The 54431-nt window shown below is 67.0% G+C and carries 61 protein-coding genes, 1 tRNA gene and 2 pseudogenes (2 of these 64 cut by a window edge); 33 read left to right on the top strand and 31 right to left on the bottom strand.

All coding sequences use genetic code 11. The annotated features are described in order from the left end of the window. The 3 genes in view from EDD27_RS43760 to EDD27_RS43750 are tightly spaced (at most 19 nt apart) and all read left to right on the top strand, a layout consistent with a single transcriptional unit that may run on beyond the window. On the top strand, window positions 1–690 hold the 3' portion of the coding sequence (locus EDD27_RS43760; RefSeq protein WP_127937969.1) for a tripartite tricarboxylate transporter substrate-binding protein. 336 nt of this gene lie to the left of the window's left edge; the window shows 690 of its 1026 coding nt (coding positions 337–1026); its start codon lies off the left edge, out of view; the stop codon is at window positions 688–690. Between the two features lies 1 nt (window position 691). Then, window positions 692–1153, top strand: a complete 462-nt coding sequence (locus EDD27_RS43755; RefSeq protein ID WP_127937967.1) for a tripartite tricarboxylate transporter TctB family protein — start codon at window positions 692–694, stop codon at window positions 1151–1153. 19 nt (window positions 1154–1172) lie between these two features. After that, window positions 1173–2678, top strand: coding sequence for a tripartite tricarboxylate transporter permease (locus EDD27_RS43750; RefSeq protein WP_127937965.1), 1506 nt, complete (start codon window positions 1173–1175; stop codon window positions 2676–2678). A gap of 28 nt (window positions 2679–2706) precedes the next feature. Here the strand turns inward: EDD27_RS43750 and EDD27_RS43745 are convergent, their stop codons facing one another. Next, window positions 2707–3258 carry a TOPRIM nucleotidyl transferase/hydrolase domain-containing protein gene (locus EDD27_RS43745; protein ID WP_241564916.1) on the bottom strand — a complete coding sequence of 184 codons (552 nt, stop codon included), beginning with the start codon at window positions 3256–3258 and terminating at the stop codon, window positions 2707–2709. A 97-nt stretch (window positions 3259–3355) separates the two neighbouring features. Beyond that, complete coding sequence (locus EDD27_RS43740) at window positions 3356–3922, bottom strand: YciI family protein (RefSeq protein WP_241564567.1); 567 nt, start codon at window positions 3920–3922, stop codon at window positions 3356–3358. Window positions 3923–3933: 11 nt separating this feature from the next. Here EDD27_RS43740 and EDD27_RS57365 point away from each other — a divergent pair. Together EDD27_RS57365 and EDD27_RS43735 are read left to right on the top strand one after the other, a co-directional pair. Then, window positions 3934–4050, top strand: a pseudogene (locus tag EDD27_RS57365) (IS5/IS1182 family transposase); the annotation flags it as partial. Between the two features lie 98 nt (window positions 4051–4148). After that, a complete protein-coding gene (locus EDD27_RS43735) occupies window positions 4149–4829 on the top strand; it encodes a hypothetical protein (protein ID WP_127937961.1) in 681 nt (226 codons plus the stop codon). A 193-nt stretch (window positions 4830–5022) separates the two neighbouring features. Here the strand turns inward: EDD27_RS43735 and EDD27_RS43730 are convergent, their stop codons facing one another. The 8 genes from EDD27_RS43730 to EDD27_RS43695 form a co-directional block, all read right to left on the bottom strand. Continuing rightward, complete coding sequence (locus EDD27_RS43730; protein ID WP_127937960.1) at window positions 5023–5922, bottom strand: M23 family metallopeptidase; 900 nt, start codon at window positions 5920–5922, stop codon at window positions 5023–5025. Window positions 5923–6404: 482 nt separating this feature from the next. Further along, window positions 6405–6644: a hypothetical protein gene (locus tag EDD27_RS43725; RefSeq protein ID WP_206641921.1), complete on the bottom strand. Its 240-nt coding sequence runs from the start codon at window positions 6642–6644 to the stop codon at window positions 6405–6407. Between the two features lie 143 nt (window positions 6645–6787). Next, window positions 6788–7417 carry a hypothetical protein gene (locus EDD27_RS43720; protein WP_127937958.1) on the bottom strand — a complete coding sequence of 210 codons (630 nt, stop codon included), beginning with the start codon at window positions 7415–7417 and terminating at the stop codon, window positions 6788–6790. A gap of 462 nt (window positions 7418–7879) precedes the next feature. Further along, a complete protein-coding gene (locus tag EDD27_RS43715; RefSeq protein ID WP_127937956.1) occupies window positions 7880–8758 on the bottom strand; it encodes a hypothetical protein in 879 nt (292 codons plus the stop codon). A 340-nt stretch (window positions 8759–9098) separates the two neighbouring features. Further along, entirely contained in the window at window positions 9099–9740 is a 642-nt protein-coding gene (locus tag EDD27_RS43710; RefSeq protein ID WP_127937954.1) for a response regulator, read from the bottom strand. A 2-nt stretch (window positions 9741–9742) separates the two neighbouring features. Continuing rightward, the gene (locus tag EDD27_RS43705; protein ID WP_127937952.1) at window positions 9743–10984 is read right to left on the bottom strand and encodes a sensor histidine kinase; all 1242 of its coding nucleotides are present in this window, start codon (window positions 10982–10984) and stop codon (window positions 9743–9745) included. A gap of 14 nt (window positions 10985–10998) precedes the next feature. Beyond that, window positions 10999–11724, bottom strand: a complete 726-nt coding sequence (locus tag EDD27_RS43700; protein WP_127937950.1) for an ABC transporter permease — start codon at window positions 11722–11724, stop codon at window positions 10999–11001. After that, window positions 11721–12443: an ABC transporter ATP-binding protein gene (locus EDD27_RS43695; RefSeq protein ID WP_127937948.1), complete on the bottom strand. Its 723-nt coding sequence runs from the start codon at window positions 12441–12443 to the stop codon at window positions 11721–11723. Before EDD27_RS43695 ends, EDD27_RS43700 begins: the two co-directional genes overlap by 4 nt. 180 nt (window positions 12444–12623) lie before the next feature. On the opposite strand from EDD27_RS43695, the gene EDD27_RS43690 reads away from it, so the two are divergent. After that, the gene (locus tag EDD27_RS43690) at window positions 12624–13997 is read left to right on the top strand and encodes an MFS transporter (protein WP_127937946.1); all 1374 of its coding nucleotides are present in this window, start codon (window positions 12624–12626) and stop codon (window positions 13995–13997) included. Window positions 13998–14000: 3 nt separating this feature from the next. Here EDD27_RS43690 and EDD27_RS43685 read toward each other — a convergent pair whose 3' ends face one another. Further along, window positions 14001–15329, bottom strand: coding sequence for an aminotransferase class I/II-fold pyridoxal phosphate-dependent enzyme (locus EDD27_RS43685; RefSeq protein ID WP_127937944.1), 1329 nt, complete (start codon window positions 15327–15329; stop codon window positions 14001–14003). A 38-nt stretch (window positions 15330–15367) separates the two neighbouring features. On the opposite strand from EDD27_RS43685, the gene EDD27_RS43680 reads away from it, so the two are divergent. Both EDD27_RS43680 and EDD27_RS43675 read left to right on the top strand, forming a co-directional pair. Continuing rightward, window positions 15368–16018, top strand: a complete 651-nt coding sequence (locus EDD27_RS43680; RefSeq protein ID WP_127937942.1) for an FMN-binding negative transcriptional regulator — start codon at window positions 15368–15370, stop codon at window positions 16016–16018. A gap of 1 nt (window position 16019) precedes the next feature. Next, window positions 16020–16517, top strand: coding sequence for a GbsR/MarR family transcriptional regulator (locus EDD27_RS43675; protein ID WP_127937940.1), 498 nt, complete (start codon window positions 16020–16022; stop codon window positions 16515–16517). Between the two features lie 438 nt (window positions 16518–16955). Here EDD27_RS43675 and EDD27_RS43670 read toward each other — a convergent pair whose 3' ends face one another. From EDD27_RS43670 to EDD27_RS43650, 5 genes are all read right to left on the bottom strand, one after another. Further along, window positions 16956–17249, bottom strand: coding sequence for a hypothetical protein (locus tag EDD27_RS43670; protein WP_127937938.1), 294 nt, complete (start codon window positions 17247–17249; stop codon window positions 16956–16958). 9 nt (window positions 17250–17258) lie between these two features. Continuing rightward, window positions 17259–17651: a Cpe/LpqF family protein gene (locus tag EDD27_RS43665; protein WP_127937936.1), complete on the bottom strand. Its 393-nt coding sequence runs from the start codon at window positions 17649–17651 to the stop codon at window positions 17259–17261. A gap of 130 nt (window positions 17652–17781) precedes the next feature. Beyond that, window positions 17782–18264 (bottom strand): GNAT family N-acetyltransferase, encoded by a 483-nt coding sequence (locus tag EDD27_RS43660; RefSeq protein WP_206641920.1) that lies wholly within the window; start codon window positions 18262–18264, stop codon window positions 17782–17784. 56 nt (window positions 18265–18320) lie between these two features. Beyond that, window positions 18321–18752 carry a PPOX class F420-dependent oxidoreductase gene (locus EDD27_RS43655; protein WP_127937934.1) on the bottom strand — a complete coding sequence of 144 codons (432 nt, stop codon included), beginning with the start codon at window positions 18750–18752 and terminating at the stop codon, window positions 18321–18323. Beyond that, entirely contained in the window at window positions 18749–19684 is a 936-nt protein-coding gene (locus EDD27_RS43650; protein WP_241564566.1) for an NAD(P)-dependent oxidoreductase, read from the bottom strand. The genes EDD27_RS43655 and EDD27_RS43650 overlap by 4 nt, the downstream gene beginning before the upstream one ends. Before the next feature lie 49 nt (window positions 19685–19733). On the opposite strand from EDD27_RS43650, the gene EDD27_RS43645 reads away from it, so the two are divergent. Next, complete coding sequence (locus EDD27_RS43645; protein ID WP_127937932.1) at window positions 19734–20192, top strand: MerR family transcriptional regulator; 459 nt, start codon at window positions 19734–19736, stop codon at window positions 20190–20192. Then, window positions 20185–20448 (top strand): hypothetical protein, encoded by a 264-nt coding sequence (locus tag EDD27_RS43640; RefSeq protein WP_127937930.1) that lies wholly within the window; start codon window positions 20185–20187, stop codon window positions 20446–20448. Before EDD27_RS43645 ends, EDD27_RS43640 begins: the two co-directional genes overlap by 8 nt. Window positions 20449–20515: 67 nt before the next feature. Here EDD27_RS43640 and EDD27_RS43635 read toward each other — a convergent pair whose 3' ends face one another. Continuing rightward, entirely contained in the window at window positions 20516–21142 is a 627-nt protein-coding gene (locus EDD27_RS43635) for a class I SAM-dependent methyltransferase (protein ID WP_127937928.1), read from the bottom strand. 381 nt (window positions 21143–21523) lie between these two features. On the opposite strand from EDD27_RS43635, the gene EDD27_RS43630 reads away from it, so the two are divergent. The 5 genes from EDD27_RS43630 to EDD27_RS43615 all read left to right on the top strand — a co-directional run bounded on the left by EDD27_RS43630 (window position 21524) and on the right by EDD27_RS43615 (window position 25230). After that, window positions 21524–22498, top strand: coding sequence for a hypothetical protein (locus EDD27_RS43630; protein WP_127937926.1), 975 nt, complete (start codon window positions 21524–21526; stop codon window positions 22496–22498). Window positions 22499–22626: 128 nt separating this feature from the next. Next, a complete protein-coding gene (locus EDD27_RS43625; RefSeq protein ID WP_127937924.1) occupies window positions 22627–23232 on the top strand; it encodes a plasmid pRiA4b ORF-3 family protein in 606 nt (201 codons plus the stop codon). Between the two features lie 226 nt (window positions 23233–23458). Further along, complete coding sequence (locus tag EDD27_RS58090; protein WP_277750796.1) at window positions 23459–23584, top strand: hypothetical protein; 126 nt, start codon at window positions 23459–23461, stop codon at window positions 23582–23584. Window positions 23585–23616: 32 nt separating this feature from the next. After that, window positions 23617–24390 (top strand): alpha/beta hydrolase, encoded by a 774-nt coding sequence (locus EDD27_RS43620; RefSeq protein WP_206641919.1) that lies wholly within the window; start codon window positions 23617–23619, stop codon window positions 24388–24390. 336 nt (window positions 24391–24726) lie between these two features. Further along, on the top strand, window positions 24727–25230 hold the full coding sequence (locus EDD27_RS43615) for a cupin domain-containing protein (protein ID WP_127937922.1): 504 nt from the start codon (window positions 24727–24729) through the stop codon (window positions 25228–25230). A gap of 9 nt (window positions 25231–25239) precedes the next feature. On the opposite strand, the gene EDD27_RS43610 is transcribed toward EDD27_RS43615, so the two are convergent. Then, the gene (locus EDD27_RS43610; protein ID WP_127941355.1) at window positions 25240–28005 is read right to left on the bottom strand and encodes an ATP-binding protein; all 2766 of its coding nucleotides are present in this window, start codon (window positions 28003–28005) and stop codon (window positions 25240–25242) included. A gap of 139 nt (window positions 28006–28144) precedes the next feature. On the opposite strand from EDD27_RS43610, the gene EDD27_RS56035 reads away from it, so the two are divergent. Genes EDD27_RS56035 through EDD27_RS56025 form a run of 3 tightly spaced genes read left to right on the top strand, consistent with a single transcriptional unit; the run spans window position 28145 to window position 28908 of the window. Then, window positions 28145–28312, top strand: coding sequence for an alpha/beta fold hydrolase (locus EDD27_RS56035; RefSeq protein WP_206641917.1), 168 nt, complete (start codon window positions 28145–28147; stop codon window positions 28310–28312). Further along, the gene (locus EDD27_RS56030; RefSeq protein WP_206641916.1) at window positions 28300–28482 is read left to right on the top strand and encodes a hypothetical protein; all 183 of its coding nucleotides are present in this window, start codon (window positions 28300–28302) and stop codon (window positions 28480–28482) included. The genes EDD27_RS56035 and EDD27_RS56030 overlap by 13 nt, the downstream gene beginning before the upstream one ends. A 9-nt stretch (window positions 28483–28491) precedes the next feature. Then, window positions 28492–28908 (top strand): alpha/beta fold hydrolase, encoded by a 417-nt coding sequence (locus EDD27_RS56025; RefSeq protein ID WP_206641915.1) that lies wholly within the window; start codon window positions 28492–28494, stop codon window positions 28906–28908. On the opposite strand, the gene EDD27_RS43600 is transcribed toward EDD27_RS56025, so the two are convergent. After that, the gene (locus tag EDD27_RS43600; protein ID WP_127937921.1) at window positions 28813–31326 is read right to left on the bottom strand and encodes an AAA family ATPase; all 2514 of its coding nucleotides are present in this window, start codon (window positions 31324–31326) and stop codon (window positions 28813–28815) included. The genes EDD27_RS56025 and EDD27_RS43600 overlap by 96 nt on opposite strands. Before the next feature lie 121 nt (window positions 31327–31447). Next, window positions 31448–32050 (bottom strand): tannase/feruloyl esterase family alpha/beta hydrolase, encoded by a 603-nt coding sequence (locus EDD27_RS56020; RefSeq protein WP_206641914.1) that lies wholly within the window; start codon window positions 32048–32050, stop codon window positions 31448–31450. A gap of 184 nt (window positions 32051–32234) precedes the next feature. Between EDD27_RS56020 and EDD27_RS56015 the strand changes: the two genes are divergently transcribed. From EDD27_RS56015 to EDD27_RS43565, 5 genes and pseudogenes are all read left to right on the top strand, one after another. Then, window positions 32235–32657: a lipase family protein gene (locus tag EDD27_RS56015; RefSeq protein WP_206641913.1), complete on the top strand. Its 423-nt coding sequence runs from the start codon at window positions 32235–32237 to the stop codon at window positions 32655–32657. 59 nt (window positions 32658–32716) lie between these two features. Beyond that, window positions 32717–34150 carry a dihydrolipoyl dehydrogenase family protein gene (locus EDD27_RS43580; RefSeq protein ID WP_241564565.1) on the top strand — a complete coding sequence of 478 codons (1434 nt, stop codon included), beginning with the start codon at window positions 32717–32719 and terminating at the stop codon, window positions 34148–34150. 26 nt (window positions 34151–34176) lie between these two features. Then, window positions 34177–34500: a hypothetical protein gene (locus EDD27_RS43575; protein WP_127937919.1), complete on the top strand. Its 324-nt coding sequence runs from the start codon at window positions 34177–34179 to the stop codon at window positions 34498–34500. Between the two features lie 11 nt (window positions 34501–34511). After that, window positions 34512–34796: a hypothetical protein gene (locus EDD27_RS43570; protein WP_127937917.1), complete on the top strand. Its 285-nt coding sequence runs from the start codon at window positions 34512–34514 to the stop codon at window positions 34794–34796. Between the two features lie 183 nt (window positions 34797–34979). Beyond that, window positions 34980–35244: pseudogene (locus EDD27_RS43565) on the top strand (transposase); the annotation flags it as partial. A 736-nt stretch (window positions 35245–35980) separates the two neighbouring features. Here the strand turns inward: EDD27_RS43565 and EDD27_RS43560 are convergent. The 4 genes from EDD27_RS43560 to EDD27_RS43545 form a co-directional block, all read right to left on the bottom strand. Next, window positions 35981–36307 (bottom strand): hypothetical protein, encoded by a 327-nt coding sequence (locus tag EDD27_RS43560; RefSeq protein ID WP_127937913.1) that lies wholly within the window; start codon window positions 36305–36307, stop codon window positions 35981–35983. Window positions 36308–37357: 1050 nt separating this feature from the next. Then, entirely contained in the window at window positions 37358–37696 is a 339-nt protein-coding gene (locus tag EDD27_RS43555) for a hypothetical protein (protein WP_127937911.1), read from the bottom strand. A 505-nt stretch (window positions 37697–38201) separates the two neighbouring features. Next, a complete protein-coding gene (locus tag EDD27_RS43550) occupies window positions 38202–38735 on the bottom strand; it encodes a flavoprotein (RefSeq protein ID WP_127937909.1) in 534 nt (177 codons plus the stop codon). Continuing rightward, window positions 38732–40054 (bottom strand): XRE family transcriptional regulator, encoded by a 1323-nt coding sequence (locus EDD27_RS43545; RefSeq protein ID WP_241564564.1) that lies wholly within the window; start codon window positions 40052–40054, stop codon window positions 38732–38734. The genes EDD27_RS43550 and EDD27_RS43545 overlap by 4 nt, the downstream gene beginning before the upstream one ends. Before the next feature lie 436 nt (window positions 40055–40490). Between EDD27_RS43545 and EDD27_RS43540 the strand changes: the two genes are divergently transcribed. Next, window positions 40491–40766 carry a hypothetical protein gene (locus EDD27_RS43540; RefSeq protein WP_164904053.1) on the top strand — a complete coding sequence of 92 codons (276 nt, stop codon included), beginning with the start codon at window positions 40491–40493 and terminating at the stop codon, window positions 40764–40766. Between the two features lie 255 nt (window positions 40767–41021). Next, entirely contained in the window at window positions 41022–41756 is a 735-nt protein-coding gene (locus EDD27_RS43535) for a GntR family transcriptional regulator (protein WP_206641912.1), read from the top strand. A 4-nt stretch (window positions 41757–41760) separates the two neighbouring features. On the opposite strand, the gene EDD27_RS43530 is transcribed toward EDD27_RS43535, so the two are convergent. Then, window positions 41761–42156 carry a hypothetical protein gene (locus EDD27_RS43530; RefSeq protein WP_127937905.1) on the bottom strand — a complete coding sequence of 132 codons (396 nt, stop codon included), beginning with the start codon at window positions 42154–42156 and terminating at the stop codon, window positions 41761–41763. Window positions 42157–42312: 156 nt separating this feature from the next. On the opposite strand from EDD27_RS43530, the gene EDD27_RS43525 reads away from it, so the two are divergent. From EDD27_RS43525 to EDD27_RS43495, 8 genes are all read left to right on the top strand, one after another. Next, window positions 42313–42729, top strand: a complete 417-nt coding sequence (locus tag EDD27_RS43525; RefSeq protein WP_127937903.1) for a plasmid replication, integration and excision activator — start codon at window positions 42313–42315, stop codon at window positions 42727–42729. Beyond that, window positions 42729–43001, top strand: coding sequence for a hypothetical protein (locus EDD27_RS43520; protein ID WP_127937901.1), 273 nt, complete (start codon window positions 42729–42731; stop codon window positions 42999–43001). The genes EDD27_RS43525 and EDD27_RS43520 overlap by 1 nt, the downstream gene beginning before the upstream one ends. After that, complete coding sequence (locus EDD27_RS43515) at window positions 42998–43324, top strand: hypothetical protein (protein WP_127937899.1); 327 nt, start codon at window positions 42998–43000, stop codon at window positions 43322–43324. The genes EDD27_RS43520 and EDD27_RS43515 overlap by 4 nt, the downstream gene beginning before the upstream one ends. Before the next feature lie 89 nt (window positions 43325–43413). Next, a complete protein-coding gene (locus EDD27_RS43510) occupies window positions 43414–44844 on the top strand; it encodes an FtsK/SpoIIIE domain-containing protein (RefSeq protein ID WP_127937897.1) in 1431 nt (476 codons plus the stop codon). Beyond that, the gene (locus tag EDD27_RS54970) at window positions 44841–45005 is read left to right on the top strand and encodes a hypothetical protein (protein ID WP_164904052.1); all 165 of its coding nucleotides are present in this window, start codon (window positions 44841–44843) and stop codon (window positions 45003–45005) included. Before EDD27_RS43510 ends, EDD27_RS54970 begins: the two co-directional genes overlap by 4 nt. Before the next feature lie 62 nt (window positions 45006–45067). After that, window positions 45068–46681: a replication initiator gene (locus EDD27_RS43505; RefSeq protein WP_127937895.1), complete on the top strand. Its 1614-nt coding sequence runs from the start codon at window positions 45068–45070 to the stop codon at window positions 46679–46681. An 8-nt stretch (window positions 46682–46689) separates the two neighbouring features. Next, window positions 46690–46869 (top strand): helix-turn-helix domain-containing protein, encoded by a 180-nt coding sequence (locus tag EDD27_RS43500; protein WP_127937893.1) that lies wholly within the window; start codon window positions 46690–46692, stop codon window positions 46867–46869. Further along, the gene (locus EDD27_RS43495; protein ID WP_127937891.1) at window positions 46866–48050 is read left to right on the top strand and encodes a tyrosine-type recombinase/integrase; all 1185 of its coding nucleotides are present in this window, start codon (window positions 46866–46868) and stop codon (window positions 48048–48050) included. The genes EDD27_RS43500 and EDD27_RS43495 overlap by 4 nt, the downstream gene beginning before the upstream one ends. A 63-nt stretch (window positions 48051–48113) precedes the next feature. Here EDD27_RS43495 and EDD27_RS43490 read toward each other — a convergent pair. The 6 genes from EDD27_RS43490 to recF all read right to left on the bottom strand — a co-directional run. Further along, window positions 48114–48190: transfer RNA gene (locus EDD27_RS43490), tRNA-Ile, on the bottom strand. A 135-nt stretch (window positions 48191–48325) separates the two neighbouring features. Then, window positions 48326–49069, bottom strand: a complete 744-nt coding sequence (locus tag EDD27_RS43485; protein WP_127937889.1) for a DUF3566 domain-containing protein — start codon at window positions 49067–49069, stop codon at window positions 48326–48328. Window positions 49070–49072: 3 nt separating this feature from the next. Then, window positions 49073–51571, bottom strand: coding sequence for a DNA gyrase subunit A (gene gyrA / locus EDD27_RS43480; RefSeq protein ID WP_127937887.1), 2499 nt, complete (start codon window positions 51569–51571; stop codon window positions 49073–49075). Window positions 51572–51586: 15 nt separating this feature from the next. Continuing rightward, the gene (gene gyrB, locus EDD27_RS43475; RefSeq protein ID WP_127937885.1) at window positions 51587–53530 is read right to left on the bottom strand and encodes a DNA topoisomerase (ATP-hydrolyzing) subunit B; all 1944 of its coding nucleotides are present in this window, start codon (window positions 53528–53530) and stop codon (window positions 51587–51589) included. Between the two features lie 349 nt (window positions 53531–53879). Continuing rightward, the gene (locus tag EDD27_RS43470; RefSeq protein WP_338324692.1) at window positions 53880–54374 is read right to left on the bottom strand and encodes a DciA family protein; all 495 of its coding nucleotides are present in this window, start codon (window positions 54372–54374) and stop codon (window positions 53880–53882) included. Continuing rightward, window positions 54364–54431: the 3' portion of a DNA replication/repair protein RecF gene (gene recF, locus EDD27_RS43465; RefSeq protein ID WP_127937883.1), read on the bottom strand. 1177 nt of this gene lie beyond the right edge of the window; the window shows 68 of its 1245 coding nt (coding positions 1178–1245); the start codon falls outside the window, past its right edge — the gene reads right to left on this strand; the stop codon is at window positions 54364–54366. Before recF ends, EDD27_RS43470 begins: the two co-directional genes overlap by 11 nt.

Here is a 54431-nt window from a genome sequence, read left to right as displayed (position 1 = left end):
TCAACGGCGCCCGCCCTGTACAAGGACCTGGGCTACAAGCCGCTCGAGAGCTTCGAGATGGTCGGGCTCGTCACCGAGGTGCCGATGACGGTCGTCGCCCGCAAGGACTTCGCGCCCGCGACGCTCCAGGACCTCGTGACTCACGTGAAGGCGAACGCCAACAAGGTCACGCTGGCCAACGCCGGCATCGGCGCCGCATCCCACCTGTGCGGCCTGCTGTTCCAGAGCGCCGCCGGTGTCAAGGTCCAGGAGGTCCCGTACGAAGGCACCGGCCCCGCGCTGACCGACCTCGTCGGCGGCCAGGTCGACTTCATGTGCGACCAGACGACCAACACCAGCGGCCAGATCTCCGCGGGCGAGGTGAAGGCGTACGCGGTCACCACGCCGGAGCGGGTGAAGAGCCTGCCCGACGTGCCCACCACGACCGAGGCCGGGCTCCCCCAGCTCCAGGTCAGCGTGTGGCACGGTCTCTACGTCCCGAAGGGCACGCCGCAGGACGTCGTCCAGAAGCTGACCGAGGCGCTGAAGGTGGCCCTGGCCGACCAGAAGGTCATCGACCAGATGGCCAAGCTCGGCACCGCGCCGGTCCCGGCCGAGGACGCGACCCCGCAGGCGCATCGGGCCAAGCTCGAAGAGCAGCTCGGCACCTGGGCGAAGGTCATCGCCGACGCCGGCGTCAAGGCCTCCTGAGGTGGAACGCCGCCGGTCCTTCCCGGACGTCTTCGCCGGGGGAATCTTCGTCCTGATCGGTGGCGCATTCGTGGTGGGGTCGCTCGGCTACGAGCTGGGCACCCCGCTGCGGATGGGCCCCGGCGCCTTCCCGCTGCTGGTCGGCGCGGTCGTCGCGGCCCTGGGCCTGGCGATCGTCATCAAGGGACTCATCGCCGGCGAGGTGATCTCGTTCGGGCCGATCCCCTGGCGTGCGGTCGCCGTCATCGTGCTCGCCGTCCTGTTCTTCGGATTCACCGTCCGGGGCCTCGGATTCGTACCGACGTCGGCGGTGACCGCCCTGCTCACCACACTGGCCAGTTCGCGCGTACGGCCGCTCACGGCCGTGGCCGTGGCCGCCGGGCTGACCGCGGCCAGCACGCTCATCTTCGTCGTCGGACTTCAGCTGCGGATCCCGCTATGGGGCCCGTGGCTGGGGTTCTGACGCGGCATCGGATTGAGGCATGGATCTTTTCGACAACCTCGCGCTGGGCTTCTCCACGGCCCTCCTGGTCCAGAACGTCCTCTACTGCTTCGTGGGAGTGCTTCTCGGAACGGCGGTCGGCGTGCTGCCCGGCATCGGGCCGACAGCGACGGTGGCGATGCTGCTGCCGATCACGTTCAGCTTCGAGCCCGTGACAGCGCTGATCATGCTGGCCGGCATCTATTACGGCGCACAGTACGGCGGCTCGACGACCGCCATCCTGATCAACCTGCCCGGTGAGTCGTCGGCGGCGGTCACCGCGCTGGACGGGCACGAGATGGCCCGGCAAGGCCGGGCCGGCGCGGCGCTGGCCGCCGCCGCGGTCGGGTCCTTCATCGCGGGTACGGTGGCCACCGTCGCCCTGGCCGTGGCGGCCCCACCGCTGGCCCGCGTCGCGTTGCGGTTCGGCGCGGCCGAATACTTCTCGCTGGTGCTGCTCGGCCTGATCGTGTCGATCGCGCTGGCGCGCGGCTCGACGCTCAAGGCACTGGCGATGATCTTCCTCGGCGTCCTGTTCGGCACGGTCGGCCAGGACACCTACACCGGCACGCCCCGGTTCGCGTTCGACCAGCGCGAACTGTACGGCGGCATCGACTTCGTGTCGGTCGCCGTCGGCATGTTCGGGGTGGCCGAGATCCTGCGCAACCTGGAGAACGAGCAGACCCGCACGGCGATCGTCAGCAAGGTGAAGAACCTCTGGCCGACCCGCGAGGACCGGCGCCGGATCGTCGGCCCGATCCTGCGAGGTACTGGTCTCGGCGCCGCGCTCGGCGTCCTGCCCGGCGGTGGCCACGTGCTGGCCTCGTTCACCTCGTACGCCGTCGAGAAGCGGATCTCGAAGCGGCAGCAGGAGTTCGGGCACGGCGCGATCGAGGGCGTCGCCGGCCCCGAGTCGGCGAACAACGCGGCCGCGCAGACGTCGTTCATCCCGCTGCTCACCCTGGGTCTGCCCGCCCACCCGGTCATGGCGCTGATGGTCGGCGCCTTCATCGTCCACGGCATAACCCCCGGCCCGAACGTCATCATCGACGAACCGGCGCTGTTCTGGGGCCTGATCGCGTCGATGTGGATCGGCAACGTGCTGCTCGTGCTGCTGAACCTGCCGCTGATCGGCGTCTGGGTGCGCATGCTGCGCATCCCGTACCAGGTGCTGTTCCCGATGATCATCCTGTTCGCCGCGATCGGCACATATTCCCTGGGGTTCAACGCGTACGACGTCTACGCGATCGTGTTCTTCGGGATCCTGGGCTACATCCTGATCAAGTGCGGCTGCGAGCCGGCGCCGCTGCTGCTCGGCTTCGTCCTCGGACCCTTGCTTGAGGAGAACCTGCGGCGGGCGCTCATCATCTCGCGCGGCGACGCGTCGGTCTTCGTGACCCGACCGATCTCCGCGGTGCTCCTGGCCCTGGCGGTGGCAGCGCTCGTCGTCGCCGTCCTTCCGACGATTCGCAAGCGCCGCGAGATCGTGTTCGCCGAGGAGGAGTAGAAACTCTCGGGCACCATCTCCGACTGCTTCATAGGTGGGCCAGCAGCATGTCCAGCGGCCGCGGCACGCGATCGAGATCGAGTGCCGCGACGAGCAGGCCAGAGTAGCGGATCTTGCGGCCGCCGCCTGATCCCATGAACCGGCGTAGTTGGTCGTGAGTGGTGCGCCCGCGCCATGTGGGTTGCTTCTGGAGCGTACGAAATGAGCTGAGTTCGCCCTCGGCGTCGACAACGCGCTCTACCGTGGCGGTGCCGAGGGCGCGGATCAGCTCGTCCTCCAGGTCAGCGACGCACACGAAGAATCCGAGTGCCTCCAGATCGCTTCGGCCGAGGTTGGATCCAAGGCCGGCGCGCTCGAGAGCCCTCTGGAAGTCGCCTTCCTCCCCGACGTCGCACAGCCCGGCCAGCCGGAGGTTGGGACCGGAAGGGCCGAACCTGCCGATATACGTACCGATGTTCGTGGCACCGCCCATCGCCACAAGCGAGATGCCCTCGACCGCTAGGTTCCGGCCACGGCGCTCCGCCAACGCTTCGATGGCCGACTTATCACTGGCTCCCTCGACCAGGACCACGGTTTGCATGTCGCTCACGAGCCCAGCCTTGCACCGAACCTGGAGAGGTTCATCCCCTTTTACACGTTGGAAGGTCCGCCTCACCTCGGCGACGGTCAAGTGCTCATTACCGCCGCCCGCCGAACTCCCAGTCGTGGACCTCGATGTCGGCGTACCGGTCCAGGGTCAGGACGGCGCGTGCCGCATCCGGGTCCGGCGCCCGGACCAGCAGCGCCGTACCCAGCCAGGTGGTGCCGTCGTCGGACAGCAGCGGCCCGTACGCGATCAGTTCGTCCCGGTCGGCCGGCGGGACAAGGTCGGCAGCCTGCCCGGAGCCGAGGCCCAGCACCAGATACCGGTTGCCGCCGTCTCGGCCGCCAGGGAAATCCCACATGGTGCGCCCAAGCACGTTGCGCCATCGGCGCAACACCACGTCCCGGTACACACCGGCTTGGTAGTTGGGCTCTTCGAAGACGAACGCACGCGCAGTGGCGAGATCTGGCAGGTCGACGATGTGCACGCTGCCGGTGGCCGTGTCGCTGCCGCGGCGGAAGGTCGGGCCACGGGCGATCATTTCCGTCGCGTACCGGTCCATGTAAGACCAGTGCTCTTCCAGCAGCTCGTCGCGCAGCGCCGCGGAGTCAGGCCGATCGCGGTGATAACAGAAGAACTCCATGCCGAGAGTACCTACCATGTTGACCGTCCTCCTGGCCGGTCTGGTGCCGCCGTTCACACCGCCGCTACGAACGCCGCGCAGACCGCTTCCTGTCCTTCGTCGCCGTCGCGGCAGCACTCATTTGCTACCTCCGACTCACCAAATGAGACGACGTCTTAAGCCGGCTTTCGGAAGGCGAACATCATTCAGCACCACTCTTGGTGCGGATGGGGCAGAAGGTGATGAACTACAGCACAATCAATGCATGGGATACCCTCGGCAACCCGGCCCGCGGGAGTACCCCGGTGTGGTCACCACCCTGGTCGCGATCCTGGCGGTGCTGCTGCCGGGCGGCTTCACGTTCAGCGTGTACAAGCACCTGAACGCCCCCGACCCGAACACCGCCGTGGCCCTGCCGACCACGGACCCCACACCCGAGCCCGCCCAGCCGAGCCCCAGCGAGAGCGGACGCCCGGGCTCACCGATCGACAACGACGAGTTCGGCGACTGGAACTTCCGCCTGGGCAGCGTCGCGTTCAAGGCTGAGAAGGTGGCCGGCTGGACGTACGACTCCTGCGCCCCGGTCGACAGGCAAGGCGTGCTGGCCAAGAACAAGTGCGAGCGCGCGGTCCAGCTGGCCTACTCGGCCTACCGGGGGCATCTCACGGCGGTCCAGGTCATCATGTCCTTCCCCACCGAGAAGGCCGCCAAGGCCGCGGCCAAGCACCTGGCGAACTCCTCCCGGGCCGTGAAGTGGCGCCGAGACAAGGTTCTCGACAAGTACGTCTACGGCAAGATCCGGTCGAGCGCGACCAAGAGGTACGTCCTCCTCACGGTCGTCACCGCCGACAAGACAGCTCAGGCAAAGGCCACGCGATTCCACCACTACCTGCACACGGACCACTCGAACTACTTCATCTTCCGCGACGCGACCGTCCGAGGCTGAGTCCCTGGGTTTCTGGCCACGTGGTCGCCGCACACGCCACGTTCTGCGGGTAACCGCCCCGGTCGGCGGCGTCGTCCGCGTGCGTGCACGGGCGCCATCGCCGAGTGCGGGCTCGACGGGCTCCACCGCAGGTCAAGGCCACTCCCGTGATCGGGTAGTAGCCCTGACCTATGGTGCCGCTTGAGTCACGTTCTTAACCGCAGTGCTCGAAGGGGCTGGTGTATGAGCTGCTGCCGATCGAGCCGCCCCACCTGACGCATTGTCCGGGTGCGTTGCGCTTGACAGGCCCCGCGTAGTAGCTGTAGCTGCCCGAGTCGGTTGTCCGGCTTTCCCCCTGTGGCTCCAGGAACGCCGACATCGACGTCGGTGAGCCGAGGTTCGTCGTCTTCAACGTCACGACGCAGTTGTCGCCGTTACCCGAGTTGTAGAGCAGGTAGGTGCGACCGCCAGTGAGGCCGGCCGAGTCGATGACCGCGTAACCGCTGCCGCAGACCTCCTCAGGGGTGTAAGGGTTGCTGCCGCAGGCGTTGGTGCTCGAAATGGCCTTCTTCTCACCCAAGGACACGGTCACGCCGTCTACGGTCGGGCTGGTGTCGACCGTACCGGTGGAGGTCCGCTGTTCGTAGTGCAGGTGCGGAGCGTTGGAGCCGCCCGTCGAGCCGACGGTCCCGATCGTGGTGCCCTGGCTGACGCTCATGGAGCCGCCGGCCGACCTCACCATGGTGGCGAGGTGGGCATAGCGGGTTCTGGTGCCGTCACTGTGACGGACTTCTATCCATTTGCCGTAGCTCGTGCTGCCGGCGTCGTAGAAGTACGCGGTGCCCGAGGCGGTGGCACGTACCGTTTCACCGTTGATGTCGTCGCCCCCGTAGTCCTGCCAGTCGAGGGAGCCCGATGGGTTGTGGCCGGGGTACCAGTTGTTGGCGTAGAAGGTCTTCCCGCAGTTGAACGGGCTCTTGTGAGCGACAGCCAGGGCGCTGACGCCCTCCGCTGAGGCGGGCCGGGGAATCAACGCCGCCGCGAGAGCGACTAACAGGGCGATGATCGCTGATCTGAGGGGCTTGGGCCAGGTCGGCCTGCCGATCGTGGGCATGCTCACCTCTCTGGACAGGTGCGTATGGGGGGATACGGGTCGGCGTCCAGCTCCTTGATGTCGATGAGCCCCGTGGCGACAGAACTACATAGGCGGCATGCTGATCAGGCTTCGATGGAAGGGAGGGCCGCCGTCACGGAGCATTTCGACATCGCACGACCTATGGGGAAGGACGTGTTGATCAGGAAGATAGCTCTGAAAGTTCTTTTCATCAATCTCTGTGACATGAAATTTTGCGGCTCATTGGAGCCGACGTCGAGTTCGAACCGGCCGAGCCGCCGTGATCGCGTCGCAACCCAAGGTCCAGATGGCTTCTCATACAGGCAGCAGCCGAAAGCGCGTTCTTTATGCGCGCCCAAAATGACGAATTTGGTCTTCTTTTATCTGCGGCCGACCGGATGACCGCAGTGCCTGCATCCCGAGCCCTGGCACCAGCGATCACTCTGATTTCCTATTGGAACGATTAATCCCTGGAGAAGGGCTCATCGCTCCAGCGGAACCAGGCTCGATCGTCCTGGATATGAAGCCTCAGGGTCGGCCTCGAGATCTTCCAGCAGCTCCAGCTCACGATCGAACAGCGACTTCACCTTGGAGAACGCGGGTCCTGCGACGAAGGAACCGTGCAGCCATGGCATATCGGCATCGTCGGCAGTGATCTCGCCGCGCAACTCGTGTCCGCAGAGGAGGCGCCAACTCTCTTGCATACGGCTCAACTGATCCATCCCAGTACGAGGGTTCGACAGCTCGACAGCTCGACAGGAGCAGGCGTCACGCTACGGGACCTCACGACAAGAATTAACGGTCTGAGCCCACGCTCAGCACACCCCACGACTCCCGTACGGACGCTGTCACGCGGAGGGAGTGATCAGCTCCAGGTGGCACGCTTGAGCACGCCCGACAGCCCGTACGTGTTCCAGACGTCCACCACCAGGATCTTGGATGTGGGCAGGAACCACTCCCGCTGCGTCCATTTCGCCGTCGTACGGCCGGTGTCTTTGGTCACGCACCTGTTCGGCCAGGTCGTGTACTTCGCCTTGTGTCCCGGGCCGACCTGGCGCAGGCCTCGGTAGCTTGCCTTCTCGCCCGGATACCAGCTGAGCTTGGAATTGAACGGGCAGGGGATCACGCCGCTGAACGGATGGAACTGCGTCTTGCCCGTGTAGGTGATGGAACCACCCCCGACCGGGACATTCATGTACGCCCTCGGACCGAAGATCCAGAAGCCTTCGCAGTCCGGGGCGAAGGGCTCCGGCCTTTTGCACAACAAGCCGGTCACCACCACGACGCTGTCCCCGTCGCGGTAGACCCGCCAGTCGGCGGGTATCTTCAGGTTCATCCCGCGGAAGGACAAGATCTTGGCCTGACCGGCGGACGAATCAGACGAGTCGGACGCGACCGACGCGACCGACGCCACCGACGCGGCCGACGCGGCCGCGGGCGTGGCCAGCACGGCAGCGACCGTCAGGAGGGCGAGGACGGGAGATCGCTTTCTCATGTCGAGAAAGTTATGCGCGCCTGCTTGTAGAGGGCTGGCCGTTCACTTGGATCAGCCCGGCTGCGTTCATCAGCGGTTGCGCGCTGAAGTCGGACACGAAGAGTGCGGCCCCGTGCGTACTATCGCCAATCGTCTGTCAACGCCCCTCTTGCCCGCTGACACCGCGCCAGAGCCCGTTCTGTTTCAAGAGCCGCTTCGCGGCGTGCTGACTGGCTTGGGAACCTCGCCCGAGGGCGATCGACGGTCGCCAGCCACGGTCCCCCCGGCTTCACGGCCAGGACCCTCCGTACGGAACCACCTTCCAAGCCCACGATGTGCACCCTCATCGGCCGGGCGGCCGCAATCGTGGCTGACCTGCATTATCGTAGAGCTGAGTCCGGCACACTCTTCCTGTGCCGGACTCAGCCCACGATCGCCGGCCTGACGCCGCTGATATCGATCACCGGGCGGGACCGACGGGTCTTAACTGCTGGCCTTGGCCCAGACCGCTGCGAAGACGCCACCCTCGGTGTCCAGGATGGTCGGCCGGTATCCCAGCGCCTTCATCTTCGTGTCCTGGAGCGTGTAGGTCAGACGGGACAGGTTCAGGTGCTCCTTCAGCCCCGTCACGCTGCCCTTGCTCCACACGGTGGTGTAGAGCTTGCCGGGCTCGACGGCCATGACCACGGGACGCAGCCCCTGCTTCGCCTTCGCCAGGAGCTCCTGACCGCGCTGCTGCACGGTCTGGCCCAAGGTCACCTGAACGCTGCCCGTGGCTGCGCCGGCGACCCAGACGGCCGCGTACAGCGGCCTCTCGACCGTGCCGTACACGTCCAGCGAGGCGATGGCGTAGCCGGCGGCGCTGAACTCGGCGTTGACCTTGGCGAAGGCCTCCGCGGTCATGCTCAGCTGGGACTTGGCCTGCGCCGTGGTCTTCTCGAAGACCGCCGCGAAGACGGCTCCCGCGCCCACACCAGTACCGGTGATCATGGCGGGCTGGAAGCCGGCCTTCACCTGGTCGCTGATGGTCTTCTGCAGGTTGGTGGCCGACAGGCCCTGCAGGACGTTCACCTTGCGGGTGGTGTCCTTGATCCACACGGACGTGTACTGCGGGTTCGCCGCGTTCGACACGCTCAACGCCTCGGGGACGTAACCCTTGCCCAGCAGCTGCTTGACACGCTGCGTCAGCTGGGTGCCGGTGAGCCCGTCGAGGGTGAGCCAGTCCAGCGGCAGGTTCTGCACCGTCTGGGTGGCGGTGGTCTTGGCGGGCGCTGCAGCCGCCGGAGAGGCGATGGCCAGCAGGGGAGCGGAGACCGCCGCCAGCGCCGTAGTAAGGGCGACCATCCTCTGTGTGCGCCTCATGATCCTCCTAGAGGTATAGGTTGTCCCAATTTTTGGACAAGAAGGGACCATAACAGAGAATGAGGGCGAGTTGACCAACGGTCACCATGATCGACACTTTTCTGTGTCAGAAAACCTCAGGTTTCGGGGCAAGACGGACATCACTAGAGGGGTGTTCATGTTTTGCCACGTCACAGGGTACGGCCGCCGTCCGTAGCAAGCCGGCAAGGGCGTCGCCTCACCGTCACTGACTGTTAATCCAGCTCGAAGCCTCTGGTTGCCTGGAGGTACGCCGGAGGCGATTAGTGTCTCGTCTCGCATGGTGGACGTGGAGGCTTGTCAAGACGACCGTGGAGTGGGCTCAGCCGTCGGCTGCCGGCTTGAGCAGACCCCTTTCGTACGCCACCGCCACCGCGGCCGCCCGATCCTTCACCTCGAGCTTGGCGAAGACATGCAGCAAATGCGTCTTCACGGTCGCCTCCGTGATGAACAACCGCCCGGCGATGTCACGGTTGGTCGCCCCACGGGCGATGAGCGTGAGCACTTCGAGCTCCCGCGGGCTGAGCGTGCGTTGTTCCGGCTCCCGCGCCTTCTGCCGCAGAACGCCGGCCACGGCCGGGGACAACACGGTTTCGCCGCGGGCCGCCGCCTGGACGGCACGACGGAGCTCGGCGCGGGGTGTGTCCTTGAGGAGGTAGCCGGTGGCGCCCTGCTCGATCGCGGGCAGGACGTCGCCGTCGTCGTCGAACGTCGTCAGCACCAGGACACGGATGTCGGGGGTCTGCTCGCGGAGGCGGCGGATGACCTCCGCGCCGGTCATCTTCGGCATGCGGAGGTCCAAGAGCACGACGTCGGGATTGGTGCGCAGGGCCACCGCGAGTGCCTCGGGGCCGTCGGCGGCCTCGCCCACGACCTCGAAGGCCTCGTCGGCGTCGAAGATGCCGCGCAGGCCGTCGCGGACGATCGGGTGGTCGTCCACGATGATCAAACGGATCGGCGACATGGTCACAGTCCCGGGTCGGGGTCGGGGAGGGCGGAGGTGGAAGGGCCGGCGGAGGTGGAAAGGCCGGCGGGGATGGCCGGGATGGTGGTGCAGATTCCGGTGCCCTCGCCAGGGGCGGTCTCAATCACGAAATTTCCGGCTAAACGGGTCACCCTCTGGCGCATCGCCGTGAGGCCGAAGCCTCCCCCATGCGTCGCCTCCGCCGCGAACCCGCGACCGTTGTCCCGTACGTCCAGCGCCACCACATCCTCCATGTACGACAACGTGACCTGCACCCGATCGGCCGAGGCGTGCTTGGCGACGTTGTGCAGTGCCTCCTGCGCCACCCGCAGGAGCGACGTCTCCACCTCCACGTGCAGCGGACGGGGCTCGCCGGTGACCCGCACGGCCGCCGCCACGCCCGTGCTCCGCGCCCACTTCTCCGCGAAGTCCCGGATCACGATCGCCAGTTCGGCTTCGTGTTGCAACGGTCCCGGCCGCAGCGCCTGAACGGAGCGTCGGGCTTCGGTCAGGCTTTCCCTGGCCACGGTCCGTACCGTGTCCAGGCGCGAGCGCGCCGCCGACACGTCCTCCCCGACCGCCGCCTCGGCCGCCTCGACCTGGGTGAGGATGGCGGTCAGGCCTTGGGCGACGGTGTCGTGGATCTCCCTGGCCATGCGCTGCCGTTCCTCCAGCACGCCGGCCTCGCGAGCCTGGCTCAGGAGCTGCGCGTGAAGGTGCGCATTGTCCTCGGCAAGCGCCGCCAGTTTGGCGCTCTTGTCCTTCAGCTCCCCGATCATCGCCTTGTACCGGTCGTTCTGGTCGACGATCGTCCTGATGATCAGGCCGGTGGCGGAAGCGATCAGCACGCCGACGACGAAGGAGGAGAGCAGCTCGGCCAGGGGCCTGCCGGGCTGGAGGCGGGCGGCGACCAGCACACCGACCGTGACGGCCACCCCTCCGTACGCCCACCACCCGGGCAGGAGAGCGAAGCACTGGACGAACACCCCCACCCCGGTCACCGTGAACACCGTGTCGATCCTGACCAGGACGGCGAGCACGGCCAGCAGCACGACGAAGTAGGCGATCAGCGGCAGCGGGCGCGCGGCCCACTTGGTCACCATCAACCAGTGCCAAGCGGCCGCGAACACCGTCAGTGCCAGCACTTCCCACCGCCACTCCCCCAGCAGGGCGAAGACCCCAGGCAAGAGGATGAACAGGTACGGCAGCGCCGGCTGCACACGATCCCAGCGCGTGATCTCCACGCCGTCGCCGGGCCCTACCACCGGAACGCCCGCAGAGCGGCGCCACCCGCGACGACCGAGATCGCGACCATGACGCCCAGCGTAATCGGCGACGCCGCGCCGCCGGCCCAGCCGTCGCGGACCGCCTGGACCGCAGGGGCCATGGGCAAGAGATCGCCGATGGCACGCATGGAGCCGGACATGCTCTCGCGCGGGATCACGGCGCCGGACAGGAAGACCATGGGGAAGAAGAGGCTCAAGCCGATCACCGTCGCAGCCCGCCCGGTGGGGACGAGGGCGCCGAGGAGCAGGCCGATGGCGCCGAGGCTGAGGGCGCTCAGCAGCCACGCCACCAGGACGCCCAGGAGCTGAGCGGGTGCGCTCAGCCCGTACGCGACCGCGCCGACGGCGATCAGCAGCGCCGACCCCAGGACGGCCAGCAACATGTGGGCGACCCACTGCGCACCGAACAACATCGTCGGCGAGGCGGGAGTGACACGGAGGCGTTTCAGCACCCGGCGCTCCCGGTAGTGGGCCAGCGTGGCGGGGAGGACGACCAGAGCGGCCAGACCGATGACGAAGACGAGCAACATCGGCACCGTGGCGTCGATCAACGGCGTGCCGCCCGGCAGCGGTTTGTTCCCGCCGCGCAGCTTGACCCAGAGCATGATCGCGGGGAAGACCAGCGCGAAGAACCCCGACATGGGATCCCGGACGATGAGCTTCAGCTCGACGGAGACGACCTGCGTGATGCCTTTCATACCGCTTCCGTCCTCTCGGTCAGGGTGAAGTACGCGTTCTCCAGCGAGTCGGAGCCCGCCTTGTCGATCAGGGCCCGGGGCGTGCCTTCGGCGATGACGTGGCCCCGGTCGATGACGGCGAGGCGGTCGCACAGCGCCTCGGCCTCGTCCATGAAGTGGGTGACCAGCACGACCGTGACGCCGCGCTCGCGCATCTCGCGGATCAGACCCCAGGTCGTACGCCGGGCGGCCGGGTCGAGGCCTGTGGTGAGCTCGTCAAGCATGACCAGCTTCGGATTGCCGACCAGGGCCAGCGCGATGAACAGCCGCTGCTTCCAGCCGCCGGACAGGTTGGCGAACCGCACGTTCTTCCGGTCCGCCAGTCCCCATTCGTCCATGACCGCCCGCCAATCGGCCGGCTTGTCGTAGAAGGAGGCGTACATCCGCAACGCCTCGGCGACCTTGATCGCATCGGGCAGGGCCGCCTCCTGCAGCTGGGCGCCGATGAGCTGGAGAAGCACGCGCCGATCGGTACGCGGGTCCAGCCCGAGGACACGCAGCGTGCCGCCGTCCGCCTGCCGCAGCCCCGACACGCATTCGACGAGCGTGGTCTTCCCCGCACCGTTGGGCCCGGCGATGCCGAAGATCTCGCCGCGCTCCACCCGCAGGGTGACGCCGTCCAGCGCGGGGCTCGACTTGTAGCTCTTGCGCAGTTCGTTGATCTCGATGATCGCTGTCATGATCCGAGATTCGCCCCTGAACGCGGCCGGAGATATCCACCGATCGGTTGATGAGGGTGGGCATACGCCGCGTCCGTAGCGGATCGGCAGGGGATCGTAACCCGATGGCTCCAGGGTGAGGTCAACCGTTCAGCGTCCGCCGGTGTTCTCCCATCGCCTGGACGTATCCCCTGGAGTCCCATGATCGCGTTGCCTGTCGTGCTGATCGCCGTGTACATGACCACCCTCGACTTCTTCGTCGCCAACCTGGCCGTGCCGTCGATCCGGGCCGGCTTGGGCGCGGGCGACGCCGCCGTGCAGTTCGTGATCGCCGGGTACGGGCTCGCCTACGCCGCCGGCCTGATCGTCTCCGGCCGGCTCGGCGACCTGTACGGCCACCGTCGCGTGTTCGCGGCCGGTCTCGCGCTGTTCACGGTGGCGTCGGCGGCCTGCGGCCTCTCCCCCGACGCCATGTCGCTGGTCCTGGCCAGAATCGCGCAGGGCGCCGCGGCCGCGCTGCTCGCGCCGCAGGTGCTCACGTTGCTCCGTGTCCTGTTCGAGGGCGCGGCCCTGGCCAGGGCGTTCGGCTGGTACGGCACCGCCGTCGGCCTGGCGGGCGTGAGCGGTCAGGCCATCGGCGGGCTGCTCGTGGCGGCCGATCCCCTGGGGATGGGCTGGCGGGCGTGCTTCCTGGTCAATGTGCCGATCGGCGCCGCGGCGCTGGCGTTGACCAGCCGGGTGCTCCCCCGTACCCCGGGCGCCGGCGATCGGCGCGATCTCGACCTGACCGGGGCCGCGCTCGTCGCGGCCGGGCTCGTGGCCGTGGTGTTGCCCCTGATCGAGGGGCGGGAGGAGGGATGGCCGCCGTGGACGTGGCTCTGCCTGTCCGCCGCGGCGCCGCTCCTTGCCGTCTTCGTACGGCGGCAACAGCGGCTGATGGCATCTGGACGGGCGCCGCTGCTCGACGTGGCGGTGTTCGCGGAGAAGGGATTCGCGGGCGGGCTGGTGGCGGTGGCGTTGTTGTTCGGCACGTCGGCGGGGCTGTCGTTCGTGCTCGCCCTGTACCTGCAGTCAGGGCTCGGGCTGAGCCCACTGGCGGCCGGAGCCGTGTGCACCGCGTTGAACGCCGGCTTCTTTCTCACGTCGCTGCGGGCCGGTCGCGTGCCGCCCGCGGTGGCCGCGCTGGTGGTGGTGGCGGGGCTGGCAATGCTGGGCTACGTGGTGGGGCGCGGGGCGGGGCCGTACCTGGTTGCGGGGGCGTTGCTCGTGACGGGAGGCGGGATGGGGCTGTTGATGTCGCCGCTGATCTCCACCGTCCTGTCACGGGTACGGCGGGAGCGCGCCGGCGCCGCGGCCGGGGTGCTCGGCACCGTGCAGGAAACCGGGGGTGTGCTCGGCGGCACGGTGACCGGGGCCGCGTTCTTCGGCGCGCTGGACGGCGGATGGGTGGCCGCCACGATGGCCGGGCTCACTGTGCTGGTGGCCGGAGCCCTCGGCGTGCTGGCCCACTGCCTCGTACCGTCGAAGCCCTGTCCGGCGGCTGGGGCGATGATTCACGTGAATCAGGAACGTTGACGCTCAGCCGTACCGGCCGCGGGACGGCGGGTGCACGGCGGCCGCGAGGTCGTCGGCCAACGCCGGGATGTCCTCGGGCCGCAGCGGGGAGACGGTGAGGCGGAGCGCGGGCGGCGTGGCCACGCGGTTCCGCGCGCCCGGCGCGGCGGCCCAGCCGCGGGCCAGCAGATGGCTGATCGCAGCGGCCTCGTCAGGCACGGGCACCCACACGTTGAGCCCGGTCCGGCCGTGCGCCGCGACGCCGCGTGCGGCCAGTGCCGTGACCAGCCCGTCCCGGCGCTCGGCGTACGAGGCCGCCACCGCGGCGGTGTCCACTCCTTCGTGTCGCCACAGGTGGGCCACGGCCCGCTGCAACAGGTGGCTGACCCAGCCCTGAGCCAGCCGCTGCCGCCCGCGCAGCCGGTCCAGCGTGACCGGGTCGCCGGTGATCAGAGCGAGCCGCAGGTCGGGACCGAAGGCCTTGGCCGTGGAGCGGACGAGTATCCACCGGCTCGTGGCGCCGGCGAGCGGATGCAGCGGCACGTCCACGAATCCGTCGCCGTGGTCGTCCTCGACGAGCAGCACGCCCGGGTGCGCGGCCAGCTCGGCACGCAGGGCGGCGGCGCGTTCGGCGGTGACGGCGGCACCGGTCGGGTTCTGCGCGCGGGCGGTGATCACCACGGCCCGCGCCCCGGCCCGCAGCGCATTGCCGAGCTCGTCAGGCAGCGGGCCGTCGTCGTCGAGCCGCATCGGCACGGGACGCAGGCCGAGGGCCGCGACCAGGTCCAGCAGGGCCGACCAGCCGGGGTCCTCCACCGCGATCGCGTCGCCGGGACGCAGGTAGGCGTTCAGCACCCGTTCGACCGCGTCGAGGGTGCCCGAGCTGATCGCCAGCGGCGCGGCCGGCACGCCGTCCCCGCGTAGGCGGGCCCCGGCCAGGGCGAGGAGTTCCTCGTCATCGTCCGTGCCGTACATGGCGGGGCGTTCCTGATGGGCGCGGGCCGCGGCGGCGAGTGCCTCGTGCAGGGGTGGCAGCAGCGCGGGGTCGGGGTTGCCCTTGGACAGGTCGCGGACGCCCGGCGGCGCCTCGATGCGGATGTCCTCGCGGGCCGTGCTGGCGGGCCGGGGCCTGACCCTGGTGCCGCGCCGCCCGGCGGTCTCCACGATGCCGCGCTCGCGCAGCAGCCGGTACGCGGCCGCCGCGGTATTGGGGCTGACCTGGGCCAGCGCGGCCATCTCGCGTACCGGGGGGAGCGACGCGCCCGGCGCCAGCCGTCCCTCGGACACGGCGGCCTCGACACCGGCCGCTATCTCGCTGGCCGTTCCGCCCGCGATTCGATATGTTTCTAGCACAAAACATATTATGTACTAATACAAAGAGGTTTTCAAAAGTGCTCATTCATCCATGGGACTCGGCTCACGACGGGGACGAGTGGCGGAGCTGGCTGTGCACGCGTGACTTCGGGCAACTGGCGGCGAACGGCATGGACGGCGGCCCTCCGGTGGTGGTGCCGACGCACTTCCTGTTCGACGGCGACAAGGAGATCGTGCTCCACCTGGCCAGGCCGAACCCGATCTGGGCCGCGCTGGAGGCGAACCCGACCGTGCTGGTGAGCGTGCACGACGACTTCGCCTACATCCCGTCCACGTGGCGCTCCGACTCCCCCGAGAACGGCGTGCCGACCAGCTATTACGCCTCGGTCCAGCTCACGTGCGCGGCGCGGATCGTGGACGACAGGGAGGGCAAGGCGGAGATCCTGCGCCGCCAGCTGGCGCATCACCAGCCCGACGGCGGGCACGGGGTGATGGCCGCCGACGAGGGGCCGTACCGCAAGTTGTTGTCGGCGCTCCGCGGGCTGCGGCTGGACGTCGTGGGGGTGCGGGCCAAGTTCAAGTACGACGATCATCGGCCGGTCGAGTTCCGCGAGCGCATCGCGAAGGAGCTGGCCGAGCGGGACCTGCCGGGGGATGCGGGGGCGCGGGCGCAGCAGCTCAGGCGGATGGCCGCCCGGCTCCAGTCCGCATCTGATTACGCTGGGTAGCGTGAATGCGCAGGACGTCCCCGACCGCGAGCAGGTGCGCGCCTGGGTCGAGCGGGTGGCGACGTTCCTCTCCGAGGAATGGGGGCTCGCGCCCATCACCGGCCGCATCCTGGGCTGGCTCATGGTCTGCGACCCGCCGGAGCAGACCGCCGGCGACATCGCCGAGGCGATCGGTGCCAGCCGCGCGTCGCTGACCACGAACATACAGCTCCTGACGTCCCTCAAGCTCGTCCGGAGAATGCGCAAGTCCGGGGAGCGGAACGTCTACTACCAGATCGAGGACGACGCCTGGTCCAAGGTCATCAGGCGCAAGCTAGCCGCGTTCGCCACGTTCGACGGGCTGGTCGCCGAAGGCCTGGAGCTGGGCTGGACCGACGAGGCGCAGACCAGGCGCATCCGCTCGGCCCGAGCCTCCGTCGCCGCCCTGACCCAGGTGCTCGACCAGGCCAGGTCGCTGGTTCGCAAGCAACCGTGGCACGAAGGCCCTGTAGCCGGTTGACCACGCCGCCCACGTTCACCGCGACCACGTGCTCCCCGGGGGCCTCCGCCTCCAGCTCCCCCGCCACGACGGCGAGTCGGTCCGCGTAGACGTCAGCGAGTCCACCCCACCACCACATCGCGATCCACATCTGTGGATAACCCGCAACGTCTGTGGATAACCGTGTCGAGCATCACATCGACCGACCGCTCGGCCCGCGCCTCCGGACGCCGGCCACGCAGGCGTCCACGCCGCAAAGCCCCTGCCCCACCGGGCCTCATAGCATAACGAGGGCACCGGGGGTGAGTCTTTCGGGGAGGTCGACCCATCCTCCACCTGACCGAAGCCGACGATGCACAACCTGTGGACGACCGGGGCGGCCGCCCGCCCGGCCACGTGCGCCAGCACCCGCGCGCCGGTGCTCTGCCGGACGACCCACGGTCCCCCGAGCCCACCCGCTCAGGCGCGCTCCCTTCGCCAGTCCGCAGGGCGGCGATGCAGAAGCAGCAGCAGAATGCCCGCCGGGGTCATGGCCACCACGAGTGCCAGAAAGAACAGCGCATCGATGCGAATGTTCATGTGCGGTTGATAGGTCGTCATGTACCACTCGTCGAGCGCAGCGAGAAACCAGGCCGTCGCCGGCAGCAGCAGGTAGTGGGAACGCAGCCGGGTGCGGCGCAGGCCCAGGAACAACGCCACGAAAAAGACTCCACCAAGGGCGAGCGGTAAAGGCCGGTAGAGCACTTCAATCATCCCGGCACCCTACTTCGGCTCGAAAAGCAAATAGTCTATCTTGCCGTCATCGCCCACGGAGATCTTCATGTCGTACGCCTGCCCCAGCGGGATGGAGGTCAGCCCCGTCAACTCCGTCGGCTTTGTGCTGCTCAGCTCGTCCAGCTTCAGCCCCGCCAGACTCTGGGCGATCTCGTTGAACTTCTCCGGCGGCACGCCCTTGAGGAAATCCTGGCCAAGGTGCTCTTTCAGCTCGCTTTCTGGAAGCGGAGCCCGGTTGACGGCATCCATGTACCACCGCAGTTGCTTGCCGGCCGGGCTGTCCGGGATGGCCGCCCCCTTTGCACCGTCACCACTCCCACATCCCGCGAGCAGGAGTGCGAGCACGACAAAAAGGCCTGTTGATGCCGACGACAGTCTCACCGACGACTCCTGGTGGCGGTCAAATATCCGGGAGGAGAAATGCTACCGCTCAACGCCCTCTCGGAAGCCATGAAAGAGGCCGGGCAAGGACGCCGCCACCCGTCCCTGAGACCGGCCGAAGAAAACGACCTCAAGGGGTCTGTTCGGTCCGTTCCCATCGGACCTCACCGTCGTTCCATCGATCGGTGGGCCGCAGGCCGGCCGAGGCGGCGACGGCGGCCGAGGCCGCATGGTCGGGATGAATGTGCGCGACAATCGTCCCGATCCCCTGTCGCACGAGCCGACCGACCAGGGCCTCGGCGGCCGCGCGGGCCAGGCCACGCCCCTGCCACGGCGTCCCGATCACCCAGGCGACTTCGGCGGTCCCGTCGTCGATCGTGGCCTGCACATAGCCGACCAGACACCTTTCCTCGCGCGACCAGACCACCCAGTTGCGCCAGCCGGACGGCCCGGCGACAAGCCGCTCGTAGCGAGCACGCAGTTCCCGCACGGTGAGTGGGGCTCCCCCGGTGAACAGGTGAAGATCAGGGTCGGACAGTACGACGGCCATCTCGTCGGCGTGCTCGGGACGCAGTGGGAGAAGAACAAGGAGAGGAGTCTCGATGGTGTCCACGCGGTCACGATATTCGTGGCGTCCTTCAGCGCGCGCTGAGCGTGTCCACCGAACTGTCAGCGGAGCTTGTCGCCGTACACGTGGTCGACCGTCATCGCCATGAGCACCCTACGGTCGGACACCATCACCGACCGGTATTCGTCCCAGTCCGGGTGCTCTCCGGCGGCGAGGCGATAGTAGTCCACCAGCGCCTCGACCTCCTGACCATTGGGGTCGGTTCCCGGCCCGGTGAGTGTGGCCGTGCCCTCGGCGGTGGCCCACGCCCAGCTGTCAGGGCTGGTGACCTCCAGTGTGGCCCGTGGGTCCCGGCGGAGATTTGCCGTCTTGGCTCGTCCCTCGCTCATGGAAACGTAGATGACGTCGGCCTCCTGGTCGTAGAAGGGCATGACAGGCGAAAGCTGCGGGCGGCCGTCCGACTTGATCGTTGCGAGGACGCCCAGTCGGCTCTCCGCGAGTAGTTCGCGGGGGTCGAAGCGGGTGGCGGTCATGAACGCACCTCTGAAGGCGTGCGGAACTGCTCGATCATCGCTGCGTACCCGCTGCCGCCGTGCCCACCGGCCACGGCCCGGTCGGTCAGGGCCTTGATGAACCTTGGAAGCTCGGCATTGACACCGAGGGCCTCGCTCTCGTGAACGAGGTGCTCCATCGCGGCCACGTGCGTGTCGATGGTGGAATCAAGCGCTGCGTACGTGCCGTCGTCGATCTGCTGCGCGTAGGCGGCCACCCAGTCGGCCACGATCCCGATCCCCGTTTTCGCCATTGGGGCGAACGTCGCGGCATCCACACCCGCCGCGCCGAGCAAGGCGGCAGCCTGCAGGAAGCCGTTCAGAATGTTCCACATCAGGCTCAGCACGGCCACGTCGTACAGCGACGACAAGCCGTGATCTTCACCGAGGTACGTCGTACCCGCGGCGAGGCTCCTCAGGGCCGGCTCGTGCAGGTCGAAGGCCGACCGCGGGCCGCTGTAGAGGATGATGGCGTCCGCCGTGCCGATGGCCTGAGGCACGGCCAGGATCGCGCCGTCGAGGTAATCGGCGCCCCGCTTCGCCGCCCACTCGGCGGTCTCACGGGCCACCCGCGACGTGCCCGAGGTCAGGTTCACCACGACTCGGCCGTCGAGGACCTCGCCCAGCGGATCAAGGAGTTCGTGCACCGCGTCGTAGTCCGAGACGCAGACGACCACGAGCGGGCTGGCCGCGACGGCGTCGCCCACCGAGTCGGTGAACGTCGCGCCTCGGGCGACGAGGTGTTCAGCCTTCGCTGCCGTACGGTTCCACACCGTCGTGGGGTGCCCCTCGCGCAGGAACGCTCCGGCCAGCGCCTGCCCCATCAGCCCCAGACCAATGACTGTCACGGGAGCGCGGCCGGTATCGGGATTCTGCATGATCTGGTCCTTCAAAGTGGGGTTGGCGGCGGTCATGGCAGAATCATGAACGTTCACATCGATATGAGGGTCAAGGAGGAATGCCGTGCTGATCGGGGAGCTGAGCCGGCGGACCGGAGTCGGTACGCATCTGCTGCGCTACTACGAGGACCAGGGCTTGCTGGAGCCGGGCCGCGGCGCCAACGGCTACCGCGAATACAGCGACGACGCCATCCTGACCGTGACCCAGATCAGGAGGCTGCTCGAAGCCGGACTCTCGACGGAGGAGATCGGATTCATGCTGCCCTGCGCCACCGGCACCGCCCCCGAGCTCGAGCCGTGCCCCGAACTCCTGGACACGCTGCGGGCACGCCTGCAGGGGCTCGACGAGCGCATCGACACGCTCACCCGCTCCCGCCAGGCCCTCCACGACTACATCGACGCCACCGAACGGCGTGTGTCACCGCACTATCGCCAATGCGACCCCACCACGCCGAAGCCGACACCAGTGCGATCGCACTCTTGGCGCTTCACCAGAATGCAGTCCGGCTCCGACCGTGGTTGAGCAGTCCGCGCGCGAAACCGACGGAAGCAAAGAGTCGCGCCTGCGATGGCTGTTGGCGGAGGGCCTGATGCTCTCAGCCGAATTCAAGCGGACCGTTGATATCGAAGTTCTCATCGAGAAGCGTGACGAGGCGATCGGCCGCCCGTGGGGTGGTCTCGCTTGCCCATCGGTGAACGAGCCGGGATGCGTCAAGAAGACGTTCCCCGGTTTCCACGAGGCACTGGCCGGCCTGCGAGCGGCATGGATTCAGAATTAAGCCGGGTAGTGGTCGCCGACCAGGGCCTCCAGGCGGCACTGCTCCACCAGCCGCAGTGTCCTTTGACTCACTTGGATCGGCGCAACGTCAAAGACTGAAACCGCGTGTCATCCGACCCGACAACGTGAAAGTCCACGATCTCAAAGAACTGTCCGACGAATTCTTGAAGCTGCGCATCACTGCGGAAGGAAAAGAACCGTGGAGGCTGGTGGCTGTCATCGTCGAAGGAACCCTCTCCGCTCAAGGTGCCGCCACCGTAAACGCCGAGATAGAACAGCCCACCAGGCCTGATCAGCATGTGGATGGCGTCCAGCACCGCAGGCAGATCACGGTTGGGCACGTGCAGCAGACAGTTCAGGGCATACACCGCGTCAAACGACTCGGGCGCAAAGTCGAGATGCAGGAAGTCCATGGCATGGGCCTCGATGCCCTTGTCCCGGCACAGGGCCACCATGGCGGGCGACAGATCAACGGCCACCACCTCCAAGCCGTTGTCCTGGAAGTAGGCACTGTCCTGCCCCGTCCCGGCACCGATCTCCAGCAGGCGCATATGGCCGCCGTCCTGCAGACGGTTCAGAAACGCCGCCCTCTCTGCGATCTTCCACGGCGCCTTCACACTGCCGTCACGACGCTCGGCACCGCCGTCGTAAGCAGCTCGGAGAGAGGCGATCACATCGTCATACCGCATGCTCATCGACCCATGATGGACCAGCAAAGGATCTCTCAGCCAGAGCGTGTCCATGCGTGGCTGGTGGGCCTGGACGGGGCAATCCACCAGTAGTTCACCCGCCCGCCAAGAGATGTCCTTGTGTAAGGGCAGCCTGATCCGCCTGATGCCGGGGAGGGTGGGGCAGCCCGACAAAGCCGGGACGTGCCAGTACTGCCGACTCTAGGCGACGCCATCTGGATTTCGCCGCAATCGGCAGCGCTTACCGACTTTGGTCCATGCGGTGTGGCCGGAGGGCGGATGCCCGACACTTTCGGTCTGTCTAGCATCTGGCCCAACAGCTGCTGTTGACCGGCCGTCGTGTCGGGTGGGTGGCCAGTCGAGGTGACCGATTGGGGGACCGGGATCGTGGCATTGGAAGTCAAGGGGATCTCGTACGCCATCGAAGACGCACCGACCGATGTTGTGCGCCGCAACCTGCGCGTCATCGCCGAGGAGTTGCACTGCACGGCGGTGATGCTCATCGGCACCGAGACCGAGTCGCATATCGCGGCTGCGCGGCATGCGCTGGAGGCGGGTCTCGACGTCTACATCCGGCCGTATCTTGCCGACCGGCCGCGTTCTGCGCAGCTGGCGCACCTGGCGGCGACGGCAGCCGCCGCCGAGGAGCTGCGGGCAGGACACCCCGGCCGGGTCACACTGCTTGTCGGCAGCGAGTTCTCGCTCACTGCCCCCGGGATGATCCCGGGGCCGCGTGTCGTCGTTCGCCTGCAGGTGCTGGTGCGGCCGCGGCTGCGGCAGCTGTTCGACCGCCGGATCACACGGAGGCTTAACGACCTGCTCGACGACGCGCTCAGTACGGCCCGCCGCTGTTTCCACGGCCCGGTCAGCTATGCCGCGGGCGGCTGGGAGAAGGTGGACTGGTCCGGCTTCGATTTCATCGGCGTGAACTTGTACCGTTTCGGCACCGACCCTGCCACCTACGAGAAAAGGCTCCGGGCCCTCCTCGACGGCGCCGACAAGCCAGTCGTCATCACCGAATTCGGCTGCGGCGCCCACATCGGGGCCGACCAGCGGGGACCCGGCTCCTTCCGCATCGTCCAATGGTTCGCAGAGGAACCCCACGTCAAGGACGGCCATGTACGCGACGAGCACACCCAGGCCGCGTACCTCGGCGAGCTCATCGACCTGTACACCGCGCACGGCGTCCACGGGTGCTTCGTGTTCACCTTCGCCATGCCGGACTTCCCCCACCACCCCGACCCACGCCACGACCTGGACATGGCGGGCTTCGGCGTGGTGAAGGTCCCCGCCGCCGACATATGGACGTGGGAGCCCAAGGAGGCTTTCCACGAAGTGGCCCGCAGGTACACATCAACCTGAACGCGAGCCCCCGCCCCACCAAGCAACCCGGACGCTTACCCCACAACTGACCGCGCCGTCTGGTTAGTTGATCATTGGTCATTCTCGTGTCGGGGACGTGATCAGCACGGGTACGGCAAGATGCCGTCATGGCCTCCCGACGCCCTTCCTCCAGCGCCCGTACCGTGCCCACCGTTCACCGGATCAAGGTCACGCTGGCCGGGTCACGGCCGCCGATCTGGCGGCGTCTGGAAGTCGCGTCCACGATCACGCTGTGCACGCTGCACGACGTTCTCCAAGCGGCTTTCGGCTGGGAGGACTATCACATGTGGGTCTTCGAAAGCCCGCTGGGCCGCTACGGCGTCGCCGACCGGGAACTGCACATCGCCAGCGCCGCCGCCAAACGACTAAACCAGGTAGCCCCCGCACCGGAAGACCGTTTCAGCTACACCTACGACTTCGGCGATGACTGGGAGCACGCCATCCTCGTCGAGGCCGTCACCCAAGCCGAGCCTGGCATCGCCTACCCACGCTGCCTGGCCGGCCGGCGAGCATGCCCGCCTGAAGACTGCGGCGGCATCTGGGGCTACGACTACCTTCTGGAGATCCTCGCCGACCCCAAGCATGAAGAGCACGAGGATCGCCTGGAATGGCTCGGCCTCGACTCGGCCGATCAGTTCGACCCCACCGCTTTCAACCTAGCCCAGACCAACACCGCGCTGTCGAGCCTGGCAACCGTCCTGATCAAGGGCTGATTGCCCGCCACCCAGCAAGCATGGACCTCGCAGAATCAACGCGGTGCTGCACTAGCTAGCAGGGAGGCGGCTAAGCCTGAAATATGCGACGGACGGCCCCATTTGATTGACCCGGAGCACGCCTGACCACGCTGACCTCACCAACTCCATCCACAGTTCGGCCCTGGGCTGTGGACGAAGCTCGGCAATTCCGGACAGACGCGACCTGAAGCAGCAGAGAGGTCTCATGGCCAGGACCAACGTCCATTTCCTCAGCGCCGGCATCCGAATCGCCGCGCATCTGTACACACCGGACGCCTCGGCAACCCGCCCGTGGCCGGCGCTCGTCGTCGGCCACCCGGCACCGGAGTGAAGGAACAGACCTCCGGCACCTATGCACAGCTGATGGCCGAGCGTGGATTCGTCGCCCTCGCCTTCGACGCTGCCTACCAAGGCGAATCCTACGGAGTGCCCCGTGGCCTGGAGGATCCCGCACAACGGGTGGAGGACTTCAAAGCGGCCGTCTCCCACCTCACCACCCTCGACGAGGTCGCATCGGATCGGATCGGTCTGCTCGGCATCTGCGCCTCCGGCAGCTACTCGCTGGCCGCCACCGGCGGCGACCACCGCGTCAGGGCCGTGGCCACTGTCTCCACCGCCGAACCCGCCCGCCAGTTCCGGTTTGGGGCCGACGGCACTCAGGACCCGGCCGTCTTTCAGTCCCTGCTCGCCGCCGCCGCTCAGGCGCGCAGTGCCGCCGCACGCGGGGAGGACCCCGGCACGATGACCATGTTCCCGGACACCGCGGAACAGGCCGGCGCGCTTGGCGGTGCACACGGCGTCGAGGGCTTCGAGTACTACTGCACTCCCCGCGGCGAACACGAGCGTTCCGCCAAAACCCTGGCCTGGGAGAGCATCGACAGGAGGGCCTCCAGCGACGCCTTCCACGCCATTCCCCTGATCGGCACCCGACCCCTTCTCCAGATCATCGGCGAGCGCGCCGTCACCGCCTGGATGGCCATTGAGGCACACCAGCGGGCCACCGGCCCCAAGGAGATCCACTGGATCAAAGAGGCCAGCCACGTTGACCTCTACGACAAGAAGGAGTACTTCGACTCCGTCGTCGACAAGCTCACCGACTTCTTCACCACCAACCTGACCGCAACGGCGCAGGTCTAACACCGCGACCGTCAGCCCGCAGCCAGATCAGAACGGCCAGATCGCGGAACCGCGCTGGCGGACGACCGTCCTCGACCTGTTCCTAACGGCCAAGCCGGCGCACCAAATCCTGTACGGCGCGCGTCCGACCCTCATCGGGCTGGATGAGGGACACAAACGTCGTCGAGGCCCCGGTGCTGACGTTCTCCTCAGTGATCGAGCGTGTCCGGCACGCGTCGACCAGATCTCCTCGGCGGGCACCGTCACCGAGGACCTGACGCCGAACCGGAGAAGCAGCGCTGGATGTTTCAGCCCGAGACCCGGATCTGACCGCACCCAACCGATAGGAGCCACCTCATGAGCGACTTCCCCTCCCCGCCGCCCGTTTCCCAAGACCGCCGGTTCGTCCTCGGACAGCACCTGAGTCTCACCATCCTCACGTCCGGGGAGGAGACCGGCGGGCGTCACGACATCTCCGACGTCACCCTGCCGCCCGGCGCGGGCACACCACTGCACCTGCACACCGGCTACGAGGAACGTCTCTGGATCGTCGAGGGCGCGCTGACAGTGTGGTCGGGAACCGACACCTACACCTTGCGCCCGGGCGACTTTTACCGCGTTCCACTGAATACACCGCACACCATCAAGGCGGGTGCGCAGGGGGCGCGTACCCTGACGATCACCTCTCCCGCCCGCTTCGCCGAGCTCATCCGCCGCACCGGAACGCCCGCTCATCTGGCCACAGCCGAGACCGAAGGGGACCTCGAGCTGTTCCAGGCCGTGACCGAGGAGTTCGGGGATGTCATCCTCGGCCCGCCCGGTGCCACACCCGCGAGCCTGGGTGCGGACTGGCAGCGGTGAGTCCCGGATCTAGCGGTCCAGCAGATCGCCGTTCTGGTGCAGGGCAGTGGCAAGTTGACGGCGGGAGGTGATGCCGAGCTTCCCGAAGACGTTGCGCAGATGCCACTCGACGGTGCGAGCGCTGAGAAACAGCTGGGCGCCGATCTCCGAATTCGTGAGGCCGTCGGACGCGAGGCGGACGATCAACGTCTCCTGTGCGGTGAAGGTGCTCTCGCTCTTAACCGCGCTTTGCCGGACCCGTTCGCCGGTCGCCAGCAGTTCGCGGCGGGCGCGTTCGGCGAACGCCCTCATCCCCAGATCGGCGAACATCGCGTGAGCGATCTTCAACTGGTGGCGGGCGTCCACACGGCGGTTGTCTCGACGAAGCCACTCGCCGTAGAGCAGGTGCGCCCGGCCCAGTTCGGGACGCAGCGTAGTTCGGCCGAGCCGATCGATGGCCTCCAGATAGTGCTGCTCGGCGACGTCGCCGCCGCTGAGTAGCGCGCGCGAGCGAGCCTCCAGGCCGAGCCCCACATCGGTGCCGCCGGCCGACGTCGACTCCGCTAGTCGGGCGAGGGCTTCCTCGGCGAGCCCGACGGCCCCGGTACGAGTGGCGGCTTCGACCAGCTCGGGCAGCGACCATAGGGCGATGAATAAGTCGGAGGAGCTCTCGCTCGACGCGACGGCGGCGGTCAATGCCTCGCCGTAGCGGCCGAGCCCGTTGTAGAGGACCGCGGCCACCCAGTTCGCGTACGTAATGCTCATGCCCTGGCCGGTCACCTCCGCGTCGGCGATCATCGAGTGGATCAGCGGGACAGCCTTCTCCTCATCGCCGCGCAGACAGGCGAGCATCGTCGGGCCGAAGATGGCCGCGGGTGCCCCGGTCACCTCACAGACCGTCTCGGCCTCGGCGAACATGGCTGCGGACGCCGCGAACTCGCCCGACCAGGTGGTCACGGTTCCCAGCGCGGCCAGCACGATCGGCATCAGGTCGAAGGCACCCACCGTCCTGAGCACCTTGAGTTCCCGTTCGAGCAGGAATCGCCAGTTGGCAAAGTCCCAGCTGCCGACGGCGGCGGCGTGCGCGAACCAGCCCCAGCGCAGTACCTCGTCCGGGGTGAGGGATGCGTCGACGATCGCAGCGACCGCTCTCCGCAGGACCGGTGCCGCGGCGGCCGGGCCGTCGACAATAACTCGCGCCAGCGCGTCGAGGACGAGTTCGGCCTCATCCGGGTGTGCCGACACCGGTAGCCCGCGGGCAGCCTGGGAGACATCGGCCAGGCTTCCGCCGATCGCGAGGTCACCGGCGAACATTGAGGCCATCCACGCGTTGAGGTAGGTCTCGCGAGCCAGGTCAAGGTCGAGTGGTTCGAGTCGCTTGGCCGCCTTCAGCAGCAGCGGCGGACCGTCGTTGCCCAGCCCGGAGGCGAAGGCGATATTCCCCTGCAGCAGGTCCGCGCGGGCGCTCTGCAGTTCTGTCAGCGGTTCCGCTCGGACGATCGCGAGCAACTCGAGGGCACGGTCGTAGGAGCCGGCCTGCAGGTTGGCCTGAGCGGCTGCGAGCATGTGATCGGCCCGGCGCGCTGAGTCCACGGTCAGGGCAGCGGCTTGTTCCAGAAACGCCGCCGCCGCGTTGGGTCCGCCGCGGGCTTGAGCCCTGCTCGCGGAGCGTTCGAGGTCTGCCGCAGCCTCTTCGTCCGGCCCGTCGGTCGACTGCGCTCGATGCCATGCCCGGCGATCCGGATCGGTGACCGGATCGGTCGACTCCGCCAGTGCGCGATGCACAGCGCGCCGCTGCTCGACCGTCGCCGATCGGTAGGCGGCCCTTCGGAGGAGCGGATGCCGGAAGCTGATCCGCTGCCCGAAGTCGGCGAGACCCGACTCCATCGCGGGCCGGGCCGCCACGTGCGAAATCCCCAAGAGGCCCGCGGCCTGCCAGATCAGCTTCGCGTCGCCCGAGGGCTCGGCTGAAGCCAGGCAGATCAGCAGCCTGGTGTCGCCGGGCAGCGCATCCAGTTGCCGGGCGAAACTCTCCTCGATCCGTCCCGACAACGGCGCCGTTCCCGGAAAACCGAACCCGCCGGCCAGTTCCTCCCGGGACATCGTCCGCGGCAGCTCCAACAGTGCCAGCGGATTGCCCCGAGTCTCGGCAACGATCTGATCCCTTACTCGCGTGTCGAGCGGCCCTGTCAGCGCGGCGGCGAGCAGTTCGTGCGCGTGCTGAGCGGCCAGCCCGTCGAGACGCAGCTCACGAACGCCGGCCACCTCGTCGGTCGGAGTTCGAGTACCGAAAACGATGCCGATCGGGTCGGCCCCGAGCCTCCGCGCGACGAAGCCAAGGGCCTGCGCCGATGCCCGGTCCAGCCAATGCAGGTCATCTGCCAAGCAGAGCAGCGGCCGTTCCCTGGAAACCTCCGCCAGGAGGCTGAGTACGGCCATCCCCACCATGAACCGTGCCGGAGGCGGACCTTCCGCCAAACCAAACGCGGTCCGCAAGGCCAACTGCTGAGGTTTGGGCAGCGCCTCCACCTGCTCCGACAACGGGCTGCACAGCTGGTGAAGTCCGGCGAAGGCCAGCTCCATCTCCGACTGCATGCCCGACACCCGCAGCACCCTGAATCCGCGCGCTTTGGCGGCCATGTCGTTGAGCAGCGCTGTCTTGCCGAGTCCCGCATCCCCGCTCAGGACGAGGGCCCGCCCCTCACCCGCGCGAATGGCCTGGAGGAATCCGGTGAGCGTCTCCCGTTCGCTGGCCCGGTTGATCAACTCGACGGGCGCGTCTTCCAGGCTCGGCATCACCAGCACATCCTTTCACCAGCGCGGATAATGCCACGAACGCAAAGGACTCAGCAATTTTTTGACGGCGCTCATCTGGCCGCCCCGCTCGACCTCCAAGAGCTGCTTGTAGCCCACCCAGACGTGGAGCGGGAACACGATGGATCAGTTCGCTGACGACCTCGCCCAGTTGCTGGAGCAGCTGGATGTTCGCGACGCCGTTCTGGTCGGCCACTCGACCGGAGGCGGCGAGGTGGTGCGCTATCTGAGCCGTCACGGCGCCGGGCGGGTGGCCAAGAAGTCCTGCTCGGTGCTGTGCCGCCGCTGATGCTCCAGACGGCCGACAACCCCGAAGGCACACCGCTGGAAGTGTTCGACGGGATCCGCGCTGGTGTGGCGGCGGATCGGTCGCAGTTGTGCTACGACCTGCGCGAAGCGTTCTACGGGTTCAACAGTCCCGGCGCGACCGTGTCGGCGGGAAAGCGACGAGAGTTCTGACTGCAGGGCATGGCCGCCGGGCTGTCGGCGGCGCTGGCCTGCGTCAAGCAGTTTTCGGAGACGGACTTCACCGCCGAACTGCCGAAGATCGACATCCCGGTGCTGGTCGTGCACGGTGAGGACGACCAGATCGTGTCCATTGCGGCGTCGGCTCTCAAGATGGTCGAGCTTCTGCCGCAGGCGACGTCGAAGGTCGTCCCGGGAGCACCGCACGGCCTGGTCGGCGTACGAGCAGACGTTCAACGGAGAATTGCTGGAGTTCGTGAAGAGCTGAACGTCCGTGCGGCGGTGAATGCCATGCCGCCCTGGCCGAGGGTGCGGGTCGATGCATCAGCCATTCGACGCCGCGACACGGTCAGGGCGGTTCATGGCGTCCCGGAGGGCGGCGCGGGTGGTGACGCCCAGTTTGGGGAAGATCCGGTATAGATGGGAGCTGACGGTACGCGGTGACAGGCGCAGCCGTGCTCCGATCTCCTTGTTGGTCAGGCCGCTGGCTGCCAGGTCGGCGATCCGCTGCTCTTGCCAGGTCAGCGACGTGTGCGGTGTGGAGACAAGCGGTGTTGCTCCCATGATCCGCAGTTCGGTGCCGGCTCGCTCGGCCCATGCGGCGGCGCCGAGCCGTTCGAAGGTCTCGGCGGCGTGCGTGAGCAGTGGCCGAGCGGCGGTACGTTCGCGGGCGTGACGCAAGCGGATCCCATGGGCCAATTGGATCCGTGCCGTTTCGAACGGGAACCGCGCGGCAGCCGGATGGGATGTGGCACGCGCGAACATTTCGGCGGCCTCCCGCGCGGATCCCGCGGTCATCGCGAGCGCGCCGTAACTGGTCAGGGCGAGGCGCGGGGAGATGTCGGCGAAGCCCGCGTCGCGGGCGGCGAGGGCGTGGCGGCGGGCCTGTTCGGTACGGCCGGTGTTCAGCGCCGCCTCGATGAGGTCGAGGAGCGTCCGTGGCGCCGGGGCGCAGTAGGCCCGGAACGTCCCCGGTGACGTGATGCCGACGGCATGGCGGTACGCGGCCTCATAGTCGCCCGCGCTCAATGAGACCGTCACGGCAACGGAGTCGGAGAGGTCGGTGAGAAGGCCGATTCCACGCGGACGGGCCCAGGCTTCGACCTCAGCTCTCAGTTCGAGGGCTCGAGCGATCTCGCCGCGCATTGCCGCGAGCTGTGCCAGGTACGCGCGTGTCTGGTAAGTGAGCAGATGGCGACCGTGCTTGATCTCCAGAGCGAGGACGCGCCCTCCAGTCCGCACAGCGGCGTCCCAGTCGCCGGACCCCATCTGATCCAGCATGATCACCGTCAGCATGAGCATGCCGCTGAACATGGCGCCGGTCTCCAGTTCACGGTCCACCACGCGTTCCAGATGAGGTCGGTACTGGCTGACGATATCGAGGTGGTATGCCGCGATGGCCAGGCGGGTGACATCCCAGGGTTCTCGGTCGCGCAGGTTTGCCGCAGCCCGCTCCAGGGGCCCGGCCCAGCCACGCCCGTGCAGGACCACGTCGCTCCAGGTGTTGCTATAGATCTGTGTCTGCTCGGTGACGAGGTCGCCAAGGGACGCGAGCGTCTCATGAGCCTCATTCCACAGGGCGGGGTCGGCAGCGTACTGGGTGACCGCGAGCAGCAGGGCTTGCATGCGATCGAGGGTTTCAGTGGGCTCGCCATCTCGACCCTCGATCGCCGCCATCACCTGTCGGTGGGCGAAACGCACGTCACCGTCCTCGAAGAATGCCTGGTGGATGGCATTGACGGCTGCGTCCGGCCCGGAGGTGAGATGACTAGGGGGAGGCTCGCCATCGAGGCGAGCCGAGTATCCGGAGAGGAACGTCGCGTAGCTGAGCCGCCGGGCCCGTTCCACAGCGTCCTCGCTCAGCTCGGCTGCACGGGTCAGCCGACCAACGGCGGCGATGGCGCCACCACGGCGGATCGCCGAATTGGCCGCGGCCTCCAGCGCCCAGGTGACCTCCTCGTCGGGTGCGACATGGGCCGCAGCCAGATGCATCGCACGCCGTTCGAGGTCGTCTCGGTGGACGTCCGCGAGCGCACGGTGCGCAGCTCTGCATTGCTCGGAGGTTGCCATCTGCACGACACTCGACCGGACCAGCGGAGCGATGCGGGAGCCGTACAGGTGATGCAGCCTCCGCGGCAAGCCCGCATCGCCGGCCTGGGACGATAGTTCCAACAGCGCGAGAGGGTTGCCGAGAGCCTGCTCCAGCACCCATTGGCGCACCCGCTCCTCCAGGGACGGGTGGTGCCGGTCGAGCAGACGCGCCGCGTCCTCGTCGGTGAGCGGGCCGACCGATATTTCGGGCAGCACCGCCTTGTCGAACCGGGAGACGACCTCGTCCCGGACGGCGACCAGCAGCTTCACCGGGATGCCCCCGACCCGGCGCCCGACGAAGCCGAAGACGTCGGCGCTGGAATCATCGAGCCACTGGCCGTCATCAAGGATCACCAGCAGAGGACGTCGCGTGGCGATGCCAGACAGCAGTCCGAGCACCGCGATGCCGAGCGTCATCAACGAGGGAGGATCTTCGGCTCGCCGCCCGGTGACCGCGTCGAGCACCGTACGGCTGTCGTCGCTCAGCGGAAGCAACTGGCAAATCAACTGGTGCAGTCCGGAATAGGGCAATTCGGACTCGGCCTCGACCCCGGTGATTCTGCTCACGAGGTGACCGTCCCGGATAGCCAGCTCCGCCGCCTCCTCAAGCAGAGCGCTCTTGCCCACTCCCGCCTCGCCTCGGACGACGAGCACCCGGCCGGTGGTGGACTCCACCATGCCGGAGATCTCCGCCCGCTCACGATCCCTACCGATGATCACTATCGCTGACTCCCCGTACTCCTTCATGGCCTGCCTGGTGACCAGCTTTGCTCGGCCGGAGGCCCGGGGCCCCAGGGGGCATCCCTGGCCTAGCCCCTGGGGAGCACGGGGGTGCGCCGGGCACGGCACGGGCCCGGCGCACGTGGGGTCAGGCCGGGTGGGCGCCCCGCCCGGCCGGAACGCAGCGGAAGCCCTTGGTCTGGCCGATGTAGCGAGAGACCAGCGGGTAGCGGCACAGGTCACGGTTGACTCGCTCACCGGACGCGGTCGTCAGGGTGGCGAAGAGAGTGACCGGGGGCCGACCTTCCTCGACCCAGGCGATCAGCGCGGTGAGATCGTCGGCCTGGCCCCCGCTCAGGCCGCAGTGCTCGGTGCCCGGCGCCAGGAACAGCCGGAAGAAGTCATCGACGTCACCTCCGGTCGCGCGTTGCCAGCCAGTGTCGGGCAGCCAGACCCTTACCTTGGCGTGGTCGCCCCCGTGGGTGAGGGTGACAGTCACTTCGCAGCGCGCCGGAACATCCGGCACCGGGAAACCACCGAGTGGCGGTACCCCGGGCACCTGGAACGTCCCCGCCGGGCGGCTCACCGCGGTCACCACCTTGGCGCCGGCCGGGGCGGCGACGGACACGGGGGAGCATCCAGACGGGACGGAAACGGCGGACAGGTTCGGGCTCGCGGCGCTGGCCGGTGCGTAGACGCCGGTCGCGACCGCCGCGGCAGCCGTCGCGATCAACAGGAACGTTCGTTCCATGATCTCTCCTCAGGGAGTAGGGCTAGCGGCTTCACTGTCGTCGTCACCCCGTGCACCTCACATCGGTCACCTGACGCTCGGTCGTTCCGGCGTCGTCTGACTCACCGTCAGATGACCGATGTGCGCGACCGGAGCGCCGCCGAAGGTGGGTGCGTCCGCACCGCCAACTCGGAAGGTGAATTCCATGAGCAACCGGTACAAGCGGCTCCTCGCCACAGCCGCCGCGACGGTCGCCGCCGCCGTCTGCGTCTTCCCCGTCGCGGCCATGGCAGAGGCGACTGACCGGATGCCGAAGCCGACCATCATCCTGGAGCACGGCGCTTTCGCCGACGGCTCCAGCTGGAACCGCGTCATCGCCGGCCTGCGCCGCGACGGTTATCCGGTGCTCGCCGCAGCGAACCCGCTGCGTGGCGTCGCCTCCGACGCCGCCACGCTGCGCGGCCTGATCGCGCACATCGACGGGCCCCTTCCATCCCCCGGCGAAGCCGGACGGGTGCCCGGGTTCCATCCCGAGCGGGCCAGTTACGGCTCGTTCGCCTCCTTCCACGACCCCGACGGGAACCTGTGGTTCCTCCAGGAGGTCACCCAGCGCGCTCCCGGCCGCTGAACCGCTGCCCTCACGGGAGGGCGGAACCACCGCCCTCCCTGTCCACTCTTGGAGATCTTGTGCGCATTTTCGACGTCGTCGTCATTGGCGCCGGCCCGGTCGGCGAGAACGTCGCCGACCGGACGGCCGCCGCCGGACTGGACACCGTCATCGTGGAATCCGAACTGGTCGGCGGAGAATGCTCTTACTGGGCGTGCGAACCCAGCAAAGCACTGCTACGGCCGGTACTGCTGCACGCCGAGGCCCGCGGCATGCCTGGCATCGAGCCTGGCGCACTGGACGTCGAGGCCGTCCTGCGGCATCGCGACCGAATGTCCGGCGACTGGAACGACCAGTCGCAGGTGCAATGGCTGGAACAGGCGGGCATCACCCTGATCCGCGGGCAAGGACGGCTGTCCGGGGCGCGGACTGTGGACGTGACCGGTGCCGACGGTGCCGTCCTGCGGCTGTCGGCCCGGCACGCCGTGGCCGTCTGCACCGGGACCCGCGCCGCGCTTCCACCGCTGCCCGACCTTGCCGCCCTGCGGCCCTGGACCAGCCGCGAAGCCACCAGTGCCACCCAGGTCCCGCCACGACTGGCCATCGTCGGCGGGGGCGTCGTCGCCGTTGAGATGGCCACCGCCTGGCAAGCCCTCGGCTCGCAGGTCACCCTCATCGTCCGGGAATCCGGGCTGCTTCTCCGGATGGAACGTTTCGCCGCCGGCCTGGTCACTGACGCCCTCCGCGCCTCAGGCGTCGACCTGCGGTTCGACACGACCGTTACCGCCGCGACCCGGGCCACGGATATCCGCCTCGTCCTGTCCGACGGGGAGGTGCTTCACGCCGACGAACTCCTGTTGGCGACCGGCCGCGCCCCCCGCACCGATGACCTCGGCTTGGAGACCATCGGCCTGCGCCCTGGTATCTGGCTGCCGAGCGACGACACCTACACCGTGCCCGGCGTCACCGGCGGTTGGCTGTATGCCGTCGGTGACGTCAATCGGCGCGCCCTCCTCACCCATCAAGGCAAGTACCAAGCGAGGATCGCCGGCACGGTCATCGCCGACCGCGCCCGTAACCATTCCCTTGACCGCGGTCCGTGGAGCCGCCACACCGGAACCGCCGACCATGCCGCCGTCCCGCAGGTCCTCTTCACCGACCCTGAGGTCGCCTCCGTCGGCCTCACCACCGCCGAGGCTGCACGTCTGGGCAGGGATGTCGACATTGTCGACTACGACCTCGGCCTTGTCGCCGGCGCCCACCAGCACAGCCCCGGTTATCGGGGCCGCGCCCGCATCCTCCTCGACCCCGCCCGCGGCACGATCCTGGGCGCGACCTTCGTCGGCCGTGGCGTCGCCGAACTCCTCCAGTCCGCGACATTCGCCATCGCCGGCGAGATCACGCTGGACCGCCTCTGGCACGCCGTCCCGGCCTTCCCCACACTCAGCGAGGTCTGGCTCCGTCTCCTCGAAACCTACCGGGACACCGCCGCGCCCCAGCGCAGTGGGCGCTGAGACCACATGAGAGAAGAGAGCCGAACATGGAGTGGTTCTTCCTGCCATGGACTTTCACGGCCTATCTGACCGGAACCTTCGATCAGACCGGCTGGCAGGGGATCGAGCGGAACCGGTACGAGCCTCCTGGACCCGCGGACAAATGGCTGATCGAGATCGTCTATGAGATGGTCGCCGCCGAAACCCGCTGCAAGAGATGCGGTGCCCCCCTGGACTCCCCCCGTCTCCGAGCAGGCGCCTGGCCCGTCCGGGTCACCACCCGCTGCCGGGGCAGTGCGCGCCACCGCCACCGGGCCGACGTCTCCCGCACCCAGGATGGTCTCCACACCAACCCTCTCATCCGCGCCTAGTTGGAGTCCCCGTGAAAGTGATCTTCAAATCCGTCCATGACCTGGCCAACGCGCTCCGCCGTGCCGCCGAAGCCCACGCCTCCGACTCCGGCCCAGACCTCGGTTCCGCCTGGCCCCTTTGGTACGCCTACCACATGGCCGCATTCAACAGCTTCGACCGCTTCGCCCATCTCCCCGAGCCGGTCCGCCTGAACGACACGATCGCCATCCACCCCGCAGGCCCTCCGCCCAATCCCCACGGTGACCGCGATCCCGACCACGGGTTCTTCCTCCGCTACGCCTCTCCGGACCTCTGACCGGACTCATCGACGTACCCACCCAAATGAACTCATCGTCGACACACGCCGATCCCCTCGCCCCGGGCACCCACACACCTCGTGGCCGGCCTTGTCCAGCGGTACCAGGTCTACGGGACCGGCCCCGTATGAACCGCACCGGGTCTGATGGAGGCTCAGGAGTGCCCCGGGTTTGATGGAGTCATGGCGCGTCCGTCCCCTTACCCACCCGAACTTCGTGAGCGCCCGGGTGCGCATGGTCGCGGAGATCCGGCCGAACTACCCGACCGAGCGGGCTGCGATGAAAGCGATCGCAGCCAAGCTCGGCATCGGAACGGCCGAGACGGTGCGCAACTGGGTGCGCCGGGCGCAGATCGATGCCCGACAGCGGCCCGGGACCACGACGGCCGAAGCCGAGGAGATCAAGCGACTGAAGGCCGAGAACGCCGAACTGCGGCGGGCTGTCGAGAAGAAGTCGCACGAGGGATGATCTACATCATGCCATTCGACCGACAACCTGAAGGGGGTGAGCGGTGTGACCCTGCCCTTGGGCTCGATCAAGACGCTCAGCCGATGACCTTGATCAACTATCCACAAAATTCGGGCCAGTAGCAGCAGCAATCCCGATGGGACTGCACTGATTGCCAGCTCTTGCAGCGACCCCCCGGTCGGCACTTGGACCGACCCCACCTTGATGTGCGCTGCCAACGTGAGCATCCGAACTGGCCCCACCCCCTGACCAGCCTCTTCGCTGCTTGCTTGAAGAGTCGGGGCCACCGCGCCGCGCTTTGATCTCTTCGCTGGGGCCGCCCTAAGAGCTGAAACCGAGTCCGATTCAAGAGCTGAAAGTCAACTGCACCAAGTTGAGAGGCATGGGACAGCAAGATCGACTTGAACGTGAGCACATGGCAGAGGCAGCCGCGTACAGCCATGTGGAGCCAGTCGTTGATACTGATCAACAATTGGGGTTGCCCATAAATCGCGCACAAATGATCAAGAGACCAGTCCCGTGATCACGGAATCTGGCCTCTGAGCTGGGGCGGAATGGTGGGGCTACCAGGACTTGAACCTGGGACCTCTTCCTTATCAGGACTATCTGGGCCAAGGTCGGTGCGCTGCTCGGTCGCCCAGACCTGGGGTGGACGGCTGCCGATGTAAGGCGTCGTGTGCCTCTGTTGCAGTACGTGTTGCAGTAACCCGAAAGGTCAGTCCTCAAGACCCGTGTACATGTACCACGGGCCTTCCACGTGCTCAACATCGCGTGGCTGTATCTGAGGGCTCCAGACATAGCCATAGGCGCGGTCTCCCAACCACCCTCGGCCCTGCTGGAAATAGACCAGACCGTCCTCCCGATAAACCTTCTCGAACGTGAGATTGCCGATGGTCTGTTCCTCAAGCTCGTCGCCCTCTCCCAGCGAGCGAGCGACGGCTTCCATGCTCCTGGCCGAGCTGGTGAAGCGCTCATCCACGGTGGGAGCCATAGTTACGACCACGACGAGCACGAGAATAGCGGCCAACAGCGCCGCTCCCATGTACGCGACTCTGCGTAACGCAGACCCTTCCACCACGATCGTTCCACCCATGTGGTCATCTTTACATGCGCAACAGTCCGGCGGCATAGTCCACGGCAACCTGGCACCACTGCACCACATTCTCCCTGCCCCCGCTAGCTGCCCCTCTCCGGGACTGTCAGGCGGGTTCTGTCAAGGATGGCTTCACGTGTCCCCTCAGCCGGTGGGCTTCCACCTTGGTCTGTTGTCCTACGTGCACAGCCATCCTTGACAGGTTCCGCCTGCCCCGGATGATCGGGCAGCGGGGGCAGGGGGACGGTAGAACCTCAGTCCATGACTTTGTGGAGCCATGCGGCGAAGGTCAAGGCGATCCCGAGACCAGCACCAATCCCCGCGCCTCCTGTGAGGGCGTAGCCCGTCGGCAAGCCAACAGCCAGGCCAACAGCGGTCGAGAATCCAAGGATGATCACCCAACGTTGTGGTAGTCGTGGGGGCTCCTTATCCGTTTCGACATTAACCCGCGAAGATCTTTGGAATAGGCTCATGATGAAGCGTCCCTTCGTGCAGAGCATCAGCTAAGTGGACGTGAGAACGGCTCCCTGTTGCAGCAGGGGGCCGTTCGCTTTGCGATCAAGCCATGCCGGTTCTCACGTGAGTTGGATCGGAGAGGCAACGGGGATCCAAGAGCTTCGATGCGGTTCCACCTTCCTAGCGAGGATTCAGGGGCGTGACTGGATGTCCAGCCGAAGTCCGTGGCGGGCCATTACAAGCATGAAGCATGACGCATGCCAGGACAGCGAGTAGCCCTCTATGGGTCTTTGAGTTTCTTAGTTAGAGAGATAACCGGTCATCACACTAGGGCCTGTGGGAACTGTGGACAACCAGCGTTATGGCTGGTCAGCGGCCCTTTATTCATCCACTGCGGGTGTGGGCGGAGCCTGGGGGAAACTTCGGCGCCTGGGGACAGCGAATCCTTGCCCAAGCACTCATCCATGGGTAACCACACGTTATCCACAGGTCGTCCCTCGTTTCTCCGACTATCCACAGGTTGCCCCTCCGATTCCAGATGGCTCAGATCTTCCGTTCGGCATGCATGAGGGTGGTGTAGTCATTGGCCGCGCGACCCGCCGCCTTGTGGACGCGGATGCTGTTGATGAAGTCGTTGGTGAACTCCTCGGAGCAGGCGTATGTGTTGGGCCACTCGTTCGGCGGTGCGGCGCTCGGTCGGCGGCTTCGGGACGCACGGCGGGCAACGCGTGCGGCGATGCCCCGCGCGGCGCTCGCGCGAGAACGGCCCCCAGGCCGCACGCGCAGCGCGGGACGCCGGCGCGGGGCGTACGGCGGCGCGCCGCGCCGCCGCTTGATACCTATAAGAACAATTCGGCAAGTTACATAGATGTACTTCGCCATCTCGGGTCGCATCGCAGCTTGTCAATGCAGACCGTTGTTACCTCAAGCGAGTGACCTCTGACTGTTCGCGGACGCTGCGGCTTTGTACCTTCCGTCCATGGCGCGAGGGAAAAAAGGATTCATAGGCCAGTACTGGGGTTACGTCCTGCTTGCCGGCGTCGCAGGCGCTTGGTGGGTTGTGGACGATAAAGGAAAAGTCGCTCCCTTCTTGATCGCGGGATCACTCCTCGCAGTCATCTACTTTCTGTTTCGTGTTCCACGTACGTGCGGAGCACGTGGACGGCAAGGGCCATGCCGAAACAACGCTCGTGGCCTTCTCTTCGGCTGCACGATACGCGAACACAAGCGGCAGAATTTCGCACGCAAGCTGGGGCGCGACCGATGGCGAGAGTTCAATCGGGGGTTGTGGATCAGCCCCAAGGAACGTGTGGCCACCATGGCGTGCATCGGCTCAACCTTCTCAGGATTCGCCGCAATCGCTGCCGTCATCCTGGACAGAGGTTGATCAAGAGTCCAGGTATGCCAATGTGAGTTGCCAAGGGTAGGTATCTGCCCGATCAGCTCCCGTGCTAGGCGCGTGGGGCTCGAACTGGCCAGGGCCTAGAAGGACCTGGACGCCTTCGGCGCGTAGATACTTAACACTCCGCTGAAAGGGAGTGCGACAGGCAAGGGCGCTGTTGACGAAGGGCAAGACGACAACCGGGATCCCCAATCCCGGCGCCTCGGATAGGACCCCTAGGGCATAGGTGTCAGCGATTCCTTGGGCGAACTTGTTGATCGTGTTGTAAGTGGCGGGGGCAACAATGATCGCGTCTGCGCGGGGCGACTTCGGTTCGGCCGGTTTGCGGTACTGGCTGCGGACAGGGCGGCCGGTCTGCTGTTCGAGTTGGGGGACGTCGATGAAGTTCAACGCCGGTGGGGTGGCGATGATTTGGACGGTCCATCCCTTGTCTTGGGCCATGGTGACAAGGCGGCCGACGTCGCCGGCTGGTCCGGCTGCGCACACGATGATGTAGAGGACCTTGCCGGGTTGGGTCACGCGTTGGCTCCCAAAGATTCGGCGTATTCGCGGGCTTCGCGACGCACGCTGATCGGTGCGGTTGCCAGGATGTCACGGACCAAGCGAAGCGCTGCGGGGCGGCCGGAGATTTCCTCGGGCGCCAGGTCGCCGGCAGCTCGCAGGATGTGCAGTGCCTTGTCGTGCTGACCTCGCATGAGGAACGCGCGGGAAGTGTCGAGCAGCAGTGTGGCTTTCCGCTCATTGATCGGTAGCTTGTCGATCTCGACTTGCCGGGCGTAGTCGATCGCCATGCCCGCGTCTCCGAGTCGGAGGGCGATGTTCACACGGTGACACAGGACGTTGTTCGGACCGAATGCAGTCCACATGTGGTTGCCGTCGTGCCCTAGTCGTGCGCCTGCCTCTGCGGCTTCGTCCAGCAGTTCAGCGATGGTGTGACGATTGCCGCTGTGGGCCGCGGCAATCGCTCCTCGGAGGAGGAGTGATCCATAGATGGATAGGTCGTTGGGGGACGGGGTGCTCAAGTCGGCATCCATCCGAAGGGCGGCCGTCCGAGCCGTATCTGTGGCGGCTCGATGGTGGCTTCCGTCCATGAGGGCATGGGTGATGATGCGGGCGCTTGAGCCGATCACGAGCGGGCTCTGGCTGGCGTGGGCGGCTTGGACGCTGCGATCGGCGGCGAGCCAAGCCAAGCCCTTGTCCTCCTGCTTGAGCAGGATTGAGGCGGCAACGTGATGGGCCTCTGCCGAGAGGGCGTGTGCTCGTAGTCGGGCGTCCCCATCCAAGACCGTGCACGCGGTGCGCAACGCACCCAAGAGCGTCGGTAGTCCGATGATCACCTGGGAATATCGGCAGGCTTGGTAATCCTGCTTGGCCGTCGTCACTGCGGCAGCGAGCGACGCGAGATCCACAGAGCTGTCTGTCGGCGGCGAGTAATCGACAAGGACGGCGGCGAGGCTCTCGATAGGACGGCTCGTGTCCGTCACGCTTTCCGATGGCCCGAGAACGGCATTGAACAATGCAGCTCCGGTGAGTCCGACGAATTCCCGGCGTCGCACGTCGTTCTCGTCCTCCCCCAGCGCAGCGAGATCTACGGGGTGTGTCCTGTTTGCGAGGTTAGCAACCTGGCTGGGGATTTGCGCGGGTGGTGGTGCGCTGCTGGCGCGGGCTCGCCGGATGGGCACGAACCCCAAGTCTTCGAGATCCTGGTGCGTGACTTCCTTGATCGCGAGCCTGTACGGCTCGTGCGGCCACCTGACTTCTCCTGCTTCCCATCGTCGAATGCGCTCTTCGTCGCAGGCCAGACCGTACTTGACACCATTTTCGCTCAGGTTGATCATTTTCGCCATTTCGGCGCGTGTTAGATCTGCCTCCTCGCGCCAAGTGCGGAGTTGAGCATTCGGTGTCGGCTTTGTCATATTCGGTCCGCTTTCCGATGGGGGATCGAAAAGGGGCTGAGAGGGGGCCTTCTTGGGGGACCTCGTTAAGCCGTTTTGCCGGTGGACTTGCCATCAACCAACAAGGTACGTCAGGCGGCTTCCCGATTCAGGGAATGCGCCGGATGGACAAGGAGATGGCGACGGTGATCCGGCCAGACGAGACCAGCGAGACACGACCGTGCCCGGCATGTCGGGGGCGCGGAGTGAAGTTAAGCACCTCACGTCGTGCGCTGTTCGTGGCTGATGAGGACATCGATTCGGTGATGGGTGGGGAGCGGGAGTGTCTCGACTGCCTCGGAGACGGCCAGGCCGGAGGGAGCGAGCAATGAACCCTTTGATGATGCTGACACCGGAGGTTCTCAGGCATCGGGACGCGGCGCGAAAGCTGGTGCAGTTGCGTGATCAGCTCGTGGGGCTGGGCATCGCGGCTGAAACGCGAGAGAACGACAGCACGTTGATGGTGCCGCGACCAGAGCCGGGGTTGCCGATCTGGGTGGTCATCGAGCACGGCGGCACCTTCTATTCCTGGGACGCCGGCCAGCAACGGCATCCGGCGCACGATCCTCAAGGCGCGGCGCTGGCGCTGGCCAAGTTGGTAGAACGTCCCCGCTAGGCGGGCGCGGTAAGGCGGTGAACCTCTGAGAGGGGTTTCAGAGCGCTGCCCCCGCCTTGCCGCGCCTCTGTTTCCCCGGCAGACAGTGCCTCCATTCCCGGGCGGATCCCCAGGTCCAACGCGCCCACCGCCCGCGCTCTGTCTGCCGGGGTTTCTGCTTGTTCCGTGCTCCACTGTCAGGCCACCCATGGACATCGGGCCGTGGGCCGGTCTAGGCTCCACTTGGTAAATCAACCTGTCGGGTGCAGGACGGTCATGATGTCGCTAGAGTCCGTGCCGCCGAAGTATGCACAGCTTGTGCAGACTCTTCAACGGCGGATCGAGTCGGGAACCTACCCTCCGGGCTCGCTTCTTCCCAGCGAGAACCAACTGATCCAAGAGTTCGGCGTGTCCCGGCCGACCGTGGTGGCCGCGTTGCGGGTGCTGCGCGAACAGGGCTGGATCGACTCCCAGCAAGGCAAGGGCCGGTTCGTCCGCGGCCGTCCGGCGCTAGCCTCTGCCGAACGTACCCGGCCGGGCCAGGCGTACCTTGTCGCTGCCGAGACCGACACCGATGGCGAAGTGATCGAGGCCGGTGCGGTCACGATGCCCAATCGGGTGGCGGCGCTGCTGAAACTGCCCGCTAAGAGCAAGGCGTTCCTGCGCCGACGTCTGATCACACGCGATGGCGAACCGACAGAGCTCGTGTCGCTGTGGCTCGCCTCGGAGCTGTCCCAAGGCACCGACTTGACCAGTGCGGCCCCCCTTCCCGTGGGCCTGCGTGAGCACCTCCAGGCGCGCAAGGGTGTTCGGTTCGATCATGTCGTAGAGCAGATCATCGCGCGCATGCCGACCGCCGGTGAGGCCAAGCAACTCGGCATACCCAAGGGTGTTCCGTTGCTGGTCGTCTTCGGCGCCGTCCGCGAGGCGTCCGGGCGTCCGCTGGCGGTGATCGAGGTGCTACTTCCAGCCGATCGGCATGAACTGGAAGACGCCTATCCGATCGGTTAGCTGCCTAGGTGCAACGTATGTCCATTGGATTTTCAGCGAGATCAGACAACTCCACGACGACAGAACCGCTGGCGCCGGGCCGCGCGGCGACCTGCGCTGCGTCGTTAACCCCGACGATGGCGGCCTTGCCGTAATAATGCTGAACAGCCGCCGGAGACAGATCGGTCTGAAGCGTCAGGCGGACCAACCACTCGCAGTAGTTGCCATTGGTGGGCGCTCTGCTGATCGCTGTGTCGCTGTCTCGGAGCTGCGCCTTCGGTGGGAGCGGATACGCCGTCACGCGGGCATGGAACTCGTCGAGCCGGCCATTGCCCTCCCAGATGGGCCACAAAAACAGCAAGAGCAGCCCGGCCAAAGGAACGATCACCACGGCCGCTAAGCATCCCACCAAGATCCGCATGAGATTCCTCTCCTAGGTCGGCGTGTGACTGTCTAGCGGATCAGCTACATCGTTGTCACCTACACATAGTCACTTGACCTAGCAAGTTACAACAGCCTATTCTCAGAGCATCACTTGATAGGTTAAGTGACCATCTCCAAGAAAGGAGAGCCCGTCATGGCTCTGCAAGGTCCCATCCCCGTCACCTTCAACCAGGTCTTCCCGGCTGGCTGCTACGCCGTGGGCGAGGTCGAGCCGGTACGCGACTTCGACGCCTCCAGCAGCGGGCGCGAGGTTCAGGCGCGCGACAAGCAGTCCGGTGAGCTGGTCTGGCAGATCGCGGTCATGGACGCCGACCCGACCGCCAAGGCGTCACAGAAGACGGTGGCGGTCAAGGTCATCTCCGCCTTGCGGCCGGTACCCCCGGCGGCGATGTCCGGGCTGCCGTTCACGCCGGTGGAGTTCGACGGCATGACCGTACAGCCGTACGTCAACCAGCAGGGACGGTTGGCGTACTCGATCAAGGCGCGTGAGATGCGCGCTCCCCGGCCGGCTACCCGGCACGCCACCACCAGCCGAGAGGACGCCGCGTGATGAGCACCCGACACAAGCGACCCACGAGCGTGATCAACCTCAACACCTCGGCCGGTGCCCGGGCCGAGAACCGTCCCTACCGGCTGCGCACTCCGGTGCTCATGCTCGACTTCGGGGCCACCTCGGTGCTGGTGACCACCGCGACCGCCACCCGGATCACGGCGGCTGACGTGGAGTTCGCCCGGCAGCTCGCTGAACAGGCCGCTGGCTTCGCCACTTGCGTGGAGCGGATGTACCGGGGCGTGGCGGCGGCGACGGGGGTGGAGCGATGAACCTCGGGCCGTACACCCATATTTCGCTGTCCATGTACGGGCAGGACAAGCCGCAGCTTCACGTGTCCTTCCACACCCCGGCCATGCGGGTCGGCACGCTGCTGGTCAAGCAGGTTCGCCCGGTGCTGTGCCTGGAGACCAGCGAAGCTTGCGTGATGATCTCGACCACGGGCGGCGACCGGGTCACCGACCAGGACGTCAACCTCGCCCGACAGATCGTCGAGGCCGCCACGCGCTACCTGGCCGACTGCGAGCGACTGCACGCTGACCGGTCGGCCCCCGGCCAGGCCACCACCGCGACGACCACGGACACGGCGGCCTGACGCAGATAGGGCGGGGCCGCCAGAAGCGCCAACTTCCGGCGGCCCCTTCGGTTCTCCCCTGACACCACATCACGAGAGGCATCAAGCATATGTTCCGCAAGCTTCCCGGTGACGAGGCGCGCAACCTGGTCACCACCACCCCGGATACGGCCGTGGTGTTCCGCCCGGCAGTCGTCACCACCCCGGCCATCATCACTGTCATCATCCTGGTCTCGCGGCTGATCGCCGGTCTGGTGCGCACCCTCTGGCGGCACCCCATCGCCGTGACCGTGCTCGCCGTTCCGTCTACGCTGTGCTGGCTGTACGGCTGGCGTGTCGCCCTGCTGCTGTCCGCCCCCGCGCCTACGGGCATCGTCGCCTGGGCGCTGATCGATCGCGCCTCCTTCGCCCGGCTCATCGGCTGGCGGCTGCTGGCCTGGTGGCGGCTCATCTGGATCTACCGACGTCACTGGCAACCGGTGATGATCGTCTCCGGGCTCGGCAAGCACCTGCGCGGCCGTGACTACCTGCCCCGGCTCGGCAAGGTCACCTGCACGGCGTGGGCCGATCGGGTCACGGTCCGGATGTTGGACGGGCAGGCGGTCAAGGATTGGGCTGACCGCATCGAGGCCCTGGCGCACGGGTTCGGCGCGCCGTCGTGCCGTGTCTCGGTCGTCAAGGCCGGTCGGCTGGTGCTGACCTTCCCTCGGCGTGATCCGCTGGCTGTTCCCCTGCCAGCGATCCCGATACCAGATGTGCCAACGGTGGGGCCAGTCGAGATCGGCATCCAAGAGGACGGCTCGCCCTGGCTGCTCAACGTGCACGGCACGCACAAGCTGGTGGCCGGCGCCACCGGAGCGGGCAAGGGCTCGATCATCTGGTCCACGATTCGAGGGCTGCTTCCGGCCGTGCGGGCGGGCCTGGTCGAGCTGTGGGCGCTCGACCCGAAACTGATGGAGCTGTCGTTCGGCCGTACCCTGTTCGGCCCCCGCTACGCCGCCACCCCGGAAGAATGCGCGGAGCTGTTAGAGCAGGCGGTCAAGGTCATGCAGGAGCGGGCCGCACGGTTCGGCGGACACCAGCGCTCCCACACGCCCACGGTCGAGGATCCGTTCGTCCTGGTCATCGTCGATGAGGTCGCGTTCCTGACCGCGTACCAGGCCGACAGAGACCTGAAGCGGCGCGTCTCGGCTGCGCTGGCCACGCTGACCACGCAAGGGCGTGCGGTCGGCGTCGGCGTCATGGCGGCGCTCCAGGACCCCCGCAAGGAGGTCATGACGATTCGTAACCTGTTCCCCGACAAGATCGCCCTCCGGCTGGATGAGTCCGAACAGGTGGACATGGTGCTCGGCGATGGCGCACGCGACCGTGGCGCGCTGGCCGACCACATCTCCCCCGTCCCCGAGCTTGGCGCGGGCGTCGGCTACGTCCGACTGGAGACCTCACCGGATCCGATCCGGGTGCGCGCGGCCTATGTCTCCGACGCCGACATCCGCGCCATGGTCACGGAGTTCACCCCGGCGGGCGGTGAGGCTCGATGAACGGTCTGGCGCACTTCCTGGACGGGCTGCGCTGCGCGGCCTGCAAGACGCTCAACGCTCTGTGGCTCGACCAGACACGGGCGACGGTCGAGTGCCGCGAGTGTGGACAGTCGGCGCTCGTCTTCCCCGAGATCGGCGAAGGACAGGAGGAGGCTCGATGAGGGGAGCGGAGCGGCCGGCGCAATCCGAAGGACCTCAAAGGGGCCGTGAAGCGGTTGGGCCGGTGGCCGAAGTGACCGACCGTGCCACGCCCCGGGCCATGCGGATGGCTCAGCCCCTGGCGCGGGAGGTGGCCGAACAGGTCGCCATCCAACACGGGGTCTGCGTCCGCCCGGTGGCCTTGAAGCGGCTCGACACCCACACGGGCGTCTGGGAGATCGTCGATGTACCCTGCGGCGCAACCCTGGAGACGGCATGTCCGCCGTGTGCCAAGCGGAACCGGCACCTGCGGATGGCCCAGTGCCGGGAGGGCTGGCACCTGGAGACCGAACCGATCATCACGCCAGATGAGCCGACCGATGAGCAGCGCTGGCTGGTCGAGTTCCGTGCCGATATGCAGGCCCAGCGTGATCAGGCCGAGCAGGCGGGGCAGGACACGACCGATCTGGACGCGGTCCTCGCGGGTCTGGATGAAGAGATCAACGCCGCTGGCATGCGGGGCAACGTGCTCGGTGCTGCAGCCCCCAAGCGCAACCGCTCGACCCGGCGGCGGCAAGATGCCCCTGACCTGCCCAAGCGGAAGATGACGGCAACGACGCTGGGGCGGACGTTCACCAGCTCGGACGGCAAGGTCTACCGGCCCTCGCTGTTCGTCACGCTGACCCTGCCGTCCTACGGCAAGATCCGCGATGGGGTGCCCGTCGATCCCGACGCCTACGACTACACGCAGGCCGCTCGGGATGCGCTGCACTTCTCCAAGCTGGTGGACCGGTTCGTGCAGAACCTTCGCCGCGTGGCGGGCTACGACGTGCAGTACTTCGCCAGTGTCGAACCCCAGAAGCGGCTTGCCCCGCACCTGCACATGGCCGTCCGGGGCACTCTCCCACGAGCGGAGATCAAGCAGATAGCAGCAGCCACCTACCACCAAGTGTGGTGGCCATCGGCCGATCGGATCGCCTTCGAGGGTGATCACCTGCCGGTCTGGGAGGACGGCGTCGGCTACCTCGACCCGGACACCGGTGAAGTACTGCCGACCTGGGACGAGGCGCTCGACCAGCTTGACGGCGACCCGGCGGCCGAACCGCTGCACGTGGTGCGCTTCGGCGACCAGGTGAACGTGCAGGGCGTCTTGGCGGGCACCTCGGATGCTGACCAGTGCATCCGCTACCTGTCCAAGTACCTGACCAAGTCCCTCGGCGACAGCCTCGATCCCGACGACCCGGCGCAACGGGAGCATGCCGGACGGCTGGCGAAAGCGCTCCAATTCGAGCCCTGCTCCCCCACCTGCGCGAACTGGCTGCGCTACGGCATCCAGCCCAAGAACGCCAAACCCGGCATGACGCCCGGCCGGTGCCGGGGCAAAGCACACAAACCCGATCACCTCGGCTACGCCGGCCGGCGCGTCCTGGTCTCCCGCAAGTGGTCAAACAAGACCCTGGCCGAACACAAGCAAGACCGCCGTACCTGGGTCCTGGAAGCCCTCGGCCAGCGCGACCAGCCCACCGACCCCCACCGCTATGTCTGGAAGCCCGTCCCGGCCGGAGACGCCAACGTGCCCCCGCTGGCCGTCCGGCTCCTGCGCACGGTGGCCGAACGCCAACGCTGGCGCGCCCACATGGCCGAACTCCAGGCCCAAGCAGACGGCCAAGATCTTTCGGCAGTTCCGCAAGCGGCGTAGGGGGCGTGATGACCAGTCTCGCTCTTTCGGTCGAAGAAGCGGCGGCCCAGCTCCGTGTGAGCCGCTGGACGCTCTACAAGTTCATTCGCTCGGGCCAGCTCAAGTCCTTCAAGGCCGGACGGCGTCGTCTGATACCGGCTTCGGCACTCAACGATCTCGTGGATCTCCTCATGGAAGAGGCTGCATGATGACCGCCAAGACCCTGGTCGGGGCTGCCGACGAGCAGCCACGGAAGAAGATCCGTCGCAAGCGTGCGAACAACGAGGGCACGGTGTACCAGCGCGCTGACGGCACATGGTGTGGACAGGTCTATGTCCTCACTACGGACGGCACCGAGAAGCGCAAGACGGTCTACGGCAAGACCGCTGACGAGGCGCGGGCAAAGATCGACGACTTGAAGTCCAAGTCACGCCAGGGCGTTCCCGTCGCCAACCGGTCTTGGAAGGTGGGGGAGTACCTCGACTACTGGCTGAACGAGGTTGCCCGTCACTCCGTTCGCAAGACGACCTATGCCAAGTACGAGACGATCGTTCGTCTGTACCTCAAGCCGCGGCTCGGCCGTAAGAAGCTGAATAGGCTCACGGTCGCCGATGTCCAGACGTTCCTGAACGGCATGCTCAACGGAGATCACGCGATCGGGACGATACACGTCATGCGGAACGTCCTCAGCGCTGCGCTCACGCGCGCGATGCGCGAGGAGATCCTTACGCGCAACGTCGCTCGGCTGGCCACACTCCCCGCGCTCGACCCACAGCGCAACCGGCCGTGGACGGCTGATGAGGCACGGGCCTTTCTCCAGGCCGCCCGCGCCGATCAGCTCTACCCGGCCTTCGTGCTACTCCTGGTGTACGGCCTTCGCCGCGGTGAAGCTCTGGGACTCCGTTGGGTGGATGTGGACTTCGACGAGGGGCACGTACACATCCGCCGGCAGCTCGTCCGGGTGGGCAAGGAACTGCACCATGGGCCGGTGAAGACGAACGCCGGCAAGAGATCGCTTCCCCTCCTTGGCATGGTCCGGGAAGCCTTGGAGGTCCAGCGACGCGGGCAAGAGATCATGCAAGAGCAGGCGAAGGAGGACTGGATGGATACGGGGCTGGTCTTCACCACGAGATCAGGGCTCCCGATCGAACCTCGTAACCTCGCGCGCTCGTTCGCCCGGATCGTCAAGACGGCGAAACTCCGCACCATTCGCGTTCACGATCTGAGGCACACCGCTGCCTCGCTGCTCAAGAAACTGGGGGTCGCACCGCGTGATGCGATGGAGATCCTCGGCCACAGCCGCATCTCGGTCACGATGGAGATCTACACCCACGGTGACGGAGAGAGCCGGGAAAATGCGATCAAGATGGTCAACGGGCTGTTCGAGTAAGCCTGTTGCAGTACCAGTTGCAGTAAAACGCCCCGAAGCTTGATCGCTTCGGGGCGTTTTCGCTGGTGGGGCTACCAGGACTTGAACCTGGGACCTCTTCCTTATCAGGGAAGCGCTCTAACCGTCTGAGCTATAGCCCCGCGCACCGAACGGTACCGCATCCGCAGATCGGAGGCGAACCGGTTGTTCGGAACGAGAAAAGCTTACCGCCTCCGGCAGGCTGCTCGCGCCGTACTCGCCCCCGAGCACGCCCCGAGCAGCCCGCCTGACACGCGTTACTCGGCCTCGCTGAAGGTCACCTCAACGCCTCCGACCAGGTCGGAGGAGATGTTGTAGATGACCGCCCCGAGCGTGGAGAGTGCCGTGATCAGAACCACGTTCACGGCACCGATCAGCGCGGTGTACCCCAGGATCCGCACCGGCTCGAACCAAGAGGCGATGTCGATGGGGATCGAGCTCTGCCCCTGCTCACCCTGCCCGAGCTGGTTGACCAGGTCCACGATCGAGTCGAACACCCCCAGGGCGGACAACACCCCGTACAGGACGGCCACGGCCACGAACAGCACCACGAAGCACACCAGGGAGACCACGAAGCTGAACTTCATGGCCGACCACGGCTCGATGCGGCGCAGGACCAGGTGGGCCTTGCGGGGCAGCCGGCCGGCGCCGCCGCTCGACGACTTCTTCTTCGTCAGCTCGACCGCGGGCGGGGCCTCGGTGGCCAGCGAACGGATGCGGACGGTGTCGTTGCCCTCTGCCTGCTGCCCAGGCGCGGGCGCAGGGGCAGGGGCAGGGGGCCCGGGAGCAGGAGCGGGCCCGGAGGCGGGGGCCTGCGACCGCTGCTGCTGCCCGTCTTCCTTGGGCTTGGGCTTGGGCGGGACAGGCTTGCCCTGCGCGGGCGAGGTGGTTTCCTGTTCTTCGTCGACCGGGTTGAAAATCTCGGTTTCTGCGGGCTTGTTCGGTTGCTGTCCGTTACCCGAAGTCGCCTTCGTCCTTGCGGGACCACCCTGGGCGCTCATGGACTACTCTCCTCCCCCGTCTTCCTCAATTTCCACCGAAGTCTCCATCGACTCCGCGTTTCGGGCGAGGGCCACCACGCTGTCGCCTTCAGCGAGATTCATCAATCGCACTCCCATGGTCTGGCGGCCGGACTGCTTGATCTCGCCGGCACTCGTCCGGATCACCCCGCCGGCGGACGTGATCGCGAAGACCTCGTCCTCTGGGTTGACCATGACGGCTCCGACCAGCTTGCCACGGGAGCTCACGATTTTTGCCGTGAGCACCCCTCTACCGCCACGGCCCTGAACTGGATACTGCTCGACTGGCGTCCGTTTTGCGTACCCACCCTCGGTGGCGATAAGCACATCTTGACCGTCGGCCATCCGATTCATGGAAAGAAGTTCGTCACCTTCGAGGAACCTCATTCCGATGACACCGCTGGTCGCCCGGCCCATGGGGCGAAGCGCCTCGTCGGAGGCGGTGAACCTGATCGACTGGGCTCCCCTGGAGACCAGCAGCAGGTCGTCGGTCTCGGAGACCAGTCGGGCTCCGATGACCTCGTCGTCCTCCCGCAGGTTGATCGCGATCAGACCGCCGGACCTGGGGGAGTCGTACTCGGACAGGCGGGTCTTCTTGACCAGGCCGCTGCGGGTGGCCAGGACGAGGTAGGGGGCGACGTCGTAGTCGCGTAGGTCGAGAACCTCCATGACTGTTTCGTCGGGCTGCATGGCAAGAAGGTTCGCCAAATGCATGCCGCGAGCGTCACGCGCGCCTTCAGGAAGCTCGTAAGCCTTGACGCGGTAAACCCGGCCCTTGTTCGTGAAGAACAGCAACCAGTGATGCGTCGTGGTGACGAAGAAGTGGTCGACGATGTCGTCCTGGCGTAGCTGCGCTCCGCGTACGCCCTTGCCGCCCCGCTTCTGGGCGCGGTAAAGGTCGGTCCTCGTGCGCTTGGCGTAGCCACCGCGGGTGATGGTGACGACGATCTCGTCCTCGGCGATGAGGTCCTCGATCGACATGTCGCCGTCGTAGGCGATGATCTCGGTCTTGCGCTCGTCGCCGTAGCGGCCGACGACCTCGGCCAGCTCGTCGTTGATGATCTCGCGCTGGCGGGCCTCGCTGGCGAGGATCGCGTTGTACTCGGCGATCTGCGTCATCAGCGAGTCGAACTCGTCCTGGATCGCCTGCCGCTCCAGGGCGGCGAGCTTGCGCAGCTGCATGTCGAGGATGGCCTGCGCCTGCACCTCGTCGATCTCCAGCAGCCCCATGAGGCCCTGCTGGGCGTGCGAGGCGGACTCCGAGGCCCGGATCAAGGCGATGACCTCGTCGAGCCGCTCCAGAGCCTTCAGCAGCCCGCGCAGGATGTGCGCGCGCTCCTCGGCCTTGCGCAGCAGGTAGCGGGTCCTGCGGACGATGACCTCGACCTGGTGCGCCACGTAGTGGCGGATGAACTGGTCGAGGCGCAGCGTGCGCGGCACACCGTCGACCAGCGCCAGCATGTTGGCGCCGAAGGTGTCCTGCAGCTGGGTGTGCTTGTAGAGGTTGTTGAGGACGACCTTGGCGACCGCGTCGCGCTTGAGGACGATGACGAGGCGCTGACCGACGCGCGAGGAGCTCTCGTCGCGTACGTCAGCGATGCCCGTGAGCTTGCCCTCGCGTACGAGCTCGGCGATCTTCAGGGCGAGGTTGTCAGGGTTGACCTGGTACGGCAGCTCGGTGACGACCAGCGCCTGCCGCCCCTTGTCCTCCTCGACCTCGACCACGGCGCGCATGGTGATCGAGCCGCGCCCGGTGCGGTAGGCGTCCTCGATCCCGCGCCGGCCGACGATCAGAGCCTTGGTCGGGAAGTCCGGCCCCTTGACCAGCTTGATCGACGCTTCGAGCAGCTCCTCGTCACTGGCCTCGGGGTTTTCGAGGTACCACTTGACCGCCGCGGCGACCTCGCGCAGGTTGTGCGGCGGGATGTTGGTCGCCATGCCGACGGCGATGCCGCCCGAGCCGTTGACCAGCAGCTGCGGGAAGCGCGCCGGCAGGACGTCCGGCTCCTGCGACTTGCCGTCGTAGTTGGGACGGAAGTCGACGGTCTCCTTGTCGATGTCCCGCAACATCTCCATGGCGATGGGCGCGAGCTTGCACTCCGTGTACCGCATCGCCGCCGCGGGGTCGTTGCCGGGCGAGCCGAAGTTGCCCTGCCCGTCGACCAGCGGGTAACGCAGCGACCACGGCTGGGCCAGGCGGACCAGCGCGTCGTAGATCGAGGTGTCGCCATGTGGGTGATAGGTGCCCATCACGTCGCCGACGACGCGGGCGCACTTGAAGTAGCCGCGGTCGGGACGGTAGCCGCCGTCGTACATGGCGTAGAGCACCCGCCGGTGCACCGGCTTCAAACCGTCGCGCACGTCCGGCAGCGCCCTGGACACGATGACGGACATCGCGTAGTCCATGTAACTGCGCTGCATCTCGGACTGGATGTCCACCGGCTCGATGCGGTCAGCCGGGGGAGTGGTGTTCACGTCGGTCACAGGTAAAGGTCCTTCTTAAACGTCGAGGAAGCGCACGTCACGGGCGTTGCGGATGATGAAGTCGCGCCGGGCTTCCACGTCCTCGCCCATGAGCACGCTGAACAGGTCGTCGGCCTGCGCCGCGTCGTCGAGCGTGACCTGGCGCAGCAGCCGGGTCTCCGGGTTCATCGTGGTCTCCCAGAGCTGGCTCGCGTTCATCTCGCCCAGACCCTTGAAGCGTTGTACGTTGTCGCGCGGCCGAGGGTCCGGCTTGCCGTTGGCGATGCCGTCGGCGATGACCGCGTCGCGCTCGGGGTCGGAGTAGGCGTATGAGGCGTCCTCGCCCTTACGGTCCCACTTGATCTTGTAGAGCGGCGGGCACGACAGGTAGACGTGACCGGCCTCGATCAGCGGCCTCATGAACCTGAACAGCAGCGTCAGCAGCAGCGTGTTGATGTGCTGGCCGTCGACGTCGGCGTCGGCCATGAGGATGACCTTGTGGTAACGCAGCTTGGCGATGTCGAACTCGTCGTGCACGCCGGTGCCCAGGGCGGTGATCAGCGCCTGAACCTCGTTGTTCTTCAGGACCTTGTCGATCCTGGCCTTCTCCACGTTGAGGATCTTGCCGCGGATCGGGAGGATCGCCTGGAAGCGCGAGTCGCGGCCGCCCTTGGCGGAGCCGCCGGCCGAGTCGCCCTCGACGATGAACAGCTCGCACTTCTCCGGGTCGTTCCACTGGCAGTCGGCCAGCTTGCCCGGCAAACCGCTGCCGGACTCCAGCAGCGACTTGCGCCTGGTCAGGTCGCGGGCCTGGCGGGCGGCGATGCGGGCGCGCGAGGCCTGCAGCGACTTGTTGATGATGTCCTTGGCCTCGCCGGGGTTGCGCTCGAACCAGTCGCGCAGGTGGTCGTTGCAGGCCTTCTGCACGAACGACTTGGCCTCGGTGTTGCCCAGCTTGGTCTTGGTCTGGCCCTCGAACTGCGGGTCCGACAGCTTGACCGAGATGATCGCGGTCAGCCCCTCGCGGACGTCCTCACCGGTGAGGTTGTCGTCCTTGCCCTCCTTGAGGAACTTCTGCTCGCGCGCGTAGCGGTTGACGATCGTCGTCAGCGCCGCGCGGAAGCCCTCCTCGTGGGTGCCGCCCTCCGCGGTGTTGATGACGTTGGCGAAGCTGTAGACGGACTCCGAGTAGGAGTTGTTCCACTGCATGGCGATGTCGACCGCGAGCCCGTCGCTCTCCTCCTCGAAGGAGATGATCGACGCGTGCGCCGGCTCCTTCTTGGCGTTGAGGTGCTGCACGAAGTCGGCAAGGCCGCCCTCGTAGCAGTAGGTGACGGTCTTCGGCTCGCCGTTGACGTGGTCGGGACGCTCATCGGTCAGCGTGATCGTCAGGCCCTTGTTGAGGAAGGCCATCTCCTGGAAGCGCCGCGAGAGCGTCTCGTAGTTCCACGTCGTGGTCTCGAAGATCTCCGGGTCCGGCCAGAACGTGATCGTGGTGCCGGTCTCGTCGGTCCCCTCGCCCTTGGCCAGTGGCGCGACGGGCTTGGAGTGCTCGTAGCGCTGGCGCCAGTAGTGGCCGTTCTGCTTGACCTCGACGTCCATGGCGGTGGACAGCGCGTTGACGACGGCCGAGCCGACGCCGTGCAGGCCGCCGGAGACCGCGTAGGACTGGCTGTCGAACTTGCCGCCCGCGTGCAGCGTGGTCAGCACGACCTCGACGGCGGAGCGCTTCTCCACCGGGTGGATGCCCGTGGGGATGCCGCGCCCGTTGTCGACCACGCGCACGCCGTTGTCGGCCATGAGCGTGATGTCGATGCGGTCGGCGTAGCCGGCCAGGGCCTCGTCCACCGCGTTGTCCACGATCTCTTGGACGAGGTGGTGGAGGCCACGCTCCCCGGTGGAGCCGATATACATACCTGGTCGCTTGCGAACCGCCTCAAGTCCTTCGAGTACGGTGATTGAGCTAGCGTCGTAGGACAACTGCGAAATCCTCCTGCCGCGGACACGCGGCTGGGGAGGCCATCAAACTGCGAAGCTGCCCCTGCCGTGCCCGTCACCGTCGTGAGTGCCCCGATGCGCGGTCACCCAGGGGAGTCGGCTTGCTGCCGGGGTGACACGCAAGCGGACGTGTCCGGAATCCTTTTTCATTCTACCGCTTCCGGAGACTCAAGGTGGCATTGAACGCGCCTGTGATGCCCGCTAGCTCGTTTTGCCCCCGGTCCAGCATCCCCCCTCCGGAAAGGGGGCCTATCGCCTCTGCGGCTGTCTGATCGCTCCCGGCGCCCAACCGTTGCCATGCAAAGCGCCTCCTGCGGATCGCGGCCGGCCGCTACCCGTAGGTGTCCCTTGGCCCTCTGCTTCCGGTCACCCGCAATCCACCTGAAGGTCGCGGCGCGTTCTGCGGCGCCCTGACCTTGACCTTCGTCACGGTGCCGTCGCCCAGCTCCTCGTTGAGCCTGCGTACGAGGGTGCGGGCGAGCAGTCGCACCTGCGTGGCCCAGGCGGTCGAGTCCGCCGCGATGACCACCTCGCCGTCCTCGAAGGACTCGGGTTTGGTGTGGGCGGCCAGGTCAGGGCCCACGATGTCGGCCCAGCGACCGAACACCCCGCCGACCGCCGCCGACCGCTCCCAGCCGCGATCGGCCAGCAGGTCCGCGATCGCGCGCCCGAAAAGTTGTGGATCGCCGCCCTCCCTGCGGGGCCCTTTCCGCCTCGGCTCACGCCGGGGCAACTGGCCGCGCTTGGCGGCGTCCGCCTTGGCCTGGGCGAGCTTCTCCCTGGCCATGGCAGCGCCCCTGGCCGTGGGGTTGTCCTCATCGGACACGGGTCACGCTCCCCTCCGCGACGTCGAATCTGGCTCCTGTCAGCTCACGCGGCACGT

The organism is Nonomuraea polychroma, from assembly GCF_004011505.1.
Classification (GTDB): Bacteria; Actinomycetota; Actinomycetes; order Streptosporangiales; family Streptosporangiaceae; genus Nonomuraea; species Nonomuraea polychroma.
This window is presented reverse-complemented; position numbering and strand designations above follow the sequence as displayed.

What these genes read in the sequence shown, in the direction of transcription:
- EDD27_RS43750 (WP_127937965.1), top strand. Translation starts at nt 1,173, where the DNA reads ATGGATCTTTTCGACAACCTCGCGCTGGGCTTCTCCACGGCCCTCCTG.
- EDD27_RS43745 (WP_241564916.1), bottom strand. Translation starts at nt 3,258, where the DNA reads ATGCAAACCGTGGTCCTGGTCGAGGGAGCCAGTGATAAGTCGGCCATC.
- EDD27_RS43740 (WP_241564567.1), bottom strand. Translation starts at nt 3,922, where the DNA reads ATGGTAGGTACTCTCGGCATGGAGTTCTTCTGTTATCACCGCGATCGG.
- EDD27_RS43735 (WP_127937961.1), top strand. Translation starts at nt 4,149, where the DNA reads ATGGGATACCCTCGGCAACCCGGCCCGCGGGAGTACCCCGGTGTGGTC.
- EDD27_RS43730 (WP_127937960.1), bottom strand. Translation starts at nt 5,922, where the DNA reads ATGCCCACGATCGGCAGGCCGACCTGGCCCAAGCCCCTCAGATCAGCG.
- EDD27_RS43725 (WP_206641921.1), bottom strand. Translation starts at nt 6,644, where the DNA reads ATGGATCAGTTGAGCCGTATGCAAGAGAGTTGGCGCCTCCTCTGCGGA.
- EDD27_RS43720 (WP_127937958.1), bottom strand. Translation starts at nt 7,417, where the DNA reads ATGAGAAAGCGATCTCCCGTCCTCGCCCTCCTGACGGTCGCTGCCGTG.
- EDD27_RS43715 (WP_127937956.1), bottom strand. Translation starts at nt 8,758, where the DNA reads ATGAGGCGCACACAGAGGATGGTCGCCCTTACTACGGCGCTGGCGGCG.
- EDD27_RS43710 (WP_127937954.1), bottom strand. Translation starts at nt 9,740, where the DNA reads ATGTCGCCGATCCGTTTGATCATCGTGGACGACCACCCGATCGTCCGC.
- EDD27_RS43700 (WP_127937950.1), bottom strand. Translation starts at nt 11,724, where the DNA reads ATGAAAGGCATCACGCAGGTCGTCTCCGTCGAGCTGAAGCTCATCGTC.
- EDD27_RS43695 (WP_127937948.1), bottom strand. Translation starts at nt 12,443, where the DNA reads ATGACAGCGATCATCGAGATCAACGAACTGCGCAAGAGCTACAAGTCG.
- EDD27_RS43690 (WP_127937946.1), top strand. Translation starts at nt 12,624, where the DNA reads ATGATCGCGTTGCCTGTCGTGCTGATCGCCGTGTACATGACCACCCTC.
- EDD27_RS43670 (WP_127937938.1), bottom strand. Translation starts at nt 17,249, where the DNA reads ATGATTGAAGTGCTCTACCGGCCTTTACCGCTCGCCCTTGGTGGAGTC.
- EDD27_RS43655 (WP_127937934.1), bottom strand. Translation starts at nt 18,752, where the DNA reads ATGACCGCCACCCGCTTCGACCCCCGCGAACTACTCGCGGAGAGCCGA.
- EDD27_RS43650 (WP_241564566.1), bottom strand. Translation starts at nt 19,684, where the DNA reads ATGACCGCCGCCAACCCCACTTTGAAGGACCAGATCATGCAGAATCCC.
- EDD27_RS43635 (WP_127937928.1), bottom strand. Translation starts at nt 21,142, where the DNA reads ATGAGCATGCGGTATGACGATGTGATCGCCTCTCTCCGAGCTGCTTAC.
- EDD27_RS43625 (WP_127937924.1), top strand. Translation starts at nt 22,627, where the DNA reads ATGGCCTCCCGACGCCCTTCCTCCAGCGCCCGTACCGTGCCCACCGTT.
- EDD27_RS58090 (WP_277750796.1), top strand. Translation starts at nt 23,459, where the DNA reads ATGGCCAGGACCAACGTCCATTTCCTCAGCGCCGGCATCCGAATCGCC.
- EDD27_RS43620 (WP_206641919.1), top strand. Translation starts at nt 23,617, where the DNA reads ATGGCCGAGCGTGGATTCGTCGCCCTCGCCTTCGACGCTGCCTACCAA.
- EDD27_RS43615 (WP_127937922.1), top strand. Translation starts at nt 24,727, where the DNA reads ATGAGCGACTTCCCCTCCCCGCCGCCCGTTTCCCAAGACCGCCGGTTC.
- EDD27_RS43610 (WP_127941355.1), bottom strand. Translation starts at nt 28,005, where the DNA reads ATGCCGAGCCTGGAAGACGCGCCCGTCGAGTTGATCAACCGGGCCAGC.
- EDD27_RS56035 (WP_206641917.1), top strand. Translation starts at nt 28,145, where the DNA reads ATGGATCAGTTCGCTGACGACCTCGCCCAGTTGCTGGAGCAGCTGGAT.
- EDD27_RS56025 (WP_206641915.1), top strand. Translation starts at nt 28,492, where the DNA reads ATGGCCGCCGGGCTGTCGGCGGCGCTGGCCTGCGTCAAGCAGTTTTCG.
- EDD27_RS43600 (WP_127937921.1), bottom strand. Translation starts at nt 31,326, where the DNA reads ATGAAGGAGTACGGGGAGTCAGCGATAGTGATCATCGGTAGGGATCGT.
- EDD27_RS56020 (WP_206641914.1), bottom strand. Translation starts at nt 32,050, where the DNA reads ATGGAACGAACGTTCCTGTTGATCGCGACGGCTGCCGCGGCGGTCGCG.
- EDD27_RS56015 (WP_206641913.1), top strand. Translation starts at nt 32,235, where the DNA reads ATGAGCAACCGGTACAAGCGGCTCCTCGCCACAGCCGCCGCGACGGTC.
- EDD27_RS43575 (WP_127937919.1), top strand. Translation starts at nt 34,177, where the DNA reads ATGGAGTGGTTCTTCCTGCCATGGACTTTCACGGCCTATCTGACCGGA.
- EDD27_RS43560 (WP_127937913.1), bottom strand. Translation starts at nt 36,307, where the DNA reads ATGGGAGCGGCGCTGTTGGCCGCTATTCTCGTGCTCGTCGTGGTCGTA.
- EDD27_RS43555 (WP_127937911.1), bottom strand. Translation starts at nt 37,696, where the DNA reads ATGGCGAAGTACATCTATGTAACTTGCCGAATTGTTCTTATAGGTATC.
- EDD27_RS43545 (WP_241564564.1), bottom strand. Translation starts at nt 40,054, where the DNA reads ATGATCAACCTGAGCGAAAATGGTGTCAAGTACGGTCTGGCCTGCGAC.
- EDD27_RS43540 (WP_164904053.1), top strand. Translation starts at nt 40,491, where the DNA reads ATGATGCTGACACCGGAGGTTCTCAGGCATCGGGACGCGGCGCGAAAG.
- EDD27_RS43535 (WP_206641912.1), top strand. Translation starts at nt 41,022, where the DNA reads ATGATGTCGCTAGAGTCCGTGCCGCCGAAGTATGCACAGCTTGTGCAG.
- EDD27_RS43530 (WP_127937905.1), bottom strand. Translation starts at nt 42,156, where the DNA reads ATGCGGATCTTGGTGGGATGCTTAGCGGCCGTGGTGATCGTTCCTTTG.
- EDD27_RS43525 (WP_127937903.1), top strand. Translation starts at nt 42,313, where the DNA reads ATGGCTCTGCAAGGTCCCATCCCCGTCACCTTCAACCAGGTCTTCCCG.
- EDD27_RS43520 (WP_127937901.1), top strand. Translation starts at nt 42,729, where the DNA reads ATGAGCACCCGACACAAGCGACCCACGAGCGTGATCAACCTCAACACC.
- EDD27_RS43515 (WP_127937899.1), top strand. Translation starts at nt 42,998, where the DNA reads ATGAACCTCGGGCCGTACACCCATATTTCGCTGTCCATGTACGGGCAG.
- EDD27_RS43510 (WP_127937897.1), top strand. Translation starts at nt 43,414, where the DNA reads ATGTTCCGCAAGCTTCCCGGTGACGAGGCGCGCAACCTGGTCACCACC.
- EDD27_RS54970 (WP_164904052.1), top strand. Translation starts at nt 44,841, where the DNA reads ATGAACGGTCTGGCGCACTTCCTGGACGGGCTGCGCTGCGCGGCCTGC.
- EDD27_RS43500 (WP_127937893.1), top strand. Translation starts at nt 46,690, where the DNA reads ATGACCAGTCTCGCTCTTTCGGTCGAAGAAGCGGCGGCCCAGCTCCGT.
- EDD27_RS43495 (WP_127937891.1), top strand. Translation starts at nt 46,866, where the DNA reads ATGATGACCGCCAAGACCCTGGTCGGGGCTGCCGACGAGCAGCCACGG.
- EDD27_RS43485 (WP_127937889.1), bottom strand. Translation starts at nt 49,069, where the DNA reads ATGAGCGCCCAGGGTGGTCCCGCAAGGACGAAGGCGACTTCGGGTAAC.